Origin of the sequence: Tenacibaculum sp. MAR_2009_124, assembly GCF_900105455.1 — a bacterium.
GTDB lineage: Bacteria > Bacteroidota > Bacteroidia > Flavobacteriales > Flavobacteriaceae > Polaribacter.
Map to the genome: position 1 here is coordinate 1389116 of NZ_FNSF01000001.1, position 50885 is coordinate 1440000.

Consider the following 50885-nt stretch of genomic DNA (forward strand, 5'->3'; position numbering starts at 1 on the left):
CAAGATTCATCTGCTCCAGGGGATCGAATAGCTGGACAACGTGCTTATACTGATTATACTACGGCAGATAACGCCGACAGAAGAGGTCAATATTTAAAATTAGCTGCTGAAATTTTAGTTGAAGATTTAAAGTCGGTAGTTGACCAATGGAAAGAAGGTGCTGCTTACAGAAAAGAGTTTTTGGCATTATCAAAAAATGACGCCATTGACAAACTTTTAACCGGTGCTGCTAAATTAAGTAAGGGAGAATTAGCTGGTGAAAGAATGACTGTAGCTGTTGAAAATCAAGATCAAGAAGACGAGCATTCTTGCTTTTCTGATAATACACATAGAGACGTGTTTTTGAATGCTAAATCAATTAATAATATTATTACAGGAAAATACACGAGAGTTGACGGTTCTGTAGTGAGTGGTACATCTTTATTGGATGTATTAAAACTAATAAATGCGGAAGAAAGTGCCACTCTAGCAGCAACAACAACCTTAGTAATGGCTAAAGTTCAAGTTATTTCAGATGCTAAATTCTTTGACTATCAAATTATTGGTGAAACTATTGATAATATCTCTAAACCTGTAATGTCAACAGTATCATCACTTGAAAAGCAAGGAGATGAATTGGCTCAAGCAGGTAAAACAATTACTGGAAAAAACATCGATCCTTCGGTATAATTTTCAACTAACATACTACAAAATAATCTAGCCAAACTAAGTCTTAGTGACTTGGTTTGGTTTTTGCGTACAAAAACAAAAAACATTGAATAAATTAATTTATTATTTAGGAATATCTATTTTTCTATTTTCATGTTCGAAAGAAGAAGATGTATATCTCCCTAAATATACTTACGAAGAAGGTGAAGAACTCTCGGTTGGTAGACTAACGACTACCATTTTAGGGTCCAATGCCTTTGATCAACCCATACCAAATTTGTCTACCATTGATAACAGATTGTTCTTCGTTGGTAATTCTTTATTCAGACAAAATTGGGTAAGTGCTCCAGCCTCTACTACTGCTCGTGATGGTTTAGGACCAACCTTTAATGCAAGATCTTGTAGTGCCTGTCATAATAAAGATGGAAGAGGCCTGCCCTTACAAGAAGGGCAATCGTTTTCAAACGGTTTTTTAATGCGAGTGAGTCTTCCTGGAAATAGTACTAATGGAGGACCAAATCCGGTCGAATTTTATGGAGATCAAATTCAAGAGCATGCAAATTTAGGAGTTTCCTATGAAGCAAAAGTTTCCATCAGATTTGAAACTATTACTGGTCAGTTTTCAGATGGTGAAACTTATGAATTAAGAAAGCCAATTTATACCATAGCAGATGAACAATTTGGAACACTACAAAATGCTTTAACTTCTCCTAGAGTTGGACCACAAGTAATTGGATTAGGTTTTATTGATGCTATAAGTAATCAAGATATTCTTACGAATGTTGATGAAAACGATCAGAATGAAGATGGTATTTCCGGAAAAGCGAATTATGTTTGGAACGTTCAAAAACAACAACATGAATTGGGTAGATTTGGTTGGAAAGCCAATCAACCTAACTTAACCCAACAGGTAGCAGGCGCTTTTCATGGTGACATGGGACTTACCTCTTCTCTTTTTCCCAATGAAAACTGTCCAACAATACAGCAAGATTGTCTCGATTCTGTAAACGGTGGAATACCTGAAGTAACAGATGATGCATTGCACAACGTTATGATTTATTCAACCTCTTTATCCGTTCCTATTCGAAGAAATTATGAAAAGGAAGAAGTATTGAAGGGTAAGCATCTTTTTAAAGAAATGAAATGTTCTGGTTGCCATATAGAAGCCTTTACAACTTCTTCATATTCTTTTAACAGATCACTTGAAAATATCAGAATTAGACCTTATTCAGACTTTCTTTTACACGATATGGGTGAAGATCTTGCCGATAATAGGCCTGATTTTTTTGCATCGGGTAAAGAATGGAGAACACAACCATTGTGGGGTATTGGTATGATTGAAGAAGTTAATAATCATACTTTTTTCTTACATGATGGTAGAGCTAGAAATATAGAAGAAGCCATATTATGGCATGGTGGCGAAGCTCAAAACAGTAAAGAATCTTATAAAAATTTAACCAAGGAAGATAGAACAGCCGTTTTAGCTTTCATAAACTCATTGTAACATGGTAAAACGACTAACTTTTATTGCTATTTTAATCGTTATAATACTTGCTGCTGCATGTAGCAGTGAATCAGACAATCAAAATTCTTTTGATATTCAACAGTTGAGAGCTGATTTTATTAATTTGATTGAACAACCAACCACTACCCTTTTTACACAGAATATTCGAAGCTTACACACTACTATAACGTCATTTTCCAATAATACTTCAATTCAAAATTTACAAGCGGTCAAAGAAGCGTGGAAGAAGGCTGCTGAAGCTTTTTCTAGCATTGAACCCTACAATATTGGAGAAATAAAGAACTCAAATATTCAAACTTCTTTTTATACTTGGGGAGCAGACGATACTGGTATAAACGCATATATTGCCTCTACTAATACAATCGACCAAGAGAGTATTAATTCTTTACCAACAACACAAAGAGGTCTTAGCGCAATTGAATTTCTTTTATTCGAATTTTCAGAACAACAAACCGTGGAAAGCTTTATGAATACTAGACGAATTAATTATTTGAGTACTTTGGGTGAAAACTTAGTATCGAAATCAAACATCTATAAAACTTTATGGGAAAATACGAGAAACGATTTTATTCAAAACAATCAAACTGGAATTAATGGTAGTATGAATCAAATAGTAAATCAAATGTATGCACTTTTGGAAGATATTAAAAGTCTTAAAATTGGAGAACCTGCCGGCATAGAGAGAACATCCAATCCTGATTCAGAACTGCTACAAGCTGAAAAAAGTTCTTACTCTTTAAATCTTATAAAAGAAAATATTGAAAGTATTAAAAGCCTTTATTTTGGAAATGCAAATGGGTTAGATGACTACATTTTTTCAAAAACGAATACTACTGAACTGAATGACGAAATAACTAAGACTTTCAATAATATTGAAAGTGCAATTAGTAGTTTAAATCATATTCCTTTAAATCAAAGTATTTTTAACAAGCCAACTGAAGTTCAAAATTTATACAACACCATAAGAGATTTATTGATTTTAATGAAAGTTGACGTCGCTGATGTTTTATCAATAACAATTACCGTTACCGATAATGACGGAGATTAGTATTATTCATGCTAAGGGCTTCGCTCTTGGCATGTGTAATTTTAAACGACTAGGTTTAGGATATTTTGTTATACGGACTTTGCCAACAGTACTCGCTAAAATTTTTACCAGAAGAAATTCCAAAAAATAAAATCCCTCCAATAAACCCTTTTAAATAAAATAGAAATAGCACCAATCCATAGATTAAGCTGCTTTGCTTCCCAAAAAATATTGAATGCGTTATAATAGTGCTAATAAAACTAATTAATAGAACGAATGCTCCTAGGTTTCTGACATTCTTTGCAGGCCAAAATTTAAGTTTTCTTAATGGATGTAGGTCATTACCCCATTGATAAATTAAATAATAATAGTCGTTTCCCAAAGGTACAAACAAAAGAGGATCATCAGTTTCCTTTAATTTAAACAGTCTCGAACGAGCCATAATTTTGAATCCTTTTAATTGAATGTGATGCCTTCTTTCAAGGTTCCTTATTTCGGTCACTGCTTGCTCAGGGTAATCTCCTTTGAATAATCCAGTAGTTAAAAAGCGTAATCTATAATCAACACATATTTTCTTTATTTGATTTATGTGAAAAACAGCTTGGGGATTCACCTTATTTATATCCAAATTATTATTAAAAGATTCATTGCTACTTTCCAAACCATTTTTGATTCGATTTCTATCTAAATCGAGTTCATTAAAAACAGTTTGCACCCAACTCAAAATATCGCCCCCTTTTAAAATGCGACTTCGGGCTTTAATTAATTGTTTTTTAATATTAACAGCTTTCAACATACGTTCCGATTTTCATAAAAATACAGACAAATCGAATGAATTAAAAACTTTAACTAATTATGATCCTATTTAGATAGGATCTAAAGCTTAAATTCAAGAGTAACATAATACGTTCTAGGTGCAGAAGGTATAATTCCTGGACCTGGATACCCTGTTGCTCTTCTCGTGAAATAACTATTGTTTAATACATTATTAACTCCAGCTTCTAATTTAAAATACTTGTATTTATAAGAAGTAGAAAAATCTAAAACATCATACGATGGAATTACTCCATTAACACCGCTTAACCCAGCACCCACCGAATTAGAAGCATCCGTGAACTGCTCTGATAAATATGTATATTGAATGTTCGATGAGAAGTTTTTATAACCGAACCTAAATCCTGTTTTAATATTTAAATCTGGAATAAATTCGACTTGGTTATTAATAACTCCAGGAACCTCGGAACGGATATACTCTGATTGAATAAATGATGTGTTCACAAAATAATTGAAATCAAAATCATTCGATATATTAAACAATCTCTTTAAATTAAAATCTACTAAACTTTCAATACCCAAAATTCTAGCATCTCCTGCGTTCCTTCTTTCTTGCACTACTCTACCACTACCATCTTCCAATTCTTTTTGGATTAAACCTATTCTATCGTTATAAAATAGACCAAAAATTCCTGCATCATAAGAAATTGTTCTATTGATATTTCCACGTATCCCTAAATCTGCTGTAAAACCTTTTTCATCGCCCAAATCACTTGCGATTTGAAAAGAAGGGTTCACAATATTTACATCAGAAAAAGTTACCGAACGATAGTTCTGCGAAATGTTACCATAAAGTTCAAATTTAGAACTTGGTTTGTAACTAGCTCCTAAACCTAATAATACAAAAGAACGAATGTTATCATCTGAACTAATGATGGTTTCATTGAAAATAACATTTCCAGCTCCATCAAAGTTTATTCTTTTTAGAAACCCATCACTTTCTGTTTTTATATATTCTACTCTAAATCCTGGAGTTATTGAAATTTTATCATTAATATAGAAAATATTCTCTCCAAAAACTGCTATATTTAAATTCGGATTATTATAATCTGACTGATTTCTATAATTAGGAAATTGATCTAACGCTGCAGAAAAGTTCGCGTCACTACCATCAGTACCTGGGCCTTGAACAGAAGTATTATCTGCTTTGTAAAACTTAGTACCTATTAAAAATGTAGCATCTTTATTGAATATTTTATACTTACTCAATAACCTCGCTTCAAATCCAAAGTTATTAAAATCACCAGTAATTAAATCTCTTCCTCCCAAATCGTCTACTTGACTCACTCTATTAGTTCTAAATCCAAGGGCTTTTCTACTCGCATTTAAGCCGAAAAAATTAAAGGTAAAATTAGTTTTATCAGAAAAGGCATGTGATAATTTAAAATTATACAATAACCAATCTACTTCAAACCAATTTCTAGTTCTGTTACTTTGCAAAGGATTTTCATTGAACATGTCATCAGTAAGCCCTCCCGCCTGCTGCGCCAAATAATGTAAGTAGGTAAGTTCTACCTCTACTTTCGTGTCTGAATTGAAATCATATCCAACATGAAAGAATGCATTTTTCGACTCGAATTCAGAGTTTGGTCTAAATCCGTCTCCTCTCTTGTAGTTATAATAGGCTAAATAACTCAGCTTCTCTGATGTTCCACTAACACTTGTGAAATTGGTAAATAAATTATTGCTACCAATTGTATTTCTCGTTACAATTTCTAATTGCTTATTTGGATTTGGCTTTTTGAGTACAAAATTTACCAAACCTCCAAACTGTGTACCATATTGTAACGAAGCCGCACCGCGAACTATTTGAATTTCTTCTATAGCTTCTGCTGGTGGTGAATAATAACTTTCTGGGTATCCTAATACGTCTGCACTAATGTCATATCCATTCTGCCTTGTATTGAAGTTCGAAGTTCTATTCGGATCTAAACCACGTCCTCCAATATTTAGCTGTAGTCCAGCATCATCATTTTCAAAAATGTTTAAACCTACAACTTGGCTATATATCTGGCGTGCATTGTTCGACGCTAAATTAACCGTAGACTGGTTAACAAGTACTACTTCCGTCTTTTTACCAGCATAAATCGCGGTTTGTTCAACATCTTTAAGCCTTCCTAATTCAAAAGCCTTTCTTCTCTGCGATTTTACCACTACTTCTGATAAGTTCTCAGAAAAAGCATTCATTTTTATATTTAAAATGTTATTCCCTTCTTTTAACAGAATTTTCTTTTCTACAAACTGATAATTATCAACATAAAATATTAACTCAATGTTCCGCTTAGCTGTTGAAAAAGAATAAACTCCTTTGGTATTTGAAGAAGCTATTTCGCCTCCATTTCCGTCAAAAATTTTTACATTATTAAGTGTTTTTTTACTATCGGAAGTAATCGTTCCTGAAACTTTATATTGGGCAAGTCCGTTAAACACACTTACGCATATAAAAACCACCGTTAAAAATTTGTGTAGGCTCATTATGTAGTATTATTCTGCTAGGTAATTAAAGATATTTTAAGGGGGAGATATAAAAAAACTGTCTGCAAATGCAGACAGTTTTAAGTTTTTATGTGGCGATTAATCACCATCAGCGTCAACGTAGTCAACATTAACATTAATTGCAGTCAACATTTCTACTTTGAACATTGCTACGACCTTTTGAAGTTCCGTATAAACGGCTGATACCCCATCTCTATCGTTAGCTATCTGCTCACTTAAATTATCATTTAAAGTAGTTATTTTTGTTCTAGCAACCTCTAATTGATTGTTTATTTTAGTCGCCAAATCCTCTCTACCTATTGCTTCTAAATATGCCTTTAATCCAATACCTGCATTCCCATTAGAAAAATGTGTTCCATTAAAAAAGTTTTGAACAGAAGTAAGAGATTCTAACATCAACTCTTTGGAAACAGTTTTTTTATAATATGCTTCAACTTTTTCTGGAAAAATAGTTCCTCCCGAGAAAATACCAACTGGAATTCCGATCTTATTGGCTCTTAATTTTTTCTCATAATAGAAAATATAGTCATTTACCAATTTGTTTAAAGAACTAGTCGCAGTATTACCAGTACTATTGATAAATTCATTTTTATAAGCACCATTCCAATCAGCAACAACTACATCCGTAAGACTTACCATTTTTGCAATGACATCGTTCAGGTATTTCTTGTAATTCGTAGCATTAGCATTGGTTGTATATTTTTCCAAAACCTCAGTATCATTACTTCCTACACCATGTACTAAATAATCTAACGCTGGAAAACCAAGAGCATCTCTATTGTTAACGTGGTCTATATCATAAGTACCACTTGCAATGTTGGCATCAACATCTGCTGCTGTTAAAGGAAATGTATTGAAAAAAGAATCATAAGCTAATTCTTCAGCTTTTCCAATGTTATAAATTCCTACATGCTGCCAAGCTTTGTAAGCTTCAAACCAAGCTGTTCTTACTTCTACTAATGTTGACACATCAGCTGTGTTAGTAAATGCTGTTGTTTTTTCCTTTAAGGTAGCCAGTTTAGTTTGAAAAGAAGTATACGATGGTATAATAATGTTGTTGGCAACATTTGTTAAAAGAGTACTTCTGTCGAAGTTATCATCAGATGTGTTGCCCCCGTTATCTGAACTCGAACTACATGCTCCTATAACTACAGAAAGCAGTAATACATATAAAATTTTCTTCATTTGTAGTTTTATTTATTCTAAATAAAAGATTTGCAAATATAAAAAAAGTAGCCCAAATGAGGGCTACCTTTGTATAATTTGCATAAATAAATCATTATTTATCTAATTAATTATCTCGCTTGTCCAACAGTAAAACCGTAGGCATTAGCAATTTTCGTAGACATTTGCTCTAATTCATCGTTAGTTATTGTCCAAAACCCATTCCCTGCTTGCAGAGTACTAACAAATTCATTTATTTCATCAACAGTTAAATGAGGTGCACCTGTAGCAGAAGTCTGTGTAAAACGAAGTGAATAAACAAATCCATATCCTTCTGATAAGTCATGGAATGCCGCTCCTTTATCCGTAGCTAACTTGTCTTTACCATATTGTAAGTAATATACAGCTCTAACCGCAATAATTTTAGAAATTTCCTCTCTAAGAATCTCTACTTGCTTATCTCTTAATTCATAATCTTTGGCCACAATTGCAGCCCTTCCTAATTTGAAAGCATTGTAAATTTTATCAGCGATACCAGCAAAATCAGCATCATCCTCTACTCTCTTCAAGTACTTGTTTAAAAAACTATCTGCTCCTAATTCTGGTGAAGCTGGAGTAGCTTCTTTACCATATAAATATCCATAAGCTTCATCCCACTTGTGCTCCATGTTGGTATAATTCTTACCTTCAATTAAGATACCAGCGTCATTATCTGCTCTACTTGTTGCTTCATCTAGTTTCTTGGTACTTAGGTAATTATTTAAAATTTGGTCAACCATTAAGGCTCCGATCAATCCCTTACCGAATGCTTGATTGTATTCCAATCCTTTCGCATTAACATAACGCATCGATCCACCAGTTCCTAATTCTTGAATTTTTCCGGCAGTACCTTCAACAGCATCAACATTCCAATTAGGAAATACTTCTGTTACTTGACTTGAGATAAAACCATCAAAATCTTCTTTTATAAAAACGGCCTCTGCCGTTCCAGGAAAATAATCAATTGAAGCGGCTGTCTTGCCCCTAAGATTCTTCGAAGAACCGTCTAACTCAGCATCGTTAAAATAACTATGGGTGGTTAAATTTCTACCAAACATAGAGTCTAATTCTATTTTTGTCTTAGACTTATCTTTTAAAGCTGATATTAATTTTTCTCCCATTTTAATTCTAGTAGTTTGCCCACTAAAACTAACTGAAGTTGCTCCATTTCTTTCAAACGTATACGTAGCCGGTGCAGTAACAGCTGTGTCTATATTGTTATCGTTATCATCAGAGCATGATGAAAAAACTAAAGCTGCAATTGCAAGCGTAGATAATACAACCTTCTTCATTTTATTTAGATTAAGTTTTAATAATTTGCGCAAATGTACTGAACTAAACAAACTGAACAAAGGTTTAACTAGATTAATTTTAAATAAAAAACGACATCCTTTATCACAAACACGCCTATGCTTAAAATATAGACGCTTAAAACTATTTATAGTCAATCGGTTATAATTGATCTTACTTTTACATAATAATCATAGCATATATGGGTAACCTAATTGTATACCTATTGATATTGTTAGAAAAATTCGATCGCGCTACATTATCCGTTAGAAATCTTCCCATAGAACGGATTGACCAATACAAAAGATCTGTTTTATTCTTTATTCTAACATAATTACAAGGAATACTAATCTAAAATAATCATGACTACAGATACGAACCAATCAAGAGAGAAAACACCTTCTTCATCTCCTTCCACCGAACCTAAAGCTAAACAGAAAACAAAAGAAACTTTAGGCATTTCGAAAACTGTTGTATCTGAATTAATGAATGAAATAAATCATATGCTATCGTATGCTATTTATAACGGTGTTATCATAAACACTGAAGTGAACTCTTTAATACAAAATAGTAGCGTTGATAATTTGATAAATGCCCATAATATTTTAGTCAAAAATATAGCGCCTGTTACACCAAAATCTATTGAATACGCTAAGAGAATCAGGGACAATCAAAAAGGGAAGCCTATATTTAACAAAATTCCATTAGTAAGGAATTTAGTAATTCTTGCTATCGTTTTTCTAGTGATTTTTATAACAACTGGCTTATCACCACAAGTTAATAACATCTCTTTAAATAAAGGAATTATGAATAATAGTGGTATATCCTTATTGTTAAATTTAACCTTTTTGTCAACCGTTTCCGGTCTAGGAGTTCTCTTTTTTCTATTAAAGAAAATTAGTGAAGCTATCAAAAACACAACGTTAGTGGAAGAAGAGTTTGTGTCCTATACTGCTCAAATACTTATTGGCATCATTGCAGGTTTAATTATGTCGGAGATCATTTCCTTTTATTCTTCTGATGAAAAAAGTATCACACTCTTTAGTAAAAGTATTCTAGCCCTTATAGGAGGCTTTTCTTCCGATGCCATATTTAGTATTATACATGGTATTATTAACCGTATAAAATCCATATTTACTTCTCCTTTAATAAAATAAAAATCATATTAGCCATGAAGCACTTTAAAATTGTATTTATTGTATCAATATTTTTACTCAACTCTTGTGCGAGTATACCTGAAGCCACGGTAACTTTAACGCAAGAAATTTCAAGTGAAGTAGATAATATGCATAATTTGAATCTAAATTTAATAAGGCAGTTATTTAATGAAAGGCAACAACGATTACATTCTTTCATTAACAATACTTACACTCCAAAATTGATTAAAAAATATCAATCATTACTACCCGACAGCATTGACTACAAAAACAATTTAACTGAAATAATTGGCAGTATTATACCGGTAATTGAACATAAAAAAGATTCTTTGACAGACATTTTAAATCAACAAGAAAACACCATTATTTCAAAATTAAATCAAAACTATAGTTCGTTTTCAAAAGCGACGAATTCATTGCAAAACTTAATTAGTTCTGCGGCACGTGTGGGGAATTCTGAGAAGAATTTAATCTCGTCAATTGATAGTTTAACTGGAAACAAAATCAATATCCTTAAAATTGAAACGGACTTGAATAATGCGATCAACAAGACCACGAACATATTTCATAAACTACAACCCTTTGAAAGCTTAATAAAATAACTAATATGAATACTATAGACTGGAATGAAATAGCCAATAATGCTGCAAAACAAACGGATGACGAATTGGGCTCTCAATTGGCTCATTTGACCAACTTAAAACTTGTAGAAGTCGAAAGTTTTATTGCTGAAAGTAAAATTACAAATGCCAATGCAATTAAAGTTTTGCAAATTATTGATAATGCGGCTTTAGCAAATAATATAAAGGCAGTAAAGATAGAAACCATAGAAAATGGTATTAATTTTCTAACAAAACTAGCTAGTAAAGTTATTTAAAAGCAACATTATTAAAAACAAAAGAGATCCTATGACTATAGGATCTCTTTTTATAATTTATTGAGGTTTTTTAACCTCTTCTACGTTTTCTACCAAAACCTTCAGTAGGTCTTTTTTTCTTTCCTTCTCCACGATTTTTACCAAAATCTTTTCCTGAAAAATTCTTATCTCCAGAAGGTTTTTTTCTACCTCTTCCTTTGAAACCACCAGATGATCCACCGCGTCTTCTTCGGCCACCTCCGCCTCCTCTGTCGGTTTTAGTAATTTCAATATTTACATTTCTTCCATTATAATCTGGCCTATTTTCCTCAAAACTCGACAAAGTTTCTCCTTCGAAATTCTTATCTATTTCAAAGAACGAAAATGTATCTAAAATATCTATCGAACCTATTTCTACCTTATCTCCAATATTCTGTTCGTTTATTAGACCAATTAATTTTGCTGGATTTAACTTATCTTTTCTACCTAAATTAATAAAGAAACGTGTCATATTCTCATTTGACGACCTTCCTCTAGAATTTTCTCTAGAGCTTAAATTATTTAGATCTGCAGCATTTTCATAATATGACAAGAATGAATTAAACTCAATAGAAACGAACTTTTGAATTAATTCTTCACGAGTTAAGTTTTCTAATTTTTCATAAATACTTGGTAAATAAGTGGCTATCTCACCTTCATTTACTTCAGTATTCTCAACTTTATCAATTAAATGAAATAATTGTTTTTCGCATATTTCTTTACCTGTTGGTACTGTACTATGTACGAACTTTTTCTTTAAAATTCTTTCTATTGGCGATAATCTAGATCTTTCTTTTCTACCGATTAAGGCAATAGAAACTCCTTTATTACCAGCCCTCCCTGTTCTACCACTTCTGTGGTTATAATTTTCAATTTGGTCTGGTAACTTATGATTTATTACATGTGTTAAGTTATCTACATCTAATCCTCTTGCTGCAACATCTGTAGCTACTAGCATTTGAATGTTCTTTTTCCTGAACTTTTCCATAACACTATCTCTCTGTGCTTGAGATAGGTCTCCATGCAATGCATCAGCACTATATCCATCACGGATTAAAAAATCCGCAATTTCTTGAGTTTCTCTTCTTGTTCTACAAAAAACTATCGCATAAATATTAGGATTAACATCTGCTACCCTCTTTAAAGCAGGATATCTAGTTTTTTCAGTTACCAAATAATACTCATGACTTACATTTTCCGAACCTTGATTTTTCTGACCCGAAGTAACCTCTATTGGGTCTGTCATATAGTTTCTTGCAATAGCTTCTACCTCTCTAGGAAATGTTGCAGAAAACAATAAGGTTTGCTTCGTTTCTGGTGTCGCTTCAAGAACTTTATCCAACTCATCCTTGAACCCCATATTAAGCATTTCATCAGCTTCATCTAAAACAAGCCACTTAACACTTCCTAATTTTAAAGCTCTTCTTCTAATTAAATCAACTGTTCTTCCTGGTGTACCAACAACTATTTGAGCACCTTTTTTAAGCTGCTTCATTTGTTGTTCTATACTAGATCCTCCGTAAACAGTTACCACTTTTAAGTCTGGTATATATTTAGAAAAATCTTCTATATTTTTACCTATCTGAACCGCTAATTCTCTTGTTGGCGATAAAATAATTGCTTGTGTAGACGTATCATCCTCTTGAATAAGTTCAATTACTGGTAAACTAAAGGCTGCAGTTTTACCTGTTCCTGTTTGTGCAAAAGCTTTTAAATCTTGATTAGATCCAATAATTTGAGGAATTGCTTTTTCTTGGATTAACGTAGGATTTTCGTATCCTAAATCCGTTAACGCCCTATTGATAGACTCTTTCAAGCCTAATTCTAAAAATGTTGACATACTATGAATTTAAACGAATTCACAGATGCCCACCTAGTGAATTCTATTTTATTAATGTTAACCTCTAATGAGATTTTGGACGGCGCAAAAGTACGTTAATTTATTGTAACCAGTTACCATAACGCTACTTTTTTAATAACTCCTGTATTTGGCTCTCAATATCAAAAGCAAAAATACTTGAAAAATCATTTAACACAACTCCTTTTTTATCGACTATCATCAGACGGGGGAATTCGCTTGTTAAGAAGTTATGAGCTTTACTTTCTTCAATTAATTTATACTGATATTTAATATCGATCCCTTTTACATACATGTCAGAGTTTCCTTTGTTCTGTTGAATTAACATAAAGTTTACATCGGGAAATCGTTTTTGTAAAAAATTAAAACGTTTTGACACACTATAATCAGAAAAATATTCAGCATTATTAAAGAATACTATTGAGTTTTTTCTTTTCACAACTTCTTTCACACTCACCCAGTTTCCTGTTGGAGCTTCCATCAAAAAGTCCGGTAATTGCTCTTTTCTATCCACATACTTCACATCATTAATAAGTCGTTGAATCTCTTTTTTATGTTCTATATCACTACTATATTTAAAATAGTTGAAAAAGGCTTTTTGATAATTGTTTTCCCTTTTTCTCTTCATAAAATTATAAGCAATTGTTCTGTAAAGTATTCTATTCTTTATTTCTTCGTCACTGACCTCTTCATTTATACGATTCAATATATCTATCACAAACTCTTCAGATTCATCAGTATAACCCTTCAGCATTGCTTCGCTATACATTTTCTGCATTACATAGGTATAATAAGGTGCATAAAACAACAAAGAGTCTCTCCTCAATTGAATACCATTCCTATGCTTCAATAATTTTTCTTTTATTGTATCTGATTTAAATCGAGTACAATTATTTATCGTATACTTTTCTAGTTCAGAATATATTGGAAAGGTTAAAGCTATTTCATAAACGTCTAGAAATTCTTTAGATGCATTTATATGACTCGTTTTATAATCCTCTAACTTCTCTTTTTTTAGATTTAAGAGATGATCCGTTGTATTAATAAAACTCATGGTACTCGCCATTCCTTCTTTACTAATAATACGCTCGTCCTCCTCGCTTTGCAAAAATGCCTCGATTAAAAGGTTGTTATTTTCTGCATTTTTACCACTAAAAACTAATGATTCATCGAACTCCCATGTATTCAAGCGAAAAATTAAACTATCCTTTGCCTTAATGTAGGCATATTGATGTTCAACTCCGTGTCTAAAATAATATAATCCCGATCTAAAATCTCGAAATCGTCCCATAAAAGTATTATCACTGCACAATTCAAGTGTATCTCTAAACCCATTATTACCTGTAAGTATCACGATACTATCTTTAGGATGTATTATTTTCCCTCCAAAATAAGTATACTCTATCTTGGAGTTATTTTTACATCCTATTACAAATGAGATGATAATGATTAAGGGTACTAAACGTTTCAACATATTTTGTTCCTCTGTAAAATAACATTCAAAAATAATTATCTAGTTATAATAACCTTGTTAATTCGTTGTTAAAAAGACGATAAGAAAGTACTAAAGTTACCATTACAAATATTTCGGTTCAAATTATTTTATGGACTAGATATTTTTTACTTTTGCTCGGAATTTTAAAAGTTTATAAATGTTATCAGTTTCTAATTTATCAGTTCAGTTTGGTAAGCGTATATTATTTGATGAAGTAAACACTAAGTTTACTTTAGGAAATTGCTACGGAATTATTGGGGCTAACGGTGCGGGGAAGTCGACGTTTTTGAAAATTTTATCTGGAGAAATAGACCCAACTTCTGGACAGGTACACTTAGAACCGACAAAAAGAATGTCAGTTCTTTCTCAAAACCATTATGCTTTTGACGAAATTCCTGTATTGGAAACCGTTGTAATGGGAAATAAAGAATTGTTTAAAATTAAAAAGGAAATTGATGCCTTATATGCCGATTATACAGATGAAAATGCTGAAAAAATTGGAGAACTTCAGGTAATTTTCGAAGAAATGAATGGATGGAATGCCGATTCAGAAGCTGCTGCACTTTTATCGAACTTAGGTATTAAGGAAGATCATCACTATTCTTTAGTGAAAGATTTAGATGGTAAGCAGAAAGTTCGTGTTTTATTAGCCCAAGCGTTATTTGGAAATCCTGATGTGCTTATTATGGATGAGCCTACAAATGATCTTGATTTTGAAACAATATCTTGGTTAGAGAATTTTCTTGCTAATTATGATAATACCGTTATTGTTGTATCCCATGACCGTCACTTTTTAGATGCAGTTTGTACTCATATTTCGGATATTGATTATGGAAAAATAAATAATTATTCTGGAAATTATACTTTTTGGTATGAGTCAAGTCAATTAGCAGCGAAACAAAGAGCACAACAAAATAAGAAAGCAGAAGACAAGAAAAAGGAACTAGAAGAATTTATTAGAAGGTTCTCTGCAAACGTAGCCAAATCGAAACAAGCGACTTCTCGTAAAAAAATGATCGAAAAGTTAAATGTTGATGAGATTAAACCTTCAAGTAGACGATACCCTGCGATCATTTTTGAAAGAGATCGTGAAGCTGGTGATCAAATTTTAAATATTGAAGGTTTATCAAAGACTGATGCTGATAACGATGTTTTATTCTCAAATGTTGACATTAATTTAAACAAAGGAGATAAGGTTGCTATTATTTCAAAAAACTCAAAAGCAACTACAGCATTCTATCAAATTATTTCAGATAATGTGAAAGCCGATGAAGGTAAATATAATTGGGGTGTTACCACAACACAATCATACCTTCCTTCTGATAACTCTGAGTTTTTCCAAAATGGAGAATTAAATTTAGTAGACTGGTTACGTCAATATGCAAAAACAGAAGAAGAACGAGAGGAAGTATTCTTAAGAGGTTTTTTAGGTAAAATGATTTTTTCAGGAGAAGAAGCTCTTAAGAAAAGTAATGTCTTATCTGGAGGTGAAAAAGTTCGTTGTATGTTATCAAGAATGATGATGACTAGAGCAAACATCCTATTGCTAGATGAGCCTACCAATCACTTAGACCTTGAATCAATACAATCTTTGAATAATTCTTTAATCAATTTTAAAGGTACTGTTTTATTTACTACTCATGATCACGAGTTTGCACAAACAGTTGCCAATAGAATTATTGAAATTACACCTAAAGGAATTATTGATAAGTATTCAAGTTTTGATGAGTATTTAGCTGATCCTAAAATAAAAGAGTTAAGAGAAAAAATGTATTCTTAATAAAAAGATCAAACATAAAGTAAAAAAGGTAGCAATATTGCTACCTTTTTTACTTTATAATCAATAAATTAATAGTACGTCGTAAAAATTGATCTTTTCGGTTTATACAAAAAACACCTACTTTTATTTCGTACTATTAAATCATAACCGTTATTATTCTGTTAGAAGCTTTTTAGCATTCTTCACTTTTTGCTTTGTAAGTGCTGCTTCAATAACGTCACTCATCTCCGTTACATAATGAAATTTTAATCCTTTCAAATAACTTTGCTTAATCTCTTCAATATCCTTTTTATTCTCCTCACACAAAATTATCTCTTTAATATTGGCTCTCTTTGCCGCTAAAATTTTCTCTTTAATACCTCCTACTGGTAATACTTTTCCACGCAATGTTATTTCACCTGTCATAGCTATTTTATTCTTTACCTTTCTCTGAGTAAATAACGATACTAAAGACGTTAACATTGTAATTCCAGCACTAGGTCCATCTTTTGGAGTTGCTCCTTCAGGTACATGAATATGAACATCATACTTATCAAACACTTTAGAGTTAATTCCAAACTCATCTGCATTGGCTTTGATATATTTCATTGCTATCGTTGAAGATTCCTTCATTACTGTTCCTAAATTCCCAGTGATAGAAAGATTCCCTTTTCCTTTCGATAAAATAGACTCTATAAAAAGAATATCTCCACCAACACTCGTCCAAGCTAATCCAGTTACAACACCCGCCGTGTCGTTATTTTCATATTTATCTCTTTCTAAACGAGCTGGTCCTAAAATACTTTCAATATCTTCACTTGATAAGGTAACATCATACTCCTCTTCCATCGCAATAGATTTGGCTGCATAACGAACTACCTTCGCCACTTGCTTCTCCAAAGTACGAACTCCAGACTCACGTGTATAACCTTCAACTATTTTTTCAATTTGAGACTTCCCTATCTTTAAATGTTTTTCAGTTAGTCCGTGTTCAGTAAGTTGTTTTGGAAGTAAGTATTTTTTCGCAATCTCAACTTTCTCCTCAATCGTATATCCTGTAACATTTATAATTTCCATACGGTCTCTTAATGCCCATGGAATTTGTTGTAAGTTGTTTGCAGTAGCAATAAACAGCACTTTCGATAAATCATATCCAACCTCTAAGTAATTGTCGTAAAACTCAGTATTTTGCTCTGGATCTAAAACTTCAAGCATTGCTGAAGAAGGATCTCCTTGATGGCTTTGACTTAATTTATCTATTTCGTCCAAAACAAATACTGGATTTGATGTTCCAGCTTTCTTAATATTTTGAATCAAACGTCCAGGCATTGCACCAATATAGGTTTTTCTATGACCGCGAATTTCCGCCTCATCTCTTAATCCACCTAAAGACATTCTTACATATTTTCTCCCTAAAGCTTCGGCTACAGACTTCCCTAATGATGTTTTTCCAACACCTGGAGGACCGTATAAACATATAATTGGTGACTTCATATCGCCACGTAACTTCAACACCGCTAAATGCTCAATAATACGTTCCTTCACTTTTTCCAAGCCAAAATGATCTCTATCAAGAATATTTTGAGCCTTTTTTAAGTTGAATTTATCTTCAGAATATTCACCCCAAGGCAATTCAAGCATTAACTCCAAATAATTCCTTTGCACACCATACTCAGCCATTTGAGGATTCATTCTTCTCAAACGATGCAATTCTTTTTCAAATGCTTCACCAACTTCTTTATTCCATTTCTTCTTTTTAGATTTAGAAAGCATCTCCTCTAATTCTTGATCATGAGAAACACCTCCTAATTCATCTTGAATTGTCTTAAGCTGTTGGTTTAAATAATATTCTCTTTGCTGTTGATCTAAATCCGAACGAGTCTTTGATTGAATATCATTTCGAAGTCTTAACTTTTGAAGTTCTTTATCCAAGTTCTTCAGTGTTAACAACGCTCTTTCCTTAAGGTTATCTTTTTCTAAAAGTACTTGCTTTTGAGATACACTCAACTCCATATTTGATGAAATAAAATTCACCAAAAAAGAATTAGACTGAATATTTTTTATAGCAAAAGAAGCTTCTGACGGTAACATCGGGTTTTCCTTTATTACTTCTAAAGATAGCTCTTTAATTGAATCTATAATTGCATCAAATTCCTTTACATCATCAATCTCACGCTCATCTAAAGCCTCTTTTACTTTAGCTTTTAAATAAGGTTCTTCTTGAATTACTTCATCAATTTCAAATCTCTTTTTACCTTGAATAATTACTGTCGTATTACCATCAGGCATTTTTAATACTCTTAGAATTTGAGCAACAACTCCTGTTGTATAAATATCATCAATAGATGGATCTTCTACTTCACTATTCTTTTGAGCAACTACTCCTACTACTTTATCTCCTTTGTTAGCATCTTTAATTAACTGGATAGATTTATCTCTACCCGCTGTAATTGGAATTACAACTCCTGGAAATAACACAGTATTTCGTAATGGTAATATTGGTAATTCTTCAGGAATTTCCTCATTATTCATGCTCTCTTCATCTTCCGCAGTCAATAAAGGAATTAGTTCAGAATTTTCGTTAAAAACATCTTGAAGCGACAAGTTGTCTAAATGTATTATTTTTGATTTACTCATATATTTTTTTCTGTCATGTTGGCACTCATATGCTTAGCAAATTCATACGGAGCCCTTATTTTCATTCTAAAAACACTAACTATCAATCAATTACAATTAACCATTAATAGTTTATGAATATTGTATTTCAATTCTTATGCCAAGTATATTCTGATACTTTGAATTTTTTGTAACTATTTTCACAAAAATACGTCTTGTTTATATATCTTTTACTTTTCAACACCAAAACTATGTTAAGATCGCTATTAACTTTACTTTTTTTAATTCCTTTATTATCGAGTTGTAAATCAAATAAAAATTCTGATGAATTTATAAATACCAGCTCTGGACGCTATTTTTTTAACGCTGATGAAGCGATTGAAGTATATTTTAAAGAAAAGATACTCTTTGTTAAATGGAGAAATAAAGAATTAACTCCTTTAAAAGTAAATGACAGCAGTTTTTATGTAAGAGAAATGAACGAAAAATTGATTTTTAACCTATCTAAAAATCAAATTCAACTCGCTCCTAAAAGAGAGCATCATGATAAACAATACATTTTTGAAAAACTAAAAGATGGAGAAAAAACTCCAAAAGAATACTTAAATGATAATAACTATGAAAAAGCCTTACAGGGTTACTTAGCAATACAGAAAAATGATAGTTTAAGTAGAATAATTAGACAACGTACCTTAAATAAACTGGGATATGCTTATTTGAGAGATAACGAAGTTATTAAAGCTATAAATGTTTTTAAAATCAATACGGTTTTATACCCAAATAGTTCAAACGCCTTCGATAGTTTAGGTGATGCTTATCTAAAAAATAACGATACCCTAAATGCTATTGATAATTTCAAACTTGCACTAACTATAAACTCAGAAAACCGAGGCTCTAAAGAAAAGTTGAACAAGTTAACGAACAAGAGTAAAGAGTAATGTTGTAAAACATTTTTTGAACCTACATTCGTTTTATGAAACCGATTGAAGATTTAGCTCAAAGGAAAAGGAGGAATCTATTATTAAAGCTCCTTCCATCATCTTAGCATTCACATTGAGAATTAATTTACTTAAACGAAAAAAGTGACTATAGCATAATCAATGCTGCAATGGAAACAAAAACAATTATTTGCGTCCACTTAAGATAAACACCAACTTTTGCATTTTGCTTCAAGTAATTTGATATGGATCCTGCCAAAAGAGCAATACCTCCAAAAATTAAAAAGGATGTTACAATAAATAAACCTCCCAACACATAAAATTGAATTACAGTAGATATTTCATCCGAGAATAAAAACTGAGGAAAAAAAGCTAAAAAGAAAATGGTTACTTTAGGGTTTAAGACATTCATCCAAAACCCCGTTTTAAACAATTCTGTTGTACTTTTATGATCAATATTATCTGTTGAAAAAACAATTTTAGCATCGCTCTTATAAACTTTATAAGCGAGATAAAGTAAATACGCTGCTCCAAAAAGTTTTATAATAAAAAATAGACTTTCATTTCTTTTAATCACCTCAGAGACCCCAAAAGCCACTAAAGTCGTATGAATAATGCATCCTGTCATTAACCCCGCCACTGTAGCTAGTCCGTATTTTCTTCCATTAACAATACTTTGAGTCAGTACGAAAATATTATCTGGCCCTGGAGAAACCGCCAATGTGACAGTGGCAAAAACAAAAGAAATTAACGTTTCTATCATAAATTAATTTCTCGATAAAATTGCTTTATTTATTTTCTTTACAAGACTTGGTCCTTCATATATAAAACCAGTATAAATCTGTACAAGATCTGCACCAGCATCAATTTTGGCCAAAGCATCTTCCGCAGAATGAATACCTCCTACTCCTATTATCGGAAAAGATTTTTTAGAATTATCTGATAAATATTGAATTACCTTAGTACTTCTGTCTTTTATTGGTTGTCCGCTTAAACCACCATTTCCAATTGCTTTTAAACTATCTTCCGATTCCTTTAATCCATCACGATTCATTGAAGTATTTGAAGCAATTACACCATCAATTTTGGTTTCTGAGATAAGTTCTATTATTTCATCCAATTGTCCATTGTTTAAGTCTGGAGCAATTTTTAATAAAATTGGCTTCTGAACAGTTTCCTTCTCATTTAATACCTTTACTTCAGAAATTAACTCCTTTAGATATCCAACATCTTCAAGTTTTGCATGACTACTAACATTCGGGCAACTTACATTCAGTACAAAATAATCAACATAAGGATGTAGCCCCTTAAAACAAGCTAAATAATCTTCAGTATAATTCTCTGGTTTGGTACTAGTGTTTTTTCCTATATTCCCTCCAATAATTACCTTACCTTTATTCTTTTTTAACTGTTCAACAGCAGCTTTAAGTCCTTCATTATTAAAGCCCATTCTGTTTATAATACCGCGATCGTCTTTTAATCTAAATAATCTCTTTTTAGGATTTCCTTCCTGTCCTACTGGAGTCACTGTACCGATTTCAACAAAACCAAATCCAAAATCTGCCAATTCATTATATAGAACAGCATTTTTATCAAACCCAGCTGCCAACCCCACAGGGTTCTGAAAAGTTAGTCCAAATAATTTACGCTCTAACCTTTTATCCTTTACCATGTATATTCCTCGAAACAACAGAGAAATTAATGGAATTTTAGATAATACTTTCACTAATGAAAACGTAAAGTGATGAATCTTTTCTGGATCGAAAAGGAAAAATATTGGACGTATTAATATTTTATACATAGAGATTATATCGGTTTGTCAAATTATAAATTTTACATACAAAAAAACTCCAATTATGGAGTTTTTCATGTTATCTTAATTCAGCATCTAAATTCTTTTCAAAAGATTGCTGCAGCTTTTGCATTATTTTATCTATCTGTTTATCCTGCAATGTTTTATTTTCATCTTGAAGAATAAAACTCACTGCATATGATTTTTTACCTTCTGGTAGTTTTTCACCTTCATATACATCAAAAAGATCAACATCTTTTAATAGTTTTCGCTCAGATTGGAAAGCTAAATTATAAACTTCTTTAAACTCAACCTTATTATCAATCAATAAAGCTAAATCTCTTTTTACTGAAGGAAACTTTGGTAGATCACTTACTTTCGTGTTTTTTGAGCTAATAACCTTTAAAACATTCTCCCAATTAAAGTCCGTAAATAAAACTTCTTGTTTAATAGAAAAATTTTTCAAAATATTTCTCTTTACAACTCCTAACTCTACTAGTTTAATTTTACCTAAACTCAACACAATCCCTTCAGAAAATACATCTGATTTAATAGGAGACGTTTTTAACGAGTTTATCCCTAACCTTGACAATAGAGAAGTAACAACACCTTTCAAATAGAAGAAATCTGATACTTCTGAACTCACTTTCCAACTCTCTTTTATTCTATTTCCAGTAACAAAAAGTGTCAAATGTTTATCTTCTTGGTAACCTTTTTCATAATTATGATATGTTTTACCAAATTCGAAAAACTTTAATGAATTTTGTTTTCTATTTAAATTATAACTAACACTTTCTAAACCACTAAATAGCAACGATTGTCTCATTACCTTTAAATCATTACTTAATGGATTGAGCATTTCAACATTGTTATCCTCATTTATATTCTCAGAAAGCTCAACGTATTCTGGTTTTGTAAGAGAATTAGCCATTGTTTCATTAAAACTCAATGAAGTTAAGTAGTTAGCAACAATATTTTCAATTTTCACATTGTTATTCTTGTCAAAAGAAATAGATGTATTTAATTTATGCGAAAACTCGATATTGTTATAACCATAAACTCTTAAAATTTCTTCAATAATATCAGCTTCTCTCTGAACATCAACTCTGTAAGAAGGTATTGTTAATCCAAGTCCTGCTTCAGTTGCGCTATTTATCTTAATATCTAATGAAGCTAAAATATTTTTAATAGTTTCTTTAGGTATTTCTTGACCTATTATTCTATAAGCATTTTCAAATGACAAAAACACTTGGAAATCTTCTACTTTTTCAGGATAAAAATCAAGAACATCAGACGACAATTTACCTCCAGCGTACTCTTCAATTAAAAGCGCCGCACGTTTTAAGGCATACTTGGTCATATTAATATCAATTCCTCTTTCAAATCTAAAAGAAGCATCCGTGTTTAAGCCATGACGTTTTGCCGTTTTACGAATAGAAACTGGATTAAAATAAGCACTTTCTAAAAATATTGATGTCGTTCTTTCAGATACTCCAGATTCGGTACCACCTAAAACTCCAGCAATACATAAAGGATTATCATCAACGTCACAAATCATTATATCTTCAGAAGATAGTTCTCTTTCTACATCATCTAATGTTGTGAATTTAGTTCCCTCTTCCAAGGTTTTCACAACAACTTTATTTCCTTTTATTTTTGAGGCATCAAAAGCATGCAATGGTTGCCCTAACTCATGCAATACATAATTGGTTATATCAACTACATTGTTTTTTGGTGTAATACCAATTGCCTTTAATCTATTTTGGATCCATTCTGGTGAATCTTTAATTTCTATGTCAGTAATAGTTATCCCTTCGTATCTAGGAATTAAATCCTTATCTGATACTTCAATATCTATTTTTAGGACTCTTTCGTCCACATGAAAATCGGATACCGACGGAGATATTAACTCTAAATTTGTTCCTTGTTGAATTAAACCAGCTCTTAAATCTCTTGCAACACCATAATGACTCATTGCATCAGCACGATTTGGAGTTAAGCCTATTTCAAATACATGGTCAATTTCAATATTGAATACTTTAGCACATGGAGTTCCTGGCTCAAGACTCTCATCTAGTACCATAATACCGTCATGTCCTTTTCCTAGTCCAAGCTCATCCTCGGCACAAATCATTCCATGACTCTCCTCTCCTCTTATCTTTCCTTTTTTAATTTTAAATTCTTCCCCTTTTTCATCATATAATTTCGTTCCAATCGTTGCCACTGGTACCTTCTGACCAGCATCTACATTGGGAGCTCCACACACAATTTTCACAGGTGCTTCACCTCCTAAATTTACAGTAGTAACCTTCAATTTATCAGCATTCGGATGCTTCTCACATGTCAAAACTTCTCCAACTACAACACCTTCTAAACTTCCTTTTATACTTTCAACTTTTTGAATTCCCTCTACCTCAAGTCCTAAGTCAGTAAGTAACTCCCCTGTCTTTTCTACTTCCAATTGAACTTGTAAAAATTGCTTTAACCAATTATATGATATCTTCATCTTTTAAGAATCTAATTTAATTGGCAAATTTACATAAATTAATGAAAAAACCTTAACTGTTCATTATCATTCCTACAGAAGATCTTATTAATACATCATTAACATTAATCAAACAGTCTAATAATGTTAAAAATCAAACAATTACACTAATTTTGTAGAAACCATTAACTAATAATATCTTATGAAATCAATTATACCCTTCATTTTATTTCTTACATCGTTTGTATGTTTTTCTCAAATACCGACGTATTACAATAATGTAAATATCAATCTCACTGGAAGCTCTCTAAAAAATGAGCTAGCCACCAAAATTATTAGTACACATCATACCAACCTTTCTTATACACCTGGCGTATGGAACACATTAAAACAAACCGATCTAGACCCAATAAATAATAGTAAGGTTTTACTTATTTATGGATACAGCGATACTGATGGTAATTATCGTACGGATAGAACCAGAAGTAAAAATGCTAATGGAGGTAGTGCAGGAACTCAATGGAACAGAGAACATGTTTATCCAAAGTCACTAGGAAATCCAAATTTAGGAACTTCAGGACCAGGATCTGATGTGCATCATTTAAGGCCTTGTGATATTTCTTATAATTCTTCTCGTGGAAGTAAGAAGTTTGCTCAAGGATCAGGGACTTCTGGAGTTGTTTCAGCAGGGTGGTATCCTGGTGACGAATGGAAAGGTGACGTAGCCAGAATGATGTTATATATGTACTTACGTTACGGAAGTCAATGTTTACCCAAAAACGTTGCCGTTGGGAGTTCTCCTTCATCTGATAGTAATATGGTAACATTACTATTACAATGGAACGCCGATGATCCTGTATCGAACTTTGAAAAACAACGAAACCCAATAATTGAGAACCTACAAGGAAATAGAAATCCTTTTATTGACAACCCAGCTTTCGCTACGAAAATATGGGGAGGTCCACAAGCAGAAGATGTATTCGGAAACGGAAGTAGCGACACCCAAGCGCCAACTGCCCCTGCAAACTTAACGGTTTCTAATATTACACAAACATCTTTATCACTGGCTTGGAGAGCTTCTTCAGATAATGTTGCAGTTACGGGATATGATATTTATCAAAACAGTACCAAAATCACATCAACTACTTCTACGAGTTATACTATTTCAGCGCTATCTTCTTCAACAACTTATTCCTTTTACATAAAAGCTAAAGATGCAGCAGGAAATATTTCTCCAGCAAGTTCAACCATTTCGGCAACAACATCTGGATCTTCTTCTGGGGTCGCATCAGAACTCCTAATTTCCGAATATATTGAAGGCTCTTCTTACAACAAAGCTATTGAATTAGCAAATTTTACAGGAAATACACTCAACCTTTCTAGTTATTCTTTAAAAAAAGCATCTAATGGTGGTGGATGGTCAAATACTCTAGCATTAAATGGTTCATTACTAAATGGAAAAACCTACGTTATTGCCCATTCGAGTGCATCAACTTCAATAAAAAACAACGCTCAAAAAACCAATTCTAATGTTCTTTCCTTTAATGGTAATGACGCCGTTGGATTATTTAAAAACAATGTTCTAATTGACTTAGTTGGTGATCCTAATAGCTCTGCTAACTTTGGTAAGGATAAAACATTACAAAGAAAAACGAATACGACTTCTCCCAATTCAAATTATATAGTTTCGGAGTGGAATTCACTTCCTAAAAACACCTTTTCCAATCTAGGTAATCATTCTATCGATGGAGGAAGTTCTGATGTACAAGCACCTTCTACTCCATCAAATCTTACAAGTAGTAATATCACTCAAAACTCAGTTACAATTAGTTGGTCTAGCGCTTCTGATAACATTGGAGTGGTAGGTTATGATGTTTATAGGAATGGGGCCAAAATAACTACTATAAGTGGTACGACTTTCACTGTTTCCGGACTTTCCCCGTCTACAACTTATAGTTTTTACGTTAAAGCGAAAGATGCCGCAAATAATATTTCAGGAAATAGTAATACAGAATCGATAAAAACACTTTCAAATGCAATTACCTATTGTAATTCAAAAGGAAATAATTCTAGTTACGAATACATCGATTATGTTTCCTTCGGAGGTGTTTCCAATAGTTCTGGTGATGATAATGGATATAAAGATTATACCTCTTCCGTAGGCTACCTTAGTTATGGAAACAATTCAATAATATTAAGTGCCGGTTTTTCCGGTTCTTCGTATTTGGAATTTTGGAAGGTATGGATTGATTTTAATAGAAATGGAACATTCGAAGCTTCAGAAGAAGTTGTAAGCGATTCTTCTACAAGTTCTAGTAATTTAAATTATACAATCAATATTGCCAGTTCCGTTCCACAAGGGCAAACGAGAATGCGTGTTTCAATGAAATGGGATAGTGCTCAGACTTCTTGTGAAAGCTTTTCTTATGGAGAAGTTGAAGATTATTCCGTTATGATCGGTAGCTCAAACTCTAGAAATAGAACCATTAAAAACAAAAATTATTCTGAGAACTCTTTACTTCAGGATGTCGTTTATCCAAACCCTGTTATGAATACTTTTTCTATTAAAACGGAAGGTGATTTAAATTCAACATTTAAACTAATCAATCAAAATGGACAAGTTATTAAATCTGGGAATACAGGTAATAAAAACATTGATATTTCAAATTTAAACAGCGGCGTTTATCTTATTCAAATTAAAAATGGATCACAAACTATTCTTAAAAAAGTAGTAAAGAAATAATATCAGTTACGCTATAATATACGAAAGGGATGATTGAAATGGTCATCCCTTTTTTGTTACGATTCTTATACCTAATACGACAATTATCACTCCAATAATCTGATTTACATTAATCTCTTCTTCTAGAAAAATAACCGCTAGAATAATTGTTGAAAATGGGCCTATACTTCCGAGAATTGAAAAATTAGAAGCACCAATAAGTTCAATAGCATAAGAAACTAAAAAAGAAGGTATTAATGTTGCTATTATAGCCATTGCAAATCCTAAGTAATATACCTCTGTAGGATAAATAGTAAATGAACTCCCATCCGAAATTAAGTAGTGAATACATACACAAATAGTTGAAACAACCATAGCGAAAGAAGTAAACATTACAACTCCAAACTTCGGTATTAGCCAACCACTTCCCACAATATAAGATGCATAGGTAAGGGCACTCAAAAAAACTAAAGCACCTCCCAAAATAGCATCGTATTCAACTACTTGATTTCTATTTCCAAAGGCTATAATTACCCCAAAATAAGTTAACGCTATAGCGCCTATTTGTCTTTTTGTTATTTCCTTTTTTAAAAACAGTTTATTTATTAACAGTACTAGTGTAGGATACACAAAAAGTATAATTCTTTCAAGACTTGCATTGATATATTGTAGCCCTAAAAAATCAAAGTAGCTAGCCAAATAATAGCCTATAAAACCAAAAAAGAGTAACCATAAATAATCCTTGGTTTTTACATTAAGTTTTTTCTTTTCTATCTTTATTAAATAAAAAAGTATTCCCAAATAAAAAGGTAGTGAAAATAACATTCTGAACAATAGTAAATGCATGGAAGTAACATTGTATTGATATGCTAACTTTACCATAACTGCCTTTGTAGAAAATAGTATTACTCCTATAATTCCTAAGAATATCCCCGATAATTTCATTTTTTTATTTCGAAGATAATTTTTAGTCTTTACCCCAACTATGAAGATTTATTAAAAAATACGATATCTAAGGACTCGTTTTTTATTTTTATATTATTAATTAACCCGCATATTAACATTTTCACTTTATTTTTGCTCAATAAAATTCTTTATACTATTTTAACTTTTAAAACCCCGAAATATTAAAGTACACGTGTATGAGTTATAATGCAACGATAGAAGAAGAAAATAAAGAAATTGCTAGCAGATACAAAGACCTATTGAAGGGGACATATCAAATGCTTACTGAAGATGACAAAAAACTGATTCGTAAAGCTTTTGAAATATCAGTTGAAGCACATTCTAAGCAACGAAGAAAAACTGGTGAACCCTATATTTATCACCCCATTGCTGTAGCTAAAATTGTTGCCTATGAAATTGGATTGGGAGCTACTTCTATTGCCGCTGCCCTTTTACATGATGTTGTGGAAGATACGCATTATACTGTTGAAGATATAGAAAGACTTTTTGGTGAAAATATTGCACGAATAGTAAGTGGTTTAACCAAAATATCTAATCTTAAAAAAGAACAAGATTATTCCATTCAAGCAGAGAATTTCAGAAAAATGCTCTTGACCTTGCATGATGATGTTCGAGTTATATTAATAAAAATTGCAGATAGGTTGCATAACATGCAAACCATGGATGCAATGCCTCCTCACAAACAAGTTAAAATTGCATCTGAAACATTATATATTTATGCTCCATTGGCACATCGTCTTGGATTATACAACATAAAAACAGAATTAGAAGATTTAGGTTTAAAATACACCGAACCTGATGTATATAATGACATTCTAAATAAAATTAAAGATAGTAAAGAAGAGCAACAACGTTATATTGACAGCTTTACCGATATGTTGAAAACTGCTTTAAATAAGGAGAATTTTTCATACGAGGTTAAAGGGCGTTTTAAATCCATTTTTTCCATAAGGAGAAAGATGCGTAAACAAAATGTTTCGTTCGATGAAGTGTATGACAAATTTGCTATTCGAATTATATATCAACCTACATCCAAGGATGAAAAATTCGATGCCTGGAAAATTTATTCAATTGTTACTGATTTTTTCAAACCGAACCCTGCGAGATTGCGAGATTGGATTTCACAACCTAAATCTACCGGTTATGAAGCTCTTCACATTACTGTAATCGGCCCAGAATCAAAATGGGTTGAAGTGCAAATTCGTTCTCAGAGAATGGATGAAATTGCTGAAAAAGGGTATGCTGCCCATTTTAAATATAAGCAAGGTAAAATTAGTGAAAATGGTTTAGAAGGTTGGCTAAACAGATTAAAAGAAACACTCGAAAATCAAAGTTTGAATGCTGTTGATTTCGTTGAGGACTTTAAGTTAAATCTTTACGCAAAAGAAATATATGTTTTCACTCCACGAGGTGATTTAAAATCTTTACCAAAAGGAGCATCTGCTTTAGATTTTGCTTTTTCAGTACATACAGATGTTGGATTAAAATGTAGAGGAGCTAAAGTAAATGGAAAACTGGTTCCTTTAAGTTATCAACTAAAAAGTGGAGATCAAGTAGAAGTACTGACAGCCCCAAATAACAAACCTAATATTAGATGGTTAGACTTTGTATTAACCGCCAGAGCAAGAACTAAAATTAAATCGGCGTTAAAAGCAGAAGAAAAGAAAATAGCTGAGGAAGGTAAGGCTATTCTGATGAGAAAATTACGTCATCTAAAAATTGGTACCAACGAAAAAACAATACATGAAATTGCCAGTTATTTCGGTTTAAAAACAAGTTTTGACCTTTTTTATCGTGTTGGTAATGGAGCCATTGATAATACAAAATTAAAAGAATTTGTTGCACAGCGTAGCGGTGCAATTATGAGCTTTATTAAAAGTACTTTTAGACGTACCCCTTCTAAATCCGTTTCAGATAAGGAAGAAGTAACAAGTAATTATGACTCCCTTGTTTTTGGTAAAGATGAACAAACCCTCGATTATACACTCGCGAAATGCTGTAGCCCAATTGCCGGAGATAAAGTATTTGGCTTTGTAACCATTAATGAAGGAATTAAAGTGCATAAAAATGATTGTCCGAATGCTATTTCTTTACAATCGAACTATGCCTATAGGATTATGCCTGCCAAATGGATTGATTCTACTCAACAAGAATATAAAATAACCCTACAATTTTCTGGAATTGATAAAAGAGGAATAGCCAACAATATTACACGAATTATTTCGAATAGTACTGATGTATATATTTACGGAATTAATATTGCTGGAGATGATGGTGTGTTTGAAGGAAGCCTTACTTTAGGAGTTAAAAATAGATCACAAGTAAATAAGTTAATAGACAAAATAAAGAACATTGATGGAGTTCAGAATGTAGAACGTGTTAATACTTTGTAAATATCATTTTAACTTCATGCCTATTATATAAATAAATAACTGTAAATTTGCCTTTTCGTAAAATTCCAAAAGAATGAGTAACTCAGAAGAAAATCAAGAAATTGTAAAAAAAGTATTCACTTCATTTTTAGAAGAGAATAAACATCGTAAGACACCTGAACGCTACGCTATTTTACAAGAGATATATGATGCTGATGAGCATTTTGATATTGAATCATTATATATCAAAATGAAAAACAAAAATTATCGAGTAAGTAGAGCCACTTTGTACAATACGATCGATTTATTATTAGACTGTGGATTGGTAAGAAAACACCAATTTGAAGGTCAATCTATGGCTCGATATGAGAAGAGCTATTTTGATAAAAATCATGACCATGTTATTTTAACGGATTCTGGCGAAGTAAAAGAGTTTTGCGATCCTAGAATTCAGGTAATTAAAAAAACAATTGAAGAGGTTTTTGATATCGATATTCACAATCATTCTTTATACTTCTACGGAACAAAGAAAAAGCAACAAAATTAACAACAACATATAACTTATTTAACAATACACAACTAAATGGCAGTAGATTTATTACTTGGTCTGCAATGGGGAGACGAAGGAAAAGGTAAAATTGTAGATGTACTTACAACAAACTACGATATTATTGCACGCTTTCAGGGAGGTCCAAATGCGGGTCATACCTTAATTTTTGATGGTTACAAACATGTATTGCACACTATTCCTTCTGGAATTTTTCATAAAACTGCATTAAATGTAGTGGGAAATGGTGTTGTAATTGACCCTGTAATATTTAAAAAAGAGCTTGAAAATTTAGATCAACATAGTATTGATTATACTTCGAAATTATTAATTTCAAGAAAAGCTCACTTAATTCTTCCTACACATCGTTTACTTGATGCCGCTTCTGAAACCTCTAAAGGTAAAGCCAAAATTGGTTCTACTTTAAAAGGTATAGGTCCAACATATATGGATAAGACCGGTAGAAATGGTATGAGAGTTGGAGATTTAGAACTTAATGATTGGAAAGAGCGTTATGATGCTTTAACTGAAAAGCATTTAAAAATGTTAGACTTTTTCGATGTTGATATTCAGTTCGATTTAAAAGAATTAGAAAAAGAATTTATAGAGGGTATAAAAAAACTAAAAACTTTAAAGTTTATTGATTCCGAAGAGTTTTTAAATTCAGCAATAAAAGAAGGTAAAACAATTTTAGCTGAAGGAGCTCAAGGTTCTTTATTAGACATTGATTTTGGAACATATCCATTTGTTACTTCATCAAATACAACTGCTGCTGGTGCTTGTACAGGATTAGGTATTGCTCCTAATAGAATTGGTGATGTTTTCGGTATTTTTAAAGCATATACAACACGTGTAGGTTCAGGACCTTTCCCAACAGAATTATTCGATCAAGATGGGGATAATATGGCTAAAATAGGGCACGAATTTGGTGCTACTACTGGTCGCCCTCGTAGATGTGGATGGTTAGATCTAGTAGCTTTAAAATACGCCGTTCAGGTAAATGGAGTAACACAATTAATGATGATGAAAGGTGATGTTCTTTCTGGCTTTGATACTTTAAAAGTATGTACTTCTTACAAATACAAAGGCGAGGAAATTACGCATTTACCTTATAATATTGAACCAGAAAACGTAACACCTGTTTTCACTGAGTTTAAGGGATGGGAATCCGATTTAACAAAAATGACTGATAGTGACGAACTACCTAAAAATCTGTTAGATTATATTTCATTCATTGAAAAAGAAACCGAAGTTCCAATCAAAATTGTATCGGTTGGACCTGATAGAAAACAAACAATTAATAGATAATATTACAAGGAGTTCTTTTTTTTAGAGCTCCTTTTTTTAGTGCCCCTACCGAACTAACTAACCATGATACAAGAATATTTAGATAATATTAGGACACAATTTAAATCGTACAAAAAAGTTGCTGATAAAACTATTGGCCAACTTGAAAAAGAAGATTTTCACTGGCAGTATAATGATGAGAGTAATAGCATCGCTTCAATTATTATTCACATGTCCCAAAATATGCTATCGAGATGGACAAACTTTTTTAATTCCGATGGTGAAAAATCTTGGCGAGATAGAGATAATGAATTTGAAAAACAACATTTTAGCAAACAAGAGCTCATCAATGAATGGGAAAAAGGATGGCAATGTTTATTTGAAGCCTTAGATAGTTTGAATGAAAGTAATTTCAATACTCCTATTAAAATTCGAAATAAAGAAGTAAAACTTATTGAAACAATTACGAGACAAATTGCCCACTACCCCTATCATATCGGGCAAATAGCCTATATAGGTAAAATGATTTTAAATGATAAATGGCAAACAGCTTCTATTCCAAAGGGTAAATCTAAAGAGTTTATTCAACAACAATTCAAAGAAAACATCTAGTTAAAACAATTAAAAACCCCAAAGAGTGTATACTCTTTGAGGTTTATGAGATTTAATCATTAACCTTTAAATCTCTCATATGCTTCTTTTAACATCTCTCTAAAATTTACTTAATTTTAAAGATTTAGTTTTAGATTACTAATTACCTCCTCTAGCCAAAAAAAATTACTTCTCCCCACAATCTATCTCAATTCTGATTTATAAACCCCATTTAAGTAGTAAATTTTCTTTATCTAAATAAAGATTCCAGTAATACAATACATTTTCCTCGGACTCTAAATTATTTGTACTTGCCTCCGTCTTTTTCTGTTTTCTAAAGCAAAATTGAGATTAATCTTTTAATCATAATATGATATAAATCATAATCCCTATTTATTCATCTATTCTTTTCTACCGTTTAACCACAATAACTAAACATTAAACAAATAAAAAAATAATAAGGGATCATATCTTATAAATTTAGCATAAACGTCTAAAAATCAGTATCATGAATAAATATCTCCCCGTATTCATAGCCATATTTTTCTTTACTTCATCATCTTTTTATTCACAGAGCCAGCCATTTAACTGTGTAGAATATGCATATCTATTTCAATACAATGATGTATACAGTATTAATTTAGCATCAGGTAATGCTACCCTTGTAGGTGTTGACATCACTGATGGATCAATTAATGCATCAGGTTATAATAGTGCCGACGGTTACATTTGGGGATCTCTATCAACTCCGAGTAAATCAATTGTGAGAATTGGAGATGATTTTTCAACAGATGTTTATACCATTAATGAATTACCCACTAGCAATAGATATATTGGAGATATTAATCTTTCAGGTCATTATTACTTAAAGCCTGGAGGTGATACATATTATATTATAGACTTAGACCCAGCCTCTCCCAATTATTTAACTTCTCTAGGAACAGGCACATTAAGTACAAGTTTATCAATTCATGATTGGGCTTTTAATTCTTTAGATAATTTTATATATGCTGTGGAAAAAGGAACAAACATTTTATACCGAATAAACTCAGCTACTGGTAATGTTGATAGTTTAGGCGAAGTACCTATTCTATCAGGTTTCAATTATACCTATGGTGCCGTTTATTTTGATAATGTAGGTAACTTTTATGTTTCTTCTAACCAAACAGGAACGGTTTACATTATTTATGATGTAACCAATATAACCAGTGGAGGAAATATTACATCAAACCTTTTCGCATATGGACCTTCTAGTTCAAGTAATGATGGCGCTAGGTGTCCTACGGCTCCAGTTCCAATGGAAGACTGCTCTAATGGTGTGGACGACGACGGAGATGGTTTAGTGGATTGTGATGATCCATCATGTTCTGGTGTTGAGTCATGTCCAACTATCGATCCTTCAACATCAGGAGGAAATGAAGGAGGACTTGAAAGTAATAATAGATTAGCAGAACAAATTAGTAAAAGAAACTTTAAGAGATTAAAGACTAACTACTCTTTTCAAAAAGCAAAGGCCAAAAGATTAAAAAAAACGAATAGCTATGGTAAAAGTAAAAGAAATCAAACTATTAGTTTGGAAGATTTTATTCCATTAGCAACAATTGATGAAGACGAAACGATTGAATCAACACCAACAGATTTATTAAATATTACCAACGCAACTGAAGTTTTCTCTGTGGATTATTTGCGTGATAATTCGACTATAGCCTCTATTCTTGCATTAAAAACCGAAAACTCAGTATATGAACACAGTAAATACATATGTGATAGATTACTTGGAGCAGAACTTTTATCAGTATCAACAGTAGAAATCAATGAACATAATTTTATAAGATCAATCATTAAAAACTCCGATGGAAATACAGAGTTTGTAGCAAGCTTTTCAGCTAAAATTGCAGACACTTTTGAAATAGAAAATCACTGGAATTTAGACAAATACAGTCAAGAATCTGATTTTTACAACTTCCAAATTTGGTCAAACTCTATAGATGATTTAGTAAAATTATGTGAAGAAATATTAGTTCTTCTTGAAACTCAAAAAAATATATCGAGTTATGCCCTTTCTGCTCCCCCAACTGTTTTTGTGAAAAGTGGTTCTTATAAAGATGGTGAGTTAGACTTAACTATTGTAAATTCAAATAATACTGACTCAGTTGAATTTAATGCTGGGTATAGATCTACAGAAACAAGCAATATAGAACATGTTACATCGAACATAGCTTTAAACAATAACTACCTATCAAACATTCACTTAGAAACAGGAAATCTTTTCGATATTGGTTTTAGAATTGGTGATGGAACCAATACTCCTGATGACTTGTTTATGTCAGATGGTCCTTGGGGAATAGATGACGCTGCAAGTAGCACACAAATAGAAAGCTTCTTAGTATCTCCAAATGAAGTAGCAACAGAATTTGAAGAAATGGCAATCGAAAGAAACATTGAATTAGTTGCCGAAACTGAAGAATACATCTCTATATATAAAGCTTTTACAGCAAGATTTAAACCTATAGACATTTCAGAATACAATACATTATCTTTTAATGCTAGCGGAAGTGGAACTTTACAAGTAAGGTTTATAAAAAACAATATCGATGTGTGGGAAGAACAATATAGTTTAAACATTCAATTAGAAGAAAACACCAACCAATACACACTCCCTTTAAATCAATTTTCCACGGAGCATAGTGGTGAACCAATATTCAATGATGTAACTATGCTAGTATTCACAAAAACTTCTAGCACAGGAGAAAGACAAGAGGTTAATATCTCTGTAAGTGAAATAAAATTATCAAAATCAGCTTTAAGTGTAGATGAATATGATGTTTTTGATGGAATAGCCATCAATCCGAATCCAATGACAAAAACATCTACCTTAAGTTTTAATGGAATTTCTCCACAATCTGAAGCTGATTTAGTTATATATAACCAATTAGGACAAATGGTTCAAAATCAAAAAATAACTATTTCAACAGGTAAAAATGAAATCAAAATTCATAGAAACAACATATCATCTGGAATTTACTTTATTAGTGTAAATACTCTCAACGGATGTATAATTAAAGAAAAACTAGTGATTAAATAAACCGTTTAACGATGAATGTTAGCCATTCGTCTATAAATTAAATGCTACCAACTTTTGATAATTTAATTATCAATTAAAAAAAATATATTTGTTTAACACTAAAAGCCTACTTACGCAAAAGTTATGAACTTAAAAATTTTATTAGTTGAAGATGACGAGATCGAAAAATTAAAATTTGAAAGGGCCTTAAAAAAGTTAGAAGCAAACCATTCTGTAGTAAAGGCAGCAAATGGTGAAGAAGCTTTGACGATTTGTAAGGATGTACTTCCAAACTTAATACTACTAGACTTAAATATGCCCAAAATGAATGGGTTAGAGTTCTTAGATATTTTAAGAGCCGATGAAAATTTAAAATTCGTTCCAACCGTTGTTTTTTCAACGTCAAACAATCACCAAGATATGATCAATGCCTACAAGGTAGGTATTGCTGGTTATGTAGTTAAACCTCTACATTATTCTGATTATGTTAATCAAATAGAAAAAATTATTGATTACTGGTCCATTAATGAATTAGTCAGTTTATAAAGAAAGTATTATTTTCATCACTGATTAAACAATTTCATTAATCCCCCGCTACATATGAAAGGAATCGTATTTACCGAGTTTTTAGAAATGGTAGAAAAAAAATTCGGACTAGAAACTGTGGATACCATCATCACTGAGTCTAATTTAGACTCTGATGGTGCTTATACCTCCGTGGGCACATATGCCTTTAAAGAACTTCAAAGTTTAGTTAGTAACCTAAGTAAGTGTACTAATATTAACCCTCAGGATTTAATACACTTATATGGAATATATTTCTTTGATGTACTTACAAAAAACTATATAAACCTTTTTGACCATTATAAAAACGCCTTCCAATTAATTTCTAGTATTGAAGAACATATTCATGTAGAAGTAAGAAAAATGTATCCCGATGCGGAACTTCCTTTCTTCGAAACCCATGAAAGTTCCGATAGTAAACTGGTTATTGAATACCATTCTGAAAGAGCTATGTATTCTTTTGCCCAAGGGCTAATTGAGCGTTCCTTGGAACATTACAATGAGAATGCAACTGTAACCAAGAAATTATTAACTGATTCAGGAACTAAAGTTTTATTTACCATAGTCAAAAATGCTTAATAATAAAATAAGAATATTAGAAAAAGCTTTAGAACGAGAACGGAAGGCGAGAAAAGAAGCCGAAGAAATTTTAGAAAAAAAGTCTTTTGAACTATATGAAACTAATAAGCATATAGAAGAACTATATGATGATAGAAATGCCCAATTAAAACTTATTGTTGATAACTCTTCTTTGGGTATTATACTGTCCCAAAATGGAAAACTTGTTACAATTAACAGAGCTTTGGTTAAGCTTCTTGGTTATTCATACCAAGATTTAATGGCTATGAATATTAGTGATGACCTCACCCACCCTGACGACGTTAAAGAATCTGACTATCAAACAAACTTACTTGAAACAAATAAAATTGACAGGTTTTCACTTCAAAAAAGGTATTTAAGAAAAGACGGAAGTTACGTACTATGTAAAACCAATGTCAGCGCAGTACGTAACAGTAAAGGTGAAGTAAAATATCAAGTCGCCCTAATAGAAAACGTTACTGAAATAAATAAGAAAACTAAAATGCTTAATACCTTAAATAGATTATCAGCCTCTATTTTAGGGAAAAGAGATTTATATGAAATCTCCTGGGAAATTGCAAAAACCACTGCAGAGCATTTACAATTAGAAGATTGTGTTGTCTATTCTGTTAATCTTGATACTGGAATACTAACACAAATAGCAACAGCCTCACATTCAATGTATAAAGGAAATGATAAAACAAACCTTTTTGAATTAACCACCGAAGAAGGAATTGTGGGTAAGGCAGTAAGAACAGGGGAATATCAACTCGTGAATGATACTTCTAAATGTTCAGACTATTTGGTTGATGCCAGCTTTCGATTCTCAGAATTGGCCGTACCCATTATTGCTAACGGTAAAGTTATTGGAGTAATGGACTCTGAAAACAGTAAGAAAAATTACTTTAATTATGAGCATGTGGAAGTATTTAAAAATATAGCGAGTTTAGCATCTGCTCAATTTAACAGTGCCATTAGCATGGCTAAAGAAAGAAAAACCCAATTAGAAAAAGACAAACTTTTAATAAAACTTGAAAAAAATAACGAAGAATTAAAAAACTTTGCTCACGTCGTTTCACACGATTTAAAATCTCCTTTAAGAAGCATGTCTGCTTTAATTTCCTGGATTAAAGAAGACAATGACGATATCTTTGATGATGAAACTTCAAATAATTGCAATTTACTTCTAGCTAAAATACATAAAATGGATTCACTTATTAATGGAATCCTTAAATACTCAAGTATTGATAAAATAGAAAAAGAGTACAAGAATGTAAATATTCAACAAGTTGTTAAGGAAATTATCGAAACGATCTTTATCCCCGATACAATCAACATTGATATAAAAAATGAATTACCTACAATTCCTGGAGATAAATTCAGGTACCAACAATTGTTTCAAAATTTAATTAGCAACGCAATTAAATATAATGACAAGGAAAAAGGAATTATTGAAATAGATGTTCAAGAAAAAAAAGACACCTATGTGTTTTCCGTAAAGGACAATGGTATGGGAATTGACCAAAAGTATCATACTAAAATCTTTGAAGTTTTCGAAACCCTGGGTCAACATAATGACAACTCAACAGGAATTGGATTATCTATCGTCAAAAAAATCATAGATCTATATGAAGGTAAAATATGGATAGAAAGTGAATCAAATAAAGGAACCAAATTTTTATTCCAATTACATAAAAAACCTCTTTAAATATTCTTTAAAGAGGTTTTTTTTAAAATACAAACTACTAATTATCTACTATATCTTTTTAATTTTCTTAAATTTTATATTATAAAAATAAAGCTATAACCAGTAATTTATTTAAATCTTCGATGTAATTAAGCTTACTATAGTTTAGTTGTCCTTAATCACCGTTTAAATACAATAATAATGATGTTATTTATAAATGGTAACAAAAAAATTCCCCATCAAGGTTGTAATGAGGAATTTCGAGGGACTCTTAAAAAATAAGTTTTTAGTTTAGTTTTTAAATAATTTAAATGAGTTTGTTGTTCAAATTTAGTGTAATATCACTTTTTTAGTAAAAAAAATAGCTGAATATTTTTCGAGAAGGCATAAATAACAGCAAAACAGCGATTAACGACATTTTATAAACCAAAAATCTCAACATTAAAACTAACATTGAGATTTCTTGGGAAATTTAAAGGGAGAACTATTTGAAAGCAAATAGTTCATATTAAAATTAATGGTAATATTCATGAAAAAAGAAAGCAATCGACAATTATAAATCGAAGTGTGGATGAAAAGTTGTTTACCTATGATTAACAACATTTTATAAAAAAGAAAACCTCATTATTAAATCCTTTAATAATGAGGGCTTGTAAAGAATCAGGGGGATACAAACAAACTACAAAATAACTATCTATTATATATTTTTCTTTTCTCGTTTTACATTATGAATTTAACTAATCATTGGCTTATCAACATCTTATATCGACAAAAAGACAGGGTTTTGTCGATGAAATGTATTATTACATAGATGAATAAAACACATCACAAATTATTCAAAAATGAATTGAATTGTATACCGATTAGTTAATTAGATATTAACTAAATGATTATGTTGGGTAGGCAAAATTTCGCTTAAATATTTCTATATGAAAAATGATAAGTAAATATCTTATTAATACAGTGATTAACAAAGGAAGCTATATTTTTACTTAGTTTATGAAGCATTTGAACTCTATTTCCAAAATACATTTCGAGTTTCTTATTTTGCTTTAATTCTTTTATTAAATCATCAAAATCATCGAAATTAGAATCAAAATCAGCATCAAAATAGCCCACATATTGAATTGTAGAAATACTGTAAAAATATCGGGCCCCTGCTTTAATAGCCATCGACTTTCCTTGATTCTTTTTCTTGTTTATAACGGTAATTCTATCGCTGTATTCTTGCTTAAATTTATTTAAGATAGTCATGGTATTATCTTTACTTCCATCATTTACAAAGCATAATTGAAAATCGTTGAAATCTTTCAACCATTTTTTAAATGCGTTAACATTTAATCTCTTCTCTTCATTGTAACATGGAATAATGATACCTACCTTCATATATGTAATTATTGTTTCTCGTTTTCAAAAGTACTTTCGAAATTCTCTCTTTCTTACCGAAAATCGACTAATATGTTTTTTTATACGTTAAATAGTAAATATCTTTAGATTAGTTTCTTATCTATACTTGTTAACTTTATAATTGAAACTAAGCCCCCATAAAAAAATGAAAAGAACCTATAACAAGTACTTTCTATTAGCCCTCGGGCTTGCTTTATTGTTTCATGGCAGTGCCATCTTTTATACTATTGAGCTCACTTATGACGCTTTAATTCATTTATTTTTTTCTGAACATTATGCAAGTAATTGGCAAGAACCTTGGTCATTTAAATGGTATACCGGTTTCACCGTTATGGGGTACCCTCCTTTAGTACATCAAATGCTAGCAATTCTTTCATTCATTGGAGGTTTCAAATTCGCTTTGTACAGTTTTTCTTTTATTATAATTATTCTATTTACCACTGGGGTCTATAGGTTTAGTCTGTTACTCACTCAAAATGAAGATTACGCAGGTTTCGCTAGTATGTTTGCTATATTTTCTTCCGTATTTATAGAAACATTTCACCTTTTTGGGCAACTCCCCACTTTAACCGGAATTTCGTTACTAATGCATTCCTTTCCTGAAATATATTTGTGGATAGTTACCAGAAAAATAAGATATTTAGTATCTTCTTTCTTATTAATGGGCTTGATGGTATGTTCGCACCATGTAACTCCAATTTTTGGAATGGTATTTTTTATATTTCCACTTATAGGATTGGCTATCATGGATATTTGTAAAAAAATTAAAGGTAACTATTCCTCGATTCGATTTTTATTTTTTGTAAAGCAGTTATATAAATCACTAAAACCTGTTTTAATTTTTGGCTTTGGATCGCTGGTTATTATGATAGGAAGTATATTACCTTATTGGATTAACACAAAAAATAATCCAATTACTCAAGTTCCTATACCGCATGGATCAAGAGATAATTTTTTAGAAGTTCTGTCTTCAGGGCTTGTATTTTTCCTCATCCCATATGGAGTTATACTTACTCTTTTCCCCTATGTGTTTTATCGATTTTTCAGTAAACGCTTGCTTTTTTTTGGAATATCATTTTCAATGCTAGTACTTCTTGGTACAGGAGGTACTACCCCGCTTCCTAAAATGATACTTGGTGAAAATGCCTTTTCAATTTTAACTTTAGATAGGTTTACCTTTTGGGCTTCTATTATGAGTTATCCTATCATGGGAGAATTCTTTATAAGAATATTAAAAAGGGATTATAAGGTATATTTAAAGCGAAAATTCGGAAGAATTTACTACGGAACTATCATTTTACTTTTAGGAGCTATTGCAATGTATTTTGCAATTTTTACAACAAACATTGGAAAATTTAGACCTAGTCAACCCCAAGCGATTAAAATGTTACCTATAATTAATTTTCTAAATCAAGATATGCATTATAAATGGCGTTATCTTCCTTTAGGTTTTGGTGACCAAATGGCGTGGTTATCTTTACAAACTCAAGCGTTAACAGTAGATGGCAATTATCATTCAGCCCGACGACTTCCTGAACTAACAACAAAAGCTGTTGAAAGGTTGGAAAACTCGAAATTCAGAGGAATTGAAGGTATCGGCTCTTTACAGCAGTTTTTAGCCAACCCCGATAAATTTAATTTAAAATATATTTTTTCAAAGGACAAATTTTATGACCCTATTCTCTATTTTACTGGATGGGAAAAACTATCGTACTTAGAAAATGGTATCATGGTTTGGGAAAAAAAGAATGTAAACCCATTACCCGTTATTTTAACAAAAATAGACACTCCTTTATATCAAAAAGTTATTTGGTCATTTGTTCCTATGGGTTTTGTCTCTTTAAGTATCATATGGTTTATTATAACCTTATCTTTCTCTAATAACCATTATACATTCCGTACTGGTTTTATCGCATCATCAATAAGGTTTTCAAAATCACTCCTTTTTTACAATATATTTCTTGCCGTATGTGGTCTGTATGGCATGTATTTATTTTATATTCATAATACCACTCAAATTTCATCAGAAAACGTTGTTAAGGCCTATTTCGATGCTCTTGATTTTAAAAGATTCACACAAGCTCATTCATACTTAGACAAAAATTCTAAAAAATCTTTAGATCAATTCATGTTGGAAATTTCAGTAACTGATGGCTTATTGAGTTCTTATGCCAAACTAGAAAATATCGAAACCAAAGTTATTAGTAAAACAAAGGATACCACCTATATTGAAACAAAAACAAAGTGGATTACTCCTCTGGAAACCATTGACAAAAGTGAAATTATAAAGACGGTTAAAAAGAACCATAAATGGTATGTTGTACCCAAAAAAAATTCGAAATACACCCCTGCAAATCTATTTTTTGATATTCCTGAAACTACATTTTACAATCAAGGGAGGCGAAAAATCACCACACAACAAACCAATCACGAAGACATTTTACCACAGCCAACCCTTTATATAGAAGAGGCTAAATTGGTTACAAACAACAATCAATATTACGTTTTAGGAGAAATGCAAAATATCGATTATTTCCCAGCGGCAATTAGTTTAAAAGCAATGTTATATGATAATGAAAATAATGAGTTGGCAACATACAGTTCAAAATACCAAAATAAACATTATTTAAACCCATTTGAAAAATCAGTCTTTAAAATTGGTTTTGAGGAAGTTGCTTGGATTGATTCAGATAAAAAAGACAAGAGTTTTAACCCTGATGAATTTCACATAAAAATATTCGATACTAAACCTTCTAAATTTGTAATTCATGCAAGTTCTACAACAGCGATTAAAAACCTGTATCAATACTCTCAGGTTAATGACCTGTATTGCACACCTACATCTGTTAATGGAATGTTATTTAATGCTGGTAATAAAGAAGTAACTATTCCACAATTGTTATTTGCTTATTATGAAAATAATGAAATCATTTGGATAGATCATCAGTTTATTCAAGAAAGTATTCGACCTCATAGAAAAAGAAAATTTATTCATACTCTTCCTGATATCTCAAAAATAAAAGTAATATCAAATACCACCAATAACTGTTATGTTAATGGAAGAAAAAATTCAATGTCTATAAAAGATAGAGTGGATATGTATGATTCAATAATTGGAAAAAAGTTCATGATTAATAAAAATGAGTACAATATAAAATTACAAGTATCAAACTTTATTGGAAACTAATATATGTCAAAAATTATTTATTTACTACCACTACTTTTCTATATATCATGCAATAAAGGTAAAACTGAACCCAAAACTAACCTTCCAAAAATTGACTATAAATGGATACAGAAAACCAACGAAACAAACGCCCGAGAAAAAATAGATTTAATTTTATCAGGTAATTTTATGACAGAAGATCTATATCTGGGTTTGTCCAATGATTTCGGAAGCTCAGTAATTACTCCTCGAAAACGAGATGCTAATACTTTCATATTCACTATTCCAAAAAGTTTATCTAAAATATCAGGTGTTTTATCCTACTCTCTTTCTTATAACAATCATGTGATTGATAATGGTAATATTAACATACTTCCATTAAATACTGCACTTTTGGAAACCTATTGTGGACCTTCTCATATGGTTGCTTCATTAATCGACTATTCGATGATCGTGGTTATACCAAATGATATTTATGACAATCCTAATTCCGGTGAGCATTATACTGTAGAATTTGATACTAAGACAAAAATTGAAGAATTAGTACAAACTGACGAATTGTTAAGCCATAGAAGAATTTATAGTAGACAGAAAAAAGGTAAAGTACTGGCAAAAGCATACATTGACACTATTAAATCGAAAGTATCAGATATTATAATATTGGCAAACAATGCAACCGACTTTACTATAAGTTATACTCGAAACACTAGTTTTTCCGACGGGAAAGAGCTAACTACTCTAAAAACTTCTGTTATTAGAGATGGCTACGATAACATTATCGAAAATGGTACTATGGTCAACTTTTATTTAACCTTTAATAAAACCCATTTAAAAATTCATGGTAAAGTAATTAATGGTATAGCAACGGCACAATTCGTTCACCCAGAAATAAAAAGAGAATATTCAGTTCAAGCATTTATAGAAAATGTTAGTACAAGTAATATTATAAACATTAAGTATACAACCCCCAACTTTTAAATATGAAAAAAACGATTGATAAAAAACGGAGATTAAAACAGATATTCATTATTCTATTTTTTATTACCGTTAACTTCGGAATAGTTAGCCTTTTATCCACTATTTATTATGAATTTAATTCTGGTGCAGATAGAAGTAGACTATTACATATTGATTTAAGAGTAAATGATTATTACCAACCCAAAATTAAAATTAATGGCATAGATACGGAAGGAAGAGCTCCCAATCGGGAAATTATACGAAACATTAAAAATGACTACATTAAATCTTGGTATGTAAAAAAATATGCTATGCAGAATAATGATGTGAATGCCATTGAAGATTTTTATACAGATTCAGCACAAGCAAAAATACAACGCATCATAAAACATAATATTACTAATAAAATAAATATTCATTCAACGAGTATTGATCATGATATGACTATAAAATTTTTATCAGAAGATGGTCAACTAGCATATATTGATGATAAAAATGTACATGAACAAACGTATTTTTTTAAAGATAACAAACAAATTCATGGTGCAAAAACTATAAAAAACTACAAATCTATTTTATTACTGGAAGATGGTTTCTGGAGGGTTAGACATTTAAAAAGTTTACCCAAAAACCCTGATGAGCAATCCAATCATAATGATGTTTCCCAAATATTAGAGATAGAGAAAAAAATAACACATGTCGTTCAACCAAAACAAACCTTATATCGATTAACTAAAATTTATAATACCACTAAAAAGAAACTTATTGAGTTAAACCCAAATAAAAGAAGCCTTACCAACAATATTCTTTTAAAAAACGACACCATTCTTGTAAAAATATTAAAAGAAAAAATTACCATTGACCAGAACAAATCTAAATCCCAAAATATTCGTTTTCCTAACGATTTTAAAATAAAAGGGATCAATTATTATCCTCAAAAAACTCCTTGGTTCGAGTTTTGGAAACAATATGATACTATTGTTGTAAATAAAGACTTTAAACTTATTAAAAACTTACAATTAAATACTATTCGAATATTTATTCCTTACGAATTATTTGGAAAAGAAAAAGTTTCTAAAACAGAGTTAAACAACTTGATATCTACACTTGATTTAGCCCATAAAAACAATCTAAAAGTTATTGTAACCTTTTTTGATTTCTACAGTAATTATCAGGTATTAGATTATACCATATGCGATAGACATATTGAAAAAATAATACGAACCATCAAAGATCATCCCGCTCTATTACAATACGATATTAAGAATGAACCTGATTTAGATTTTAAATTATATGGAAAACAAAAGGTTATAAATTGGTTAAGTTTTATTGCTGGTAGAATGAAGTATTACGATAAAGAAACTCCCATAACTATCGGTTGGTATTCTCCTAAAGAAGCTTCAAATTTGAGTGATCAATTAGATTTTGTTTCTTTTCACTACTATAAATCTCCTGAAGAATTTTCTCCTATTTTTAAAGAATTAGAAAAAAAAGTAAAGAAACCGATTGTTATTCAAGAGTTCGGTAAACATTCATATAATAGCATTTGGAACCTTTATAGCAATAGTGAGAAAAAACAAGCTAAATATCATAAGGAAATCCAAGAGAGTTTCGGTACCAATGGGGTTGAACATTTTGTTAGTTGGACTTTGTATGACTTCCCAAAAATAGATACAAAAGTGTTTGGTAGAATGCCACACAAAATTGGACCTCAAAAAAACTATGGTTTCATTAATAATAAAGGAAAACTTAAAAAAGCAGCAAAATACATTTCAGGAGTTTTAAAATAGAACTTGTATTTTAAGGGATATTGAGTATAAAATACTAGGGAAATTACTAAGGATTTTATAGGGTTATTCCCTATCGTATATGTTAATAAATTTTGCAACATTTGCCGTGTCTTAAAGTCGGGGGGACTTTGAGCGATATGTTTTTTATAGTTACCCATTCTATTCAGAGTGGGTTTCTTTTTTCCTCTCAACTACACATAATGTTTACTTATCGAAACAAGATTATTTAAATATCTTATAATCATATTTTTAGAAGGAAAACCAAAACCAAAATGTCATGAAATTAGGTATTGTATCATCCTATCCCCCAAGCAATATAACCCTAAATGAATATGCCTATCATTTGGTGAAAAGTTTTGTCACTTTAGATCAAATTGAAGAAATTATTTTATTCTGCGATGTTACTTCAGAGAAAAAAGTGCTTGATTTTCCATATGCTGACAAAGTAACTGTGGTAGAATGTTGGAAATTTAATAGTTATAATATATTGTTTTCAGTATCTAAAGCTATAAAGAAACACAAACCCGATAATGTGTTGTTCAATTTGCAGTTCATGAAATTTGGAGATAAAAAAATTTCCGCCGCCTTAGGATTACTACTTCCTAAAGTAATAAAAATGCGAGGTACACCAAATACAGTGTTAATTCATAATATATTAGAGGCCGTAGACCTGGAAAGTGCAGGTTTTACTAAAAACCCAATACTTAAGGTTATATATAACATCATTGGATATACTTTAACTAAGTTTATTTTAAGTGCCAACACAGTAGCTGTTACCATTCCTAGATATAAAGATATTCTTGAAAAAAAGTACAAAGCCAAAAACATAAAAGTAATACCACATGGTACTTTTGAAGTAGCGGAAAAACCTAATTATAAAGACTTTTATGAAAGAAAAAAAGTCATGACCTTTGGTAAATTTGGAACCTACAAAAAAGTAGAAATTTTAATTGAAGCTGTTGAACGAGCCCGAAAGTCGACTGGAGAAAACATTGAAATTGTCATTGCTGGTACTGATAATCCAAATACGATAGGTTATTTAAAAAATGTCAAAAGAAAATATGAACATATATCTGATATTACATTCACAGGTTACGTTCCTGAAGAAGATGTAGAAAGGATCTTTGTAGAGAGCACAGTAGTTGTGTTTCCCTATACTTCAACAACAGGAAGTTCAGGAGTACTTCACCAAGCAGGAAGCTATGGAAAAGCCGTTATTTTACCCAATATTGGTGATTTAAAAACACTAATGCAAGACGAAGGTTATGCTGGTGAATTCTTTGATCCCGAATCGACTGATAGTTTAACAAAAGCTATTGAGGCCATTATTCAAAATAATAGCTATCGATTAGCTCTAGAGAAAATAAATTATAAAGCAGCCACTTCCTTTCCTATGAAAAAAATATGTGAAATGTATGTTGCCACTTTTGAAAACAAAAAGAAGTTAAAACTAAATAAAATATTGGCGTAACATATTACTTCTGTTAAAAATATTAAAATCATTTCTCAATGATCTGTTTTATTTATGAGCTTCCTTTTAGTTTCTTATAGCATTTAAGCAAATTCACTATTTTAAACTAGTAGTAAAATTAATTACTTTTATTTTTAAAGTAATATAGTAATGTAAACAGAAGTAAAATGGACATTAATAGTATTTGAACGTGAACTACTTGTTCCAATGTTTTATGAAAAAGAATTAGCCCTGCAACCTGTAATAAACCAAAAAACATGGCAAAAATAACTGGTATATATTTTGACAGAGACAAAAAGTAATAAACGAATACGTTTGCCAATGCGAATAATGATGTGGCCAAAGCATATTTATATAATAAAGGTCCCATGCTTACATATTGTTTTCCGAAAAGCATGGCAATAATAGTATCTGGAAACAAATAACATCCAACAACCAACGTTAATGTTAAGGCTACTATAAATTTAAGATAGCCTGTAAGTATCTTTTCAGGATCACTTCCTTCCTTTTTTGCAAGAATTACTTTTGGTAATAAAACCATAACTAACATCCAAATAACAAAATACACTACCCTTCCTATCAGAGCTAAAGAAGCGTACAAACCAGCACTATTTGATTCAAAATAATGTTTAACTATTAAGATATCCGAATTATTAATAATTATTTGTGTTCCTTCATATAAGGCTGTTATAAATAAGAATTTATATATTGCTTTAGTTTCAGTTTCCATTAGAACGGATTTCACTTTTAAAGCTGACAACGAAAACTGATTTGGAAAAAGTCCCAAAACAAACGAAAATAAAATACCAAAGGTTACTGCAATTGTTGGATGTACGACGTCAAAACCTATTAAAATAAAAGTAAGTGAAAGCCTACCAAGCATTTCCAACAAATAAGATTGGGATAAGGAAATGAATTGCTGCTTACCCTGGTGTAATCCTCTTGACACACTCATAACAAAATATACAGGTACTCCCAATCCAAACAGGTAAAAAATCAACTTATTATTTAAATGAAATATATCTATTAATTGATCCGAAAATACCATGCACAATACACCTATTATTCCACTAAACAATAATGTATATTTATAGGTTACTTTTTTAAAATTATTCGTTCTTTCTGGTGGTATTTCTATAACGAATTTAGCACACAATAGCTGAATAGTCATCGCTAAAAAGGAAAGCACTAACAGAAGGGTTATTAAAACGGCTACATCGGCAAATAATATTGGTCCCAACCATCTACCTAAAATAAGATTATAAAGATAATTTCCAGCATTTACAAACATAACACTGATCATAAACCACTGAGCAGAACTTATTTTTTTAACGTTATTTAAAATTGATACCTGCATGACTTATAACTTATTCTTTTAATACTTCTTTAAGTTTCGGTTCATTTAAAACCCAAGAAAGCTTTTCATTCACTTTCTTAAAAATCGTAAACTTCTTATTATTCTTTATTGCAATTTTACTTAATTCTTTTAATGTGTCTATACCTGTATTATCTATATGATTTAATTCTTTCAAACTTAAAACTACATCAGAATCATATTTTATCAGTGTTTTAAAATAGGATAATAAACCTTGAGAGCTTTCCAATATTAAACTTCCTTTTAGTTCATATTTTCCTTTCTTATAATTGATTTCAAGCATGTAAAAATTGATGTTTTATTTTTCTTCAAAATTCACTGTTTCATCATCGTTTTTCTATTTGTTTCGATGGAATGCAATTTATTATAGATTAATGAAACATCATTATGTATTAACTTGGATTTAAAATCAAAAACCAAAAAGATGAGAAATAGAATAAAACTATTCCCCCTAAATTTATTACTATTCGTTACTACAATTTTATATGCACAATCCCCCATGGCTCCAGGATTTAATATGCTTGAAACAGGTAAATTCGCAGAAGCCAAAATCTTTTTTGAAGAATATTTAAAAACCGATTCGGATAATAAAACGGCAAAACTATGTTATGGTAGAGCTGTAGGCTTAAGTGGAGATCCGCAAAAAGCAAAAGTAGTTTTCGGTGAATTGTTAAAACTAGAACCAAAGAACCTAGAATTTAGAATCAATGCAGCTGAATGTTTATTATGGAATAAAGAATTCGATGCAGCTCTTGTTAGTTATTCTGATTTAGAACAAAGTTACGATCCTAACCCAATTATAGAGTTAGGACTGGCGAATACTTATAGTAATTTAAAAAAATATAAGAAAGCCATTCATCATTATAAAAAAGGAGTAGCTCTAAATCCAAAAATACTTGGTATTTATATTGGACTCGCCTACACATATCAAGCCAATAATGAGAATAAATATGCTTTAGAAACTATTGAGAAAGCTTTAGAACTAGATCCTAAACATAAACAACTCTCAGGTCTAAAAAAAACTATAACTCAAAAATACAAGCCTCAAATTACTCAAAAGGGTATAATTACTTCCGACAGTGGAGACAATCAATCTTTAAATTCAAAAACAGACATAAACTATCCGTTGTCTACCAAAAGTAGCATTGGTGCCTATTATCATTTTAGAGAATCATCTAATACAGTTATAGATATTAACTCTTCTAGACAAAAAACTTTTGGAGTAACATCATCATATCAAATTACTAATAAGATTAATTTGATGGCTAACGTTGGTTATCTCGATATTAAGGGCGATAACACATATAGCGATTTTATTTACAAATTTGGATCAAATATAAAGTTAAGTCATAACCAAGATTTAAATATATATTACCAAAAGGAATATCATAATTTCAACGTACAATTAATTAATAGTGAAATCAGTCAGAATCATTTATTCGCGAACTATCATATCATAACCAAATACGATATTGGGTTATTTACACAATACTATTACACAACACAATCTGATGATAATAAACGAAACCTATTGTTTACATCTCTCTATTATCTCTTAAAGAAAAGTACACCTATTAAAGTAGGTTTAAATAGCGTTATCATGAGTTTTGATAAAGAAAGAGCTGAAGTATACTTCAGCCCTGAAAAATATCTAGTTTTTGAAACCTTTATTGATTTTAGTTTCACACAACCCTCAACAAAAATAATTCTTGATGGTAATGCAGCCTATGGATACCAAATCATTAACTCAGAAAACAAACAACAAAGTTTTAGAATGAAACTTAATTTTGGTTATAAATTCAGTGACAACATAAAACTTATGGCCTATGGTGAATATAGTAACCAAGCTGTCGGTAATGCTTCAGGTTTCGAATTTAACGAATTAGGTATTATTCTTAAATGTAATTTTTAATTCAATAAATTCAATCTTTTCATTAATTCTGGTCTATTTGATCGACTTACAGGAATTACCTCTTTTTTAATAAGAACACTATTATCTTCTATATCTATTATTTGTTTCAAATTAATAATATAAGATCGATGAATCTTTAAAAAGAGGTCTTCTGGAAGTTTTTCTTCAATTTTCTTCATGGTAGTATGAACTATATGATTCTTAGTTTCGGTTTTTATATTTATATAATCACCTTTAGCCTCTATTAAATAGATATCTGGTATTAATATTTTAACCAACCTTCTATCTATATTAACATATAATTCGTTCTTCTCCTCATCATTTTTTTGTTCTCCGTTACTCGATTCTCGTTTCTTTACATCTAATTTAGTAACGGCTTTAATAAACCTTGGAAACTTGACTGGTTTTAC

Annotated in this window: 37 protein-coding genes (2 of these 37 running past the window's edge); 22 read left to right on the forward strand and 15 right to left on the reverse strand. The window is 31.1% G+C overall.

The window, feature by feature from the left end:
- The 3 genes from BLW23_RS05185 to BLW23_RS05195 form a co-directional block, all read left to right on the forward strand.
- Positions 1–669: the 3' portion of an imelysin family protein gene (locus tag BLW23_RS05185; RefSeq protein WP_093668152.1), read on the forward strand. 558 nt of this gene lie to the left of the window's left edge; 669 of the gene's 1227 nt are visible here — the last part of the coding sequence; the start codon falls outside the window, past its left edge; its stop codon occupies positions 667–669.
- 85 nt (positions 670–754) lie between these two features.
- Positions 755–2152 carry a di-heme oxidoreductase family protein gene (locus BLW23_RS05190; protein WP_093668153.1) on the forward strand — a complete coding sequence of 466 codons (1398 nt, stop codon included), beginning with the start codon at positions 755–757 and terminating at the stop codon, positions 2150–2152.
- A gap of 1 nt (position 2153) precedes the next feature.
- A complete protein-coding gene (locus BLW23_RS05195; RefSeq protein WP_093668154.1) occupies positions 2154–3221 on the forward strand; it encodes an imelysin family protein in 1068 nt (355 codons plus the stop codon).
- A 55-nt stretch (positions 3222–3276) separates the two neighbouring features.
- On the opposite strand, the gene BLW23_RS05200 is transcribed toward BLW23_RS05195, so the two are convergent.
- The 4 genes from BLW23_RS05200 to BLW23_RS05215 all read right to left on the reverse strand — a co-directional run bounded on the left by BLW23_RS05200 (position 3277) and on the right by BLW23_RS05215 (position 9025).
- Complete coding sequence (locus BLW23_RS05200) at positions 3277–3996, reverse strand: hypothetical protein (protein WP_093668155.1); 720 nt, start codon at positions 3994–3996, stop codon at positions 3277–3279.
- A gap of 80 nt (positions 3997–4076) precedes the next feature.
- Positions 4077–6509, reverse strand: a complete 2433-nt coding sequence (locus BLW23_RS05205; protein WP_093668156.1) for a TonB-dependent receptor family protein — start codon at positions 6507–6509, stop codon at positions 4077–4079.
- A 99-nt stretch (positions 6510–6608) separates the two neighbouring features.
- The gene (locus BLW23_RS05210) at positions 6609–7715 is read right to left on the reverse strand and encodes an imelysin family protein (protein ID WP_093668157.1); all 1107 of its coding nucleotides are present in this window, start codon (positions 7713–7715) and stop codon (positions 6609–6611) included.
- Between the two features lie 110 nt (positions 7716–7825).
- Positions 7826–9025, reverse strand: coding sequence for a DUF4856 domain-containing protein (locus tag BLW23_RS05215; RefSeq protein ID WP_093668158.1), 1200 nt, complete (start codon positions 9023–9025; stop codon positions 7826–7828).
- A 360-nt stretch (positions 9026–9385) separates the two neighbouring features.
- Here BLW23_RS05215 and BLW23_RS05220 point away from each other — a divergent pair, with 360 nt between their 5' ends.
- Genes BLW23_RS05220 through BLW23_RS05230 form a run of 3 tightly spaced genes read left to right on the forward strand, consistent with a single transcriptional unit; the run spans position 9386 to position 11057 of the window.
- Positions 9386–10180 carry a hypothetical protein gene (locus BLW23_RS05220; protein ID WP_093668159.1) on the forward strand — a complete coding sequence of 265 codons (795 nt, stop codon included), beginning with the start codon at positions 9386–9388 and terminating at the stop codon, positions 10178–10180.
- A 14-nt stretch (positions 10181–10194) separates the two neighbouring features.
- Positions 10195–10782, forward strand: coding sequence for a hypothetical protein (locus BLW23_RS05225; protein WP_093668160.1), 588 nt, complete (start codon positions 10195–10197; stop codon positions 10780–10782).
- A gap of 5 nt (positions 10783–10787) precedes the next feature.
- On the forward strand, positions 10788–11057 hold the full coding sequence (locus BLW23_RS05230) for a hypothetical protein (RefSeq protein WP_093668161.1): 270 nt from the start codon (positions 10788–10790) through the stop codon (positions 11055–11057).
- Positions 11058–11127: 70 nt separating this feature from the next.
- Here BLW23_RS05230 and BLW23_RS05235 read toward each other — a convergent pair whose 3' ends face one another.
- Complete coding sequence (locus BLW23_RS05235) at positions 11128–12915, reverse strand: DEAD/DEAH box helicase (RefSeq protein ID WP_093668162.1); 1788 nt, start codon at positions 12913–12915, stop codon at positions 11128–11130.
- A 124-nt stretch (positions 12916–13039) separates the two neighbouring features.
- The gene (locus tag BLW23_RS05240) at positions 13040–14407 is read right to left on the reverse strand and encodes a hypothetical protein (protein WP_093668163.1); all 1368 of its coding nucleotides are present in this window, start codon (positions 14405–14407) and stop codon (positions 13040–13042) included.
- Positions 14408–14585: 178 nt separating this feature from the next.
- Between BLW23_RS05240 and BLW23_RS05245 the strand changes: the two genes are divergently transcribed.
- Positions 14586–16208, forward strand: coding sequence for an ABC-F family ATP-binding cassette domain-containing protein (locus tag BLW23_RS05245; RefSeq protein WP_093668164.1), 1623 nt, complete (start codon positions 14586–14588; stop codon positions 16206–16208).
- A 153-nt stretch (positions 16209–16361) separates the two neighbouring features.
- On the opposite strand, the gene lon is transcribed toward BLW23_RS05245, so the two are convergent.
- Positions 16362–18824 carry an endopeptidase La gene (lon, locus tag BLW23_RS05250; protein WP_093668165.1) on the reverse strand — a complete coding sequence of 821 codons (2463 nt, stop codon included), beginning with the start codon at positions 18822–18824 and terminating at the stop codon, positions 16362–16364.
- Between the two features lie 230 nt (positions 18825–19054).
- On the opposite strand from lon, the gene BLW23_RS05255 reads away from it, so the two are divergent.
- Positions 19055–19741, forward strand: a complete 687-nt coding sequence (locus tag BLW23_RS05255; protein WP_093668166.1) for a tetratricopeptide repeat protein — start codon at positions 19055–19057, stop codon at positions 19739–19741.
- Between the two features lie 148 nt (positions 19742–19889).
- Here the strand turns inward: BLW23_RS05255 and BLW23_RS05260 are convergent, their stop codons facing one another.
- The 3 genes from BLW23_RS05260 to pheT all read right to left on the reverse strand — a co-directional run bounded on the left by BLW23_RS05260 (position 19890) and on the right by pheT (position 24039).
- A complete protein-coding gene (locus tag BLW23_RS05260) occupies positions 19890–20504 on the reverse strand; it encodes a LysE family translocator (protein WP_093668167.1) in 615 nt (204 codons plus the stop codon).
- A 3-nt stretch (positions 20505–20507) separates the two neighbouring features.
- The gene (locus BLW23_RS05265; RefSeq protein ID WP_093668168.1) at positions 20508–21542 is read right to left on the reverse strand and encodes a quinone-dependent dihydroorotate dehydrogenase; all 1035 of its coding nucleotides are present in this window, start codon (positions 21540–21542) and stop codon (positions 20508–20510) included.
- 70 nt (positions 21543–21612) lie between these two features.
- Positions 21613–24039 (reverse strand): phenylalanine--tRNA ligase subunit beta, encoded by a 2427-nt coding sequence (gene pheT, locus BLW23_RS05270; RefSeq protein WP_093668169.1) that lies wholly within the window; start codon positions 24037–24039, stop codon positions 21613–21615.
- Positions 24040–24220: 181 nt separating this feature from the next.
- On the opposite strand from pheT, the gene BLW23_RS05275 reads away from it, so the two are divergent.
- Positions 24221–26761 (forward strand): endonuclease, encoded by a 2541-nt coding sequence (locus BLW23_RS05275; RefSeq protein WP_093668170.1) that lies wholly within the window; start codon positions 24221–24223, stop codon positions 26759–26761.
- A 42-nt stretch (positions 26762–26803) separates the two neighbouring features.
- Here BLW23_RS05275 and BLW23_RS05280 read toward each other — a convergent pair whose 3' ends face one another.
- Positions 26804–27685 carry a DMT family transporter gene (locus tag BLW23_RS05280; protein ID WP_093668171.1) on the reverse strand — a complete coding sequence of 294 codons (882 nt, stop codon included), beginning with the start codon at positions 27683–27685 and terminating at the stop codon, positions 26804–26806.
- A 197-nt stretch (positions 27686–27882) separates the two neighbouring features.
- Here BLW23_RS05280 and BLW23_RS05285 point away from each other — a divergent pair, with 197 nt between their 5' ends.
- The 8 genes from BLW23_RS05285 (at position 27883) to BLW23_RS05320 (ending at position 38418) form a co-directional block, all read left to right on the forward strand.
- Entirely contained in the window at positions 27883–30099 is a 2217-nt protein-coding gene (locus tag BLW23_RS05285) for a RelA/SpoT family protein (protein ID WP_093668172.1), read from the forward strand.
- Between the two features lie 73 nt (positions 30100–30172).
- On the forward strand, positions 30173–30625 hold the full coding sequence (locus tag BLW23_RS05290) for a Fur family transcriptional regulator (RefSeq protein ID WP_093668173.1): 453 nt from the start codon (positions 30173–30175) through the stop codon (positions 30623–30625).
- Between the two features lie 36 nt (positions 30626–30661).
- On the forward strand, positions 30662–31933 hold the full coding sequence (locus tag BLW23_RS05295; RefSeq protein ID WP_093668174.1) for an adenylosuccinate synthase: 1272 nt from the start codon (positions 30662–30664) through the stop codon (positions 31931–31933).
- A gap of 63 nt (positions 31934–31996) precedes the next feature.
- On the forward strand, positions 31997–32524 hold the full coding sequence (locus BLW23_RS05300) for a DUF1572 family protein (RefSeq protein WP_093668175.1): 528 nt from the start codon (positions 31997–31999) through the stop codon (positions 32522–32524).
- Positions 32525–33011: 487 nt separating this feature from the next.
- A complete protein-coding gene (locus BLW23_RS05305; RefSeq protein WP_093668176.1) occupies positions 33012–35588 on the forward strand; it encodes a DUF6923 family protein in 2577 nt (858 codons plus the stop codon).
- Positions 35589–35711: 123 nt separating this feature from the next.
- Positions 35712–36113 (forward strand): response regulator, encoded by a 402-nt coding sequence (locus BLW23_RS05310; RefSeq protein WP_093668177.1) that lies wholly within the window; start codon positions 35712–35714, stop codon positions 36111–36113.
- Positions 36114–36167: 54 nt separating this feature from the next.
- Entirely contained in the window at positions 36168–36710 is a 543-nt protein-coding gene (locus BLW23_RS05315; protein WP_093668178.1) for a heme NO-binding domain-containing protein, read from the forward strand.
- Positions 36703–38418 carry an ATP-binding protein gene (locus BLW23_RS05320; protein WP_093668179.1) on the forward strand — a complete coding sequence of 572 codons (1716 nt, stop codon included), beginning with the start codon at positions 36703–36705 and terminating at the stop codon, positions 38416–38418. The genes BLW23_RS05315 and BLW23_RS05320 overlap by 8 nt, the downstream gene beginning before the upstream one ends.
- 894 nt (positions 38419–39312) lie before the next feature.
- On the opposite strand, the gene BLW23_RS05325 is transcribed toward BLW23_RS05320, so the two are convergent.
- Complete coding sequence (locus BLW23_RS05325) at positions 39313–39783, reverse strand: glycosyltransferase (RefSeq protein ID WP_093668180.1); 471 nt, start codon at positions 39781–39783, stop codon at positions 39313–39315.
- A 166-nt stretch (positions 39784–39949) separates the two neighbouring features.
- On the opposite strand from BLW23_RS05325, the gene BLW23_RS05330 reads away from it, so the two are divergent.
- From BLW23_RS05330 to BLW23_RS05345, 4 genes are all read left to right on the forward strand, one after another.
- Entirely contained in the window at positions 39950–42991 is a 3042-nt protein-coding gene (locus BLW23_RS05330; protein WP_093668181.1) for a glycosyltransferase family protein, read from the forward strand.
- 3 nt (positions 42992–42994) lie between these two features.
- Entirely contained in the window at positions 42995–43948 is a 954-nt protein-coding gene (locus tag BLW23_RS05335) for a hypothetical protein (protein ID WP_093668182.1), read from the forward strand.
- A 2-nt stretch (positions 43949–43950) separates the two neighbouring features.
- Positions 43951–45717, forward strand: coding sequence for a glycoside hydrolase 5 family protein (locus BLW23_RS05340; RefSeq protein WP_093668183.1), 1767 nt, complete (start codon positions 43951–43953; stop codon positions 45715–45717).
- A 277-nt stretch (positions 45718–45994) separates the two neighbouring features.
- Entirely contained in the window at positions 45995–47188 is a 1194-nt protein-coding gene (locus tag BLW23_RS05345; RefSeq protein ID WP_093668184.1) for a glycosyltransferase, read from the forward strand.
- 118 nt (positions 47189–47306) lie between these two features.
- Here the strand turns inward: BLW23_RS05345 and BLW23_RS05350 are convergent, their stop codons facing one another.
- Together BLW23_RS05350 and BLW23_RS05355 are read right to left on the reverse strand one after the other, a co-directional pair.
- Positions 47307–48545, reverse strand: coding sequence for an MATE family efflux transporter (locus tag BLW23_RS05350; protein ID WP_093668185.1), 1239 nt, complete (start codon positions 48543–48545; stop codon positions 47307–47309).
- 10 nt (positions 48546–48555) lie between these two features.
- Complete coding sequence (locus BLW23_RS05355) at positions 48556–48846, reverse strand: STAS domain-containing protein (RefSeq protein WP_093668186.1); 291 nt, start codon at positions 48844–48846, stop codon at positions 48556–48558.
- A 141-nt stretch (positions 48847–48987) separates the two neighbouring features.
- Here BLW23_RS05355 and BLW23_RS05360 point away from each other — a divergent pair, with 141 nt between their 5' ends.
- On the forward strand, positions 48988–50475 hold the full coding sequence (locus tag BLW23_RS05360) for a tetratricopeptide repeat protein (protein WP_143032114.1): 1488 nt from the start codon (positions 48988–48990) through the stop codon (positions 50473–50475).
- Here the strand turns inward: BLW23_RS05360 and BLW23_RS05365 are convergent.
- Positions 50472–50885 carry the 3' portion of a LytR/AlgR family response regulator transcription factor gene (locus BLW23_RS05365; RefSeq protein WP_093668457.1) on the reverse strand. It continues 291 nt past the right edge of the window, so 414 of the gene's 705 nt are visible here — the last part of the coding sequence; the start codon falls outside the window, past its right edge; it ends in the stop codon at positions 50472–50474. The two genes, BLW23_RS05360 and BLW23_RS05365, sit on opposite strands and share 4 nt — an antisense overlap.

What these genes read in the sequence shown, in the direction of transcription:
- BLW23_RS05285 (WP_093668172.1), top strand. Translation starts at nt 27,883, where the DNA reads ATGAGTTATAATGCAACGATAGAAGAAGAAAATAAAGAAATTGCTAGC.
- BLW23_RS05305 (WP_093668176.1), top strand. Translation starts at nt 33,012, where the DNA reads ATGAATAAATATCTCCCCGTATTCATAGCCATATTTTTCTTTACTTCA.
- BLW23_RS05240 (WP_093668163.1), bottom strand. Translation starts at nt 14,407, where the DNA reads ATGTTGAAACGTTTAGTACCCTTAATCATTATCATCTCATTTGTAATA.
- BLW23_RS05335 (WP_093668182.1), top strand. Translation starts at nt 42,995, where the DNA reads ATGTCAAAAATTATTTATTTACTACCACTACTTTTCTATATATCATGC.
- BLW23_RS05225 (WP_093668160.1), top strand. Translation starts at nt 10,195, where the DNA reads ATGAAGCACTTTAAAATTGTATTTATTGTATCAATATTTTTACTCAAC.
- BLW23_RS05215 (WP_093668158.1), bottom strand. Translation starts at nt 9,025, where the DNA reads ATGAAGAAGGTTGTATTATCTACGCTTGCAATTGCAGCTTTAGTTTTT.
- BLW23_RS05300 (WP_093668175.1), top strand. Translation starts at nt 31,997, where the DNA reads ATGATACAAGAATATTTAGATAATATTAGGACACAATTTAAATCGTAC.
- BLW23_RS05275 (WP_093668170.1), top strand. Translation starts at nt 24,221, where the DNA reads ATGAAATCAATTATACCCTTCATTTTATTTCTTACATCGTTTGTATGT.
- BLW23_RS05265 (WP_093668168.1), bottom strand. Translation starts at nt 21,542, where the DNA reads ATGTATAAAATATTAATACGTCCAATATTTTTCCTTTTCGATCCAGAA.
- BLW23_RS05310 (WP_093668177.1), top strand. Translation starts at nt 35,712, where the DNA reads ATGAACTTAAAAATTTTATTAGTTGAAGATGACGAGATCGAAAAATTA.
- BLW23_RS05255 (WP_093668166.1), top strand. Translation starts at nt 19,055, where the DNA reads ATGTTAAGATCGCTATTAACTTTACTTTTTTTAATTCCTTTATTATCG.
- BLW23_RS05280 (WP_093668171.1), bottom strand. Translation starts at nt 27,685, where the DNA reads ATGAAATTATCGGGGATATTCTTAGGAATTATAGGAGTAATACTATTT.
- BLW23_RS05230 (WP_093668161.1), top strand. Translation starts at nt 10,788, where the DNA reads ATGAATACTATAGACTGGAATGAAATAGCCAATAATGCTGCAAAACAA.
- BLW23_RS05345 (WP_093668184.1), top strand. Translation starts at nt 45,995, where the DNA reads ATGAAATTAGGTATTGTATCATCCTATCCCCCAAGCAATATAACCCTA.
- BLW23_RS05320 (WP_093668179.1), top strand. Translation starts at nt 36,703, where the DNA reads ATGCTTAATAATAAAATAAGAATATTAGAAAAAGCTTTAGAACGAGAA.
- BLW23_RS05210 (WP_093668157.1), bottom strand. Translation starts at nt 7,715, where the DNA reads ATGAAGAAAATTTTATATGTATTACTGCTTTCTGTAGTTATAGGAGCA.
- BLW23_RS05355 (WP_093668186.1), bottom strand. Translation starts at nt 48,846, where the DNA reads ATGCTTGAAATCAATTATAAGAAAGGAAAATATGAACTAAAAGGAAGT.
- BLW23_RS05195 (WP_093668154.1), top strand. Translation starts at nt 2,154, where the DNA reads ATGGTAAAACGACTAACTTTTATTGCTATTTTAATCGTTATAATACTT.
- lon (WP_093668165.1), bottom strand. Translation starts at nt 18,824, where the DNA reads ATGAGTAAATCAAAAATAATACATTTAGACAACTTGTCGCTTCAAGAT.
- BLW23_RS05290 (WP_093668173.1), top strand. Translation starts at nt 30,173, where the DNA reads ATGAGTAACTCAGAAGAAAATCAAGAAATTGTAAAAAAAGTATTCACT.
- BLW23_RS05330 (WP_093668181.1), top strand. Translation starts at nt 39,950, where the DNA reads ATGAAAAGAACCTATAACAAGTACTTTCTATTAGCCCTCGGGCTTGCT.
- BLW23_RS05260 (WP_093668167.1), bottom strand. Translation starts at nt 20,504, where the DNA reads ATGATAGAAACGTTAATTTCTTTTGTTTTTGCCACTGTCACATTGGCG.
- BLW23_RS05360 (WP_143032114.1), top strand. Translation starts at nt 48,988, where the DNA reads ATGAGAAATAGAATAAAACTATTCCCCCTAAATTTATTACTATTCGTT.
- BLW23_RS05340 (WP_093668183.1), top strand. Translation starts at nt 43,951, where the DNA reads ATGAAAAAAACGATTGATAAAAAACGGAGATTAAAACAGATATTCATT.
- BLW23_RS05350 (WP_093668185.1), bottom strand. Translation starts at nt 48,545, where the DNA reads ATGCAGGTATCAATTTTAAATAACGTTAAAAAAATAAGTTCTGCTCAG.
- BLW23_RS05200 (WP_093668155.1), bottom strand. Translation starts at nt 3,996, where the DNA reads ATGTTGAAAGCTGTTAATATTAAAAAACAATTAATTAAAGCCCGAAGT.
- BLW23_RS05295 (WP_093668174.1), top strand. Translation starts at nt 30,662, where the DNA reads ATGGCAGTAGATTTATTACTTGGTCTGCAATGGGGAGACGAAGGAAAA.
- BLW23_RS05205 (WP_093668156.1), bottom strand. Translation starts at nt 6,509, where the DNA reads ATGAGCCTACACAAATTTTTAACGGTGGTTTTTATATGCGTAAGTGTG.
- BLW23_RS05325 (WP_093668180.1), bottom strand. Translation starts at nt 39,783, where the DNA reads ATGAAGGTAGGTATCATTATTCCATGTTACAATGAAGAGAAGAGATTA.
- BLW23_RS05245 (WP_093668164.1), top strand. Translation starts at nt 14,586, where the DNA reads ATGTTATCAGTTTCTAATTTATCAGTTCAGTTTGGTAAGCGTATATTA.
- BLW23_RS05235 (WP_093668162.1), bottom strand. Translation starts at nt 12,915, where the DNA reads ATGTCAACATTTTTAGAATTAGGCTTGAAAGAGTCTATCAATAGGGCG.
- pheT (WP_093668169.1), bottom strand. Translation starts at nt 24,039, where the DNA reads ATGAAGATATCATATAATTGGTTAAAGCAATTTTTACAAGTTCAATTG.
- BLW23_RS05220 (WP_093668159.1), top strand. Translation starts at nt 9,386, where the DNA reads ATGACTACAGATACGAACCAATCAAGAGAGAAAACACCTTCTTCATCT.
- BLW23_RS05315 (WP_093668178.1), top strand. Translation starts at nt 36,168, where the DNA reads ATGAAAGGAATCGTATTTACCGAGTTTTTAGAAATGGTAGAAAAAAAA.